At 41.9% G+C, this 57671-nt stretch carries 59 protein-coding genes (1 of these 59 running past the window's edge); 57 read left to right on the top strand and 2 right to left on the bottom strand.

All coding sequences use genetic code 11. The features are described from left to right. Nucleotides 1-751, bottom strand: the 5' portion of a protein-coding gene (locus D8797_RS03265; protein WP_125379252.1) for a DegV family protein. Its footprint begins 92 nt before the window's first position; the window shows 751 of its 843 coding nt (coding positions 1-751); it begins with the start codon at nucleotides 749-751; its stop codon lies beyond the left edge, outside the window. Between the two features lie 126 nt (nucleotides 752-877). On the opposite strand from D8797_RS03265, the gene D8797_RS03260 reads away from it, so the two are divergent. The 7 genes from D8797_RS03260 (at nucleotide 878) to D8797_RS03220 (ending at nucleotide 7945) form a co-directional block, all read left to right on the top strand. Further along, complete coding sequence (locus D8797_RS03260; protein WP_125379251.1) at nucleotides 878-1450, top strand: TetR/AcrR family transcriptional regulator; 573 nt, start codon at nucleotides 878-880, stop codon at nucleotides 1448-1450. Nucleotides 1451-1633: 183 nt separating this feature from the next. Continuing rightward, complete coding sequence (locus tag D8797_RS03255) at nucleotides 1634-1975, top strand: LytTR family DNA-binding domain-containing protein (protein WP_125379250.1); 342 nt, start codon at nucleotides 1634-1636, stop codon at nucleotides 1973-1975. Nucleotide 1976: 1 nt separating this feature from the next. After that, nucleotides 1977-2708: a response regulator transcription factor gene (locus tag D8797_RS03250; RefSeq protein WP_125379249.1), complete on the top strand. Its 732-nt coding sequence runs from the start codon at nucleotides 1977-1979 to the stop codon at nucleotides 2706-2708. A gap of 32 nt (nucleotides 2709-2740) precedes the next feature. After that, entirely contained in the window at nucleotides 2741-4075 is a 1335-nt protein-coding gene (locus D8797_RS10145) for a sensor histidine kinase (RefSeq protein WP_142999728.1), read from the top strand. A 1091-nt stretch (nucleotides 4076-5166) separates the two neighbouring features. Then, on the top strand, nucleotides 5167-6030 hold the full coding sequence (locus tag D8797_RS03235; protein ID WP_125379247.1) for an ABC transporter ATP-binding protein: 864 nt from the start codon (nucleotides 5167-5169) through the stop codon (nucleotides 6028-6030). Beyond that, entirely contained in the window at nucleotides 6027-7187 is a 1161-nt protein-coding gene (locus tag D8797_RS03230; protein ID WP_125379246.1) for an ABC transporter permease subunit, read from the top strand. Before D8797_RS03235 ends, D8797_RS03230 begins: the two co-directional genes overlap by 4 nt. A 359-nt stretch (nucleotides 7188-7546) precedes the next feature. Continuing rightward, a complete protein-coding gene (locus D8797_RS03220; protein WP_125379245.1) occupies nucleotides 7547-7945 on the top strand; it encodes a hypothetical protein in 399 nt (132 codons plus the stop codon). 244 nt (nucleotides 7946-8189) lie between these two features. Here D8797_RS03220 and D8797_RS03210 read toward each other — a convergent pair whose 3' ends face one another. After that, nucleotides 8190-8360 (bottom strand): DUF3042 family protein, encoded by a 171-nt coding sequence (locus D8797_RS03210; RefSeq protein ID WP_005590510.1) that lies wholly within the window; start codon nucleotides 8358-8360, stop codon nucleotides 8190-8192. Nucleotides 8361-8442: 82 nt separating this feature from the next. Here D8797_RS03210 and miaA point away from each other — a divergent pair, with 82 nt between their 5' ends. From miaA to D8797_RS02950, 50 genes are all read left to right on the top strand, one after another. Beyond that, entirely contained in the window at nucleotides 8443-9327 is an 885-nt protein-coding gene (gene miaA, locus D8797_RS03205; protein ID WP_125379244.1) for a tRNA (adenosine(37)-N6)-dimethylallyltransferase MiaA, read from the top strand. A gap of 28 nt (nucleotides 9328-9355) precedes the next feature. After that, nucleotides 9356-10594 (top strand): GTPase HflX, encoded by a 1239-nt coding sequence (gene hflX, locus D8797_RS03200; RefSeq protein ID WP_125379243.1) that lies wholly within the window; start codon nucleotides 9356-9358, stop codon nucleotides 10592-10594. Continuing rightward, complete coding sequence (locus D8797_RS03195; RefSeq protein WP_125379242.1) at nucleotides 10587-11210, top strand: cystathionine beta-lyase; 624 nt, start codon at nucleotides 10587-10589, stop codon at nucleotides 11208-11210. Before hflX ends, D8797_RS03195 begins: the two co-directional genes overlap by 8 nt. Nucleotides 11211-11220: 10 nt before the next feature. Beyond that, nucleotides 11221-12150, top strand: coding sequence for a ribonuclease Z (gene rnz / locus D8797_RS03190; protein ID WP_125379241.1), 930 nt, complete (start codon nucleotides 11221-11223; stop codon nucleotides 12148-12150). 39 nt (nucleotides 12151-12189) lie between these two features. Beyond that, on the top strand, nucleotides 12190-12681 hold the full coding sequence (locus D8797_RS03185; protein WP_125379240.1) for a DUF7832 domain-containing protein: 492 nt from the start codon (nucleotides 12190-12192) through the stop codon (nucleotides 12679-12681). Between the two features lie 24 nt (nucleotides 12682-12705). After that, entirely contained in the window at nucleotides 12706-13461 is a 756-nt protein-coding gene (locus tag D8797_RS03180; protein ID WP_125379239.1) for an SDR family NAD(P)-dependent oxidoreductase, read from the top strand. A gap of 6 nt (nucleotides 13462-13467) precedes the next feature. Next, a complete protein-coding gene (locus D8797_RS03175; protein ID WP_125379238.1) occupies nucleotides 13468-14178 on the top strand; it encodes a class I SAM-dependent methyltransferase in 711 nt (236 codons plus the stop codon). Nucleotides 14179-14216: 38 nt separating this feature from the next. After that, a complete protein-coding gene (locus tag D8797_RS03170; protein WP_125379237.1) occupies nucleotides 14217-15269 on the top strand; it encodes an acyltransferase family protein in 1053 nt (350 codons plus the stop codon). Nucleotides 15270-15488: 219 nt separating this feature from the next. Further along, nucleotides 15489-17708 carry a single-stranded-DNA-specific exonuclease RecJ gene (gene recJ / locus D8797_RS03165; protein ID WP_125379236.1) on the top strand — a complete coding sequence of 740 codons (2220 nt, stop codon included), beginning with the start codon at nucleotides 15489-15491 and terminating at the stop codon, nucleotides 17706-17708. A gap of 121 nt (nucleotides 17709-17829) precedes the next feature. Further along, nucleotides 17830-18342 carry an adenine phosphoribosyltransferase gene (locus D8797_RS03160; protein ID WP_005590499.1) on the top strand — a complete coding sequence of 171 codons (513 nt, stop codon included), beginning with the start codon at nucleotides 17830-17832 and terminating at the stop codon, nucleotides 18340-18342. A gap of 100 nt (nucleotides 18343-18442) precedes the next feature. Next, a complete protein-coding gene (gene metA, locus D8797_RS03155; RefSeq protein ID WP_125379235.1) occupies nucleotides 18443-19384 on the top strand; it encodes a homoserine O-acetyltransferase MetA in 942 nt (313 codons plus the stop codon). Between the two features lie 9 nt (nucleotides 19385-19393). Continuing rightward, nucleotides 19394-20074 (top strand): DnaD domain-containing protein, encoded by a 681-nt coding sequence (locus tag D8797_RS03150; protein WP_061909295.1) that lies wholly within the window; start codon nucleotides 19394-19396, stop codon nucleotides 20072-20074. A gap of 67 nt (nucleotides 20075-20141) precedes the next feature. Beyond that, nucleotides 20142-20930 carry a glutathione-dependent disulfide-bond oxidoreductase gene (gene yghU, locus D8797_RS03145; RefSeq protein WP_125379234.1) on the top strand — a complete coding sequence of 263 codons (789 nt, stop codon included), beginning with the start codon at nucleotides 20142-20144 and terminating at the stop codon, nucleotides 20928-20930. Nucleotides 20931-21051: 121 nt separating this feature from the next. After that, a complete protein-coding gene (locus D8797_RS03140; RefSeq protein WP_125379233.1) occupies nucleotides 21052-21741 on the top strand; it encodes a tRNA (adenine(22)-N(1))-methyltransferase in 690 nt (229 codons plus the stop codon). Next, nucleotides 21728-22525 (top strand): Nif3-like dinuclear metal center hexameric protein, encoded by a 798-nt coding sequence (locus D8797_RS03135; RefSeq protein WP_125379232.1) that lies wholly within the window; start codon nucleotides 21728-21730, stop codon nucleotides 22523-22525. Before D8797_RS03140 ends, D8797_RS03135 begins: the two co-directional genes overlap by 14 nt. Nucleotides 22526-22536: 11 nt before the next feature. After that, nucleotides 22537-23649: an NAD(P)/FAD-dependent oxidoreductase gene (locus D8797_RS03130; protein WP_125379231.1), complete on the top strand. Its 1113-nt coding sequence runs from the start codon at nucleotides 22537-22539 to the stop codon at nucleotides 23647-23649. Beyond that, nucleotides 23646-24686 carry a hypothetical protein gene (locus D8797_RS03125; protein WP_125379230.1) on the top strand — a complete coding sequence of 347 codons (1041 nt, stop codon included), beginning with the start codon at nucleotides 23646-23648 and terminating at the stop codon, nucleotides 24684-24686. The genes D8797_RS03130 and D8797_RS03125 overlap by 4 nt, the downstream gene beginning before the upstream one ends. 95 nt (nucleotides 24687-24781) lie before the next feature. Further along, the gene (locus tag D8797_RS03120; RefSeq protein WP_125379229.1) at nucleotides 24782-25000 is read left to right on the top strand and encodes a hypothetical protein; all 219 of its coding nucleotides are present in this window, start codon (nucleotides 24782-24784) and stop codon (nucleotides 24998-25000) included. Nucleotides 25001-25158: 158 nt separating this feature from the next. Then, entirely contained in the window at nucleotides 25159-25983 is an 825-nt protein-coding gene (gene tmpA, locus D8797_RS03115; RefSeq protein ID WP_125379228.1) for a ZIP family manganese transporter TmpA, read from the top strand. A gap of 135 nt (nucleotides 25984-26118) precedes the next feature. Continuing rightward, nucleotides 26119-26988 (top strand): glucose-1-phosphate thymidylyltransferase RfbA, encoded by an 870-nt coding sequence (gene rfbA / locus D8797_RS03105; protein WP_061422743.1) that lies wholly within the window; start codon nucleotides 26119-26121, stop codon nucleotides 26986-26988. A gap of 4 nt (nucleotides 26989-26992) precedes the next feature. Further along, a complete protein-coding gene (locus D8797_RS03100; RefSeq protein ID WP_125379227.1) occupies nucleotides 26993-27586 on the top strand; it encodes a dTDP-4-dehydrorhamnose 3,5-epimerase family protein in 594 nt (197 codons plus the stop codon). Between the two features lie 240 nt (nucleotides 27587-27826). Further along, complete coding sequence (gene rfbB, locus D8797_RS03095; protein WP_062004974.1) at nucleotides 27827-28873, top strand: dTDP-glucose 4,6-dehydratase; 1047 nt, start codon at nucleotides 27827-27829, stop codon at nucleotides 28871-28873. Nucleotides 28874-29074: 201 nt separating this feature from the next. Beyond that, complete coding sequence (locus D8797_RS03090; RefSeq protein WP_125379226.1) at nucleotides 29075-29677, top strand: hypothetical protein; 603 nt, start codon at nucleotides 29075-29077, stop codon at nucleotides 29675-29677. Nucleotides 29678-29887: 210 nt separating this feature from the next. Then, nucleotides 29888-30181: a cupin domain-containing protein gene (locus tag D8797_RS03085; protein WP_125379225.1), complete on the top strand. Its 294-nt coding sequence runs from the start codon at nucleotides 29888-29890 to the stop codon at nucleotides 30179-30181. Between the two features lie 115 nt (nucleotides 30182-30296). Then, the gene (gene hemW, locus D8797_RS03080) at nucleotides 30297-31427 is read left to right on the top strand and encodes a radical SAM family heme chaperone HemW (protein WP_125379224.1); all 1131 of its coding nucleotides are present in this window, start codon (nucleotides 30297-30299) and stop codon (nucleotides 31425-31427) included. A gap of 3 nt (nucleotides 31428-31430) precedes the next feature. Continuing rightward, nucleotides 31431-32168, top strand: a complete 738-nt coding sequence (locus D8797_RS03075) for an acyl-[acyl-carrier-protein] thioesterase (RefSeq protein ID WP_125379223.1) — start codon at nucleotides 31431-31433, stop codon at nucleotides 32166-32168. A 10-nt stretch (nucleotides 32169-32178) separates the two neighbouring features. Beyond that, nucleotides 32179-32949 carry a TIGR01457 family HAD-type hydrolase gene (locus D8797_RS03070; protein WP_125379222.1) on the top strand — a complete coding sequence of 257 codons (771 nt, stop codon included), beginning with the start codon at nucleotides 32179-32181 and terminating at the stop codon, nucleotides 32947-32949. Next, on the top strand, nucleotides 32942-33565 hold the full coding sequence (locus tag D8797_RS03065) for a TIGR01906 family membrane protein (protein WP_125379221.1): 624 nt from the start codon (nucleotides 32942-32944) through the stop codon (nucleotides 33563-33565). Before D8797_RS03070 ends, D8797_RS03065 begins: the two co-directional genes overlap by 8 nt. Before the next feature lie 19 nt (nucleotides 33566-33584). Continuing rightward, entirely contained in the window at nucleotides 33585-34556 is a 972-nt protein-coding gene (locus D8797_RS03060; RefSeq protein ID WP_125379220.1) for a CPBP family intramembrane glutamic endopeptidase, read from the top strand. A 294-nt stretch (nucleotides 34557-34850) separates the two neighbouring features. Next, a complete protein-coding gene (locus D8797_RS03055) occupies nucleotides 34851-35594 on the top strand; it encodes a DeoR/GlpR family DNA-binding transcription regulator (RefSeq protein ID WP_125379219.1) in 744 nt (247 codons plus the stop codon). Further along, on the top strand, nucleotides 35591-36502 hold the full coding sequence (gene pfkB / locus D8797_RS03050) for a 1-phosphofructokinase (protein ID WP_125379218.1): 912 nt from the start codon (nucleotides 35591-35593) through the stop codon (nucleotides 36500-36502). The genes D8797_RS03055 and pfkB overlap by 4 nt, the downstream gene beginning before the upstream one ends. After that, nucleotides 36499-38460 carry a PTS fructose transporter subunit IIABC gene (locus D8797_RS03045; protein WP_125379217.1) on the top strand — a complete coding sequence of 654 codons (1962 nt, stop codon included), beginning with the start codon at nucleotides 36499-36501 and terminating at the stop codon, nucleotides 38458-38460. Before pfkB ends, D8797_RS03045 begins: the two co-directional genes overlap by 4 nt. A gap of 328 nt (nucleotides 38461-38788) precedes the next feature. Further along, entirely contained in the window at nucleotides 38789-40180 is a 1392-nt protein-coding gene (locus D8797_RS03040; protein ID WP_125379216.1) for a vWA domain-containing protein, read from the top strand. A gap of 677 nt (nucleotides 40181-40857) precedes the next feature. After that, entirely contained in the window at nucleotides 40858-41232 is a 375-nt protein-coding gene (locus D8797_RS03035; protein ID WP_005590470.1) for a DUF1149 family protein, read from the top strand. Nucleotides 41233-41234: 2 nt separating this feature from the next. Next, nucleotides 41235-42083 carry a DegV family protein gene (locus D8797_RS03030; protein ID WP_125379408.1) on the top strand — a complete coding sequence of 283 codons (849 nt, stop codon included), beginning with the start codon at nucleotides 41235-41237 and terminating at the stop codon, nucleotides 42081-42083. A gap of 42 nt (nucleotides 42084-42125) precedes the next feature. Next, a complete protein-coding gene (gene dapB, locus D8797_RS03025) occupies nucleotides 42126-42893 on the top strand; it encodes a 4-hydroxy-tetrahydrodipicolinate reductase (protein WP_125379215.1) in 768 nt (255 codons plus the stop codon). Continuing rightward, on the top strand, nucleotides 42890-44095 hold the full coding sequence (locus tag D8797_RS03020) for a CCA tRNA nucleotidyltransferase (RefSeq protein WP_125379214.1): 1206 nt from the start codon (nucleotides 42890-42892) through the stop codon (nucleotides 44093-44095). Before dapB ends, D8797_RS03020 begins: the two co-directional genes overlap by 4 nt. Beyond that, nucleotides 44092-45957, top strand: a complete 1866-nt coding sequence (locus tag D8797_RS03015; protein ID WP_125379213.1) for an ABC-F family ATP-binding cassette domain-containing protein — start codon at nucleotides 44092-44094, stop codon at nucleotides 45955-45957. The genes D8797_RS03020 and D8797_RS03015 overlap by 4 nt, the downstream gene beginning before the upstream one ends. A gap of 50 nt (nucleotides 45958-46007) precedes the next feature. Further along, nucleotides 46008-46865, top strand: coding sequence for a GNAT family N-acetyltransferase (locus D8797_RS03010; protein WP_125379407.1), 858 nt, complete (start codon nucleotides 46008-46010; stop codon nucleotides 46863-46865). A 49-nt stretch (nucleotides 46866-46914) separates the two neighbouring features. After that, on the top strand, nucleotides 46915-47829 hold the full coding sequence (locus D8797_RS03005; protein WP_125379212.1) for a TDT family transporter: 915 nt from the start codon (nucleotides 46915-46917) through the stop codon (nucleotides 47827-47829). Nucleotides 47830-47931: 102 nt separating this feature from the next. Beyond that, nucleotides 47932-48840, top strand: coding sequence for a LysR family transcriptional regulator (locus D8797_RS03000; RefSeq protein ID WP_061422760.1), 909 nt, complete (start codon nucleotides 47932-47934; stop codon nucleotides 48838-48840). Continuing rightward, nucleotides 48837-49304: a signal peptidase II gene (lspA, locus tag D8797_RS02995; RefSeq protein WP_061422761.1), complete on the top strand. Its 468-nt coding sequence runs from the start codon at nucleotides 48837-48839 to the stop codon at nucleotides 49302-49304. The genes D8797_RS03000 and lspA overlap by 4 nt, the downstream gene beginning before the upstream one ends. Next, complete coding sequence (locus tag D8797_RS02990; RefSeq protein ID WP_125379211.1) at nucleotides 49288-50190, top strand: RluA family pseudouridine synthase; 903 nt, start codon at nucleotides 49288-49290, stop codon at nucleotides 50188-50190. The genes lspA and D8797_RS02990 overlap by 17 nt, the downstream gene beginning before the upstream one ends. A gap of 123 nt (nucleotides 50191-50313) precedes the next feature. Further along, nucleotides 50314-52137: a translation elongation factor 4 gene (gene lepA / locus D8797_RS02985; protein WP_125379210.1), complete on the top strand. Its 1824-nt coding sequence runs from the start codon at nucleotides 50314-50316 to the stop codon at nucleotides 52135-52137. A 177-nt stretch (nucleotides 52138-52314) separates the two neighbouring features. Further along, nucleotides 52315-52959 (top strand): hypothetical protein, encoded by a 645-nt coding sequence (locus tag D8797_RS02980; RefSeq protein ID WP_005590456.1) that lies wholly within the window; start codon nucleotides 52315-52317, stop codon nucleotides 52957-52959. Between the two features lie 245 nt (nucleotides 52960-53204). Beyond that, a complete protein-coding gene (locus tag D8797_RS02970; protein WP_002904626.1) occupies nucleotides 53205-53699 on the top strand; it encodes a YkgJ family cysteine cluster protein in 495 nt (164 codons plus the stop codon). 85 nt (nucleotides 53700-53784) lie between these two features. Continuing rightward, nucleotides 53785-54618, top strand: coding sequence for an AraC family transcriptional regulator (locus D8797_RS02965; protein WP_125379209.1), 834 nt, complete (start codon nucleotides 53785-53787; stop codon nucleotides 54616-54618). A 53-nt stretch (nucleotides 54619-54671) separates the two neighbouring features. Beyond that, nucleotides 54672-55598: a YobF C-terminal domain-containing protein gene (locus tag D8797_RS02960; RefSeq protein WP_125379208.1), complete on the top strand. Its 927-nt coding sequence runs from the start codon at nucleotides 54672-54674 to the stop codon at nucleotides 55596-55598. 239 nt (nucleotides 55599-55837) lie between these two features. Then, on the top strand, nucleotides 55838-56920 hold the full coding sequence (locus D8797_RS02955) for a hypothetical protein (RefSeq protein ID WP_125379207.1): 1083 nt from the start codon (nucleotides 55838-55840) through the stop codon (nucleotides 56918-56920). 1 nt (nucleotide 56921) lies between these two features. Further along, the coding region (locus tag D8797_RS02950; RefSeq protein WP_514132997.1) for an ATP-binding protein at nucleotides 56922-57671 on the top strand (750 nt) is incomplete at its 3' end.

Genomic DNA, 57671 nt, shown 5'->3' with positions numbered 1-57671 from the left:
ATTTTTCCTTGATAACTTCCGAAAATTGCTGGCAAAATTTCTCGTTATTGCGGTGAGCAATGATAATGCGGCCGCCCTTATATCCAGCTTTCAGAACTTCATCGACAGCAGCAGACAGAGCCTTTTTAGCCCCTCTAGCTTTTTGGAGAAGCTCCAGAGTACCAGTATAGCTGGCTTCGCCGACCATGCGAATATTGAGGAGGCCGACAACCGCACCGATTAGCTTGCTGAGACGACCATTTTTGACCAGATTATCTACCTTAGCCAGGACAAAGAGAAGCTTTGTGTTTTTTTGGTAGTGGGTAATGGCTTCCACGACTTGCTCGAAAGAAAGTCCTTCTTTGATGAGGTCGTTCAATTTTCTGACAATCAAATCAACTTCGCCACCAGCCGAAAGACTGTCAATAACATGGATATTTGCTGTTGCGTTTTCTTCTAAGAAGAGCTTTTTGGCTAGCTGGGCGCTATTGTGGCTACCAGAAAGAGAGCCCGTAATTGTCACGACAAAAATATTTTCAGCCCCTTCAAAGCTTTTAAGGTAGTCATCAGGGCTTGGGCAGGCCGATTTTGAAGCACTTGAAGTAGCATACATTTTTTCCATCATGCCATCAATATCAAGGTGCGCATTATCCACAAAAATTTCATGATCAATCTGAATGGTCAGCGGCACACTCTCAAACCTTGTCTGGTTGGCCAGATCTGTAATCTCACGGTAGTCACAGCCGGAATCGGCAACAATTTTCCAAGTCATTCATTTTCTCCTGCTCTATCAGTTCTCTACATTGACAAAAAACATGTCTTTTCTTACAATTATAACATGAAGATGCTTTGATATAAAGCCTTAATTCTCAGCTGATACAGGAAGAAAGAAATTGTTATGGCGGAAAAGAAAATATCAGAAAAATCCCTTGCAAATTTAAAAACTTATAATCAAGAATCTAATCGAATTACAAAGGAATCCTTGGAAATTTCTCTAATGCAACTGTTAGAGAAGAAAGATTTGAAAAAGATTACCATCTCTGAATTAGTCGAGCGAGCTGGGGTTTCGCGCGCAGCCTTTTATCGTAACTATAGCTCCAAAGAAGAAATTCTAGAGGGAATTTTCAAAAATACCGTTCAGGGAATTGTCGACAAGCTGGAGCAGTTTAATTTCAAGACAGAAATGTACCAGATTTGGCTTTTTCTTTTTAAGGAAGCCAAGAAGGAAGCGCGTGTCATTAGTCTGGCAATTGACTATAATTTTGAAAAGTTGCTGACGCAGGCGGTCTTTGATTTCCTTGAAAAGCGTAGCAAAGGTGGGAAGAAGACAACCAATTCTTATATGAATTCATTCTGGAGTTCTGCGGTTGTTTCAGTGCTTTCAAAATGGATCAAAGAAGGCATGAAGGTGCCAGCTGAAAAGATTGCTGCTTTGGGCATGCCGCTTTTTCCACAGAAAAAGAAAAAGTAAGAGTTTGTACAACTGTTTGGCACCAATACATCAGACTGAAATAATAGATCATAAAAACTTACCTAACAAGTAAGTTTTTACTTAGTGTTTCTGAGACCATTTAAGACTTCTCAGCTACCATTTAGGATTTGGGAGTCATTTGCTATGCGACCTGTGCTATGCTAGAGCAAAGGAGGTAGACAAATGGCTACTATCATAATCAAAGACGGCAGTACTCTTCGAAAGCTGGATCTTTCAACAATTTACTATATCCAGTCCCATCCTCAAAAGCCGCACATCGTCCTTATCGTCACTGGAAAAGGCAATTACAGCCTTAGGGCTTCTCTGACTGCGCTGGCTAAGCTCTATCCTGATGCGCTGGTTCACTGTAATCGTCAAACACTGGTCAATTTAGCCAAGATTCAAGGATTTGACAGAGAGAGTAAAAGCTTGTTCTTTGAGCAGTCTGACTTAGGAGACATTGTCTGCTCAAGGCGTCATTTATCCAGTCTTATCAAGCGCTGGTGTCAGGAAGGAAGAAAATAAGATGAAAATTTTTGTATTAGAAGACGATCTTAAGCAACAAGCCTATATGGAGTCAACCATTCAGGGAATTTTGGAAAAGAACGGCTGGGAATGCCAGTTTTTAGAAATCTATGGCAAGCCGGACCTGCTGATTGATGCAGTAAGGGAACGGGGGAGCCATCAGATTTTCTTTTTGGATATTGAGATTAAGCAAGAGACGCAGAAGGGACTAGAGGTGGCAGGAAAGATTCGCAAGTTGGATCCCTATGCTCTGATTGTATTTGTGACGACTCACTCAGAATTTATGCCCTTGACTTTTCGTTATCAGGTATCAGCTTTTGACTTTATTGACAAAGGATTGCCTGAGGAGGATTTTATCAAGCAGATTGAGCAGGATCTGGCCTATCTTTACGAGAGAAAGGACAGCTTTCAAGCTGAGGAAACTTTTCTCTTTGAAAATTCCAAGTCGGATTTTCAGGTGCCTTTTAATGAAATCTATTATTTTGAGACATCAGAAGTGCCTCATAGACTAGTTCTCTATACCAAGAAAGAGCGGATCGAATTTTACGGACAGCTTTCTGAGATTACAAAGCAGGACAAGCGACTCTATCGCTGCCATCGCTCTTATGTGGTCAATCCAGCGAATATCTCTCAGCTGGATAAGATAGAAAACATAGCCTATTTCCCTAATGGCGCTAGTTGCTATGTATCACGCCTCAAGATGAAAGGATTACGGACAGCTTTAAGGCAGTAGGGAAGTACTAAGATAGAAGTGGGAGAGGAATTATGCCAAGAATAATACAAGTTGTTTTACTTGTTTTCGAAATGATAGCTCTGTCTTTCTTATTTTCACGTATCAGTGGAATTAAGTTGACGTGGATTAAGTACGTCTTAATACCTTTTATTTATATATTTTTTAATCTTCTACTTTTTGTCTTATTTAGTGAAACTTTTTTAACTTACTTAGATCTTCCAGTTTATTTTTTAACTTTTTCTTTATTATTAACTAGACAGAATTCTATTCCTATAACGTTATCTATCTTTTATGGTCTTTTCCCAGTTGTTCTTTGGAATCTTCTATATCGTATATTAACTTTTTTTGTTATTCCTATTTTCGGTTTGGAATATAACCAACTAATAAATGAAGAACAGCTTATTTTAAATATTACGGCTTTTGTAGCTAGTTTACTATCGTTATGGATCCCAAGTTTACTACATTATAAATTTAAGCGGTTAAGAGAATTTAGATTAAATGAGGCTGATAAACACCTAGTCATTTTCCTTAATATATCCATGATTTTTTATATTGTACTTGTACAATTTTTCTCTTATTTAGAAATAACTCATAATGCAGTTAATTTGCCATATAGAAAATTAATTGTGATAGTTTATATCATTCTCTTTCTCAGTTCGGTAAATATCCTAGACCGTAATTTGCGAGAGCGAATTCAACAGCAGTTAAGTGAACAAAGAGAGTTACAATTGAGAAATATGTCCGATTACAGCCAGCATATTGAAGAACTTTATAATGAGTTGCGAAGTTTTCGGCATGATTACATCAATATTTTAAGGAGTCTGAAGTTAGGAATTGATACGCACGATTTATCAGCCATCGAGCAGATTTATAACCAAGTTCTTAAAGACTCAGGTCAAGCGCTCAACCAATCTAAATATGATTTGGGTCGTCTGTCCAATATCCACAATGATGCTCTCAAGAGCGTCTTGTCAGCAAAATTTTTAGAAGCTCAGAGCAAGGGAATAGAAATTGGCTTGGAAGTTCCTCAAGAAATCAAACCTCAAGGAATGGAGTTGCTCGATTTTATCACGATTGTTTCCATATTGGCTGATAATGCTATGGAAGCAGCAGTGGAGACTAGTCATCCAGTGGTTTCTTTTGCCTTTTTGGAGCAGGAAAATAGACAGATATTTATTGTTGAGAATACAATAAAAGAGTTTTCTATCTATTCCGATACTATTTTTAAAAAGGGCTTTAGCACTAAAGGAGAAAATAGAGGGCTTGGTCTCTCCAATGTTCAAAATATTATCAGCCACTATCCCAATGTTTCTCTGCGTACCATTAGTCATGATCACTCTTTTAGACAAGAGTTGGAGATAAAATGAATTTATTAGATTGCGAATGATTAGATTTGCCACTTGATTTAACTCAATGAGAGTAACAAGAACTGTTTATGAGTTAAAAAGACAATTTAAGATTTTTAGTGCCACACCTGTTTAAAAGTGCTATAATTAATATAGGGTTTAAGAATACGAAGGCACTAAGAGAAATGCCTTGTTTAGAGACAAATATAACGTAAACTCAAAGTGTTGTCTGGTTTTTTTGTTATTTAATTGTTAGGAGTGACAAGAAATGAAGAAATTATATAGCAATACATATCTAATGCGATTTTTAACTGCCCAGCTTCCTAGCCTGGCTTTATTCATTATGATTTTAAGCAACCAGGTTTTTAAAGCATCGCTTCTAGTCCAGATTTGTTTTTATTTGATACTTGTGAGCAATCTTGTGTTGAATCTTTATTTTATGAACCAAATAAAAAAAGAAAGTAGTTCCGACATCTTATCAAACCAAATTTTCTTTACTATTTTGACTTTGGCTCTGTTTATATTTAGTTCTTACAGACTGATAACGATTAGTGATGACTTTCAAAAATTAATTGCTCTGATATCCACTATTTTATTATTTATCTTACTTATTCTACTTATTTGGGGAATAAAATATGCCAAGATGGTTAATAGAAAACATAAAACAAATTAGATTTGCTAAAATTGAGCGGTATATCGCTATACTCTCTCTGTCTTACTTTTTCGTGATGTTTTCTAAGAATATTTCTTATAGCATTTTTCCAAGAAGACGATACGGAATATCCTGCTGGTCAATTCTTTCTTATGCTCTTTGTAATTTAAATTTTATTATTTTAGTAAAAACAGCATTTGCTTCTAGCAAGTGCTGTGTTCTTTTCTTCAAATGACCATTTAGGATAAAATACAGACTGTTTATGATTTTCGGCTTGTTATTTGAAGAAAGTGCGCTATAATCTAAGCAGATTAAGATTGACTTTACAAATGGTTGAAGTCTATTAAAAAAATTTTTAATCAAAAATTTATGTTATAATAACAGTATAATCGTCGTTTGTAATTTTGGGAAAAAGGTGATTTGCTATCTCTAATGGCGCTTTTTGGAATGGAGGGCATCTATGAAGTTAGAAATGATAGGCATTAGCAAGAGCTATGGCTCTAAGTCTGTGCTCAAAGATATTTCCTGTGAATTTACTGAGGGAGTTTATGGTTTGCTTGGGGCAAATGGTACAGGTAAGACGACCTTGATGAATATCATTTGTGATCTCATAAAGCCGAGCCAAGGAAGGATGAAGTTTGATGGCGCCTCGCATGTAGAAGAGTATATCCAGTATATCGGATTCTTGCCTCAAGATTTTTCTTATTATCATAACTTTACGGGGCTCGATTTCCTTTTATATATGGCTGCTCTTAAGGGAATGACGAGGAAACAAGCCAGGGTAGAGAGCGATAAGTTTTTGCAACTTACTGGATTATACGATGTTCGGAAAAAGAAGATTGCTTCCTATTCGGGTGGTATGAAGCAAAGACTTGGCATTGCGCAGGCACTGCTCAATAATCCCAAAATATTGATTTTAGATGAGCCGACCGTGGGCCTGGATCCCAAGGAAAGGGTGAAATTCAGAAATATTATCAGTGAGCTATCGGCTGATAAAATCATTCTCTTATCTACCCATATCGTATCGGACGTAGAAGCGATAGCTAAGGAAATCCTAATCCTAAAAGATGGAAATTTTGTGGAGAGAGGTAGTGCTAAGGAACTTCTTTCGCTTATCGATGGGCAAGTTTGGGAATTTCGTGTTTCCGAGCGTGAGTGGCAGCGTTTTGCAAGGGATTATGTAATTGTGAATGAGCGGATAGAACCAGGCGGTATCGTCTTACGGGTTATTAGCAGTGATAGTCCTGTCCAAGGGGCGCAAGGGGTGATTCCGAGTCTGGAAGATTTGTATATTTATTACTTTAGAGAGGAGGTAAATGGATGATAGAATTAGTTCCTTTTGAATTGAAAAAATTATTAAAAAAGAAGTCAGTTTTAGGTGCAGTACTGGCTATTATACTGGTTTTAGCTGGATTGTTTTATGCAAATTTTTTTAATGATGGTCAGATTAGCGGATCTTCAGCTGATCGAATACATGGAAAACAAGCGGTTGTGATCAAACAAAAGATTGCTGAAGAGCATACTGGTTATTTATCTGATGAGTTAATGGATAAAATAATTAATGACTATGCAGCGAATATGCCCTATTTCAAACAGAATGATTTGTATGATATGTTTTCCTGGTATGCTATTGATCGCCTCGTCCCCAATTCTCAAGAAATTTTAACAGATACCTATAAATCTAATGATGTCTTACATTATGACCAGATTAGTCTCAAGTCGCAAGAAGAGCTGCAGTCTCATTTTCCTTTAAAAACTTTAAAACTGGGAAATTTTGCACCTTGGCATAAGTTATTTAATACCTTAAATGCTGCTTTTAGTTTAATGGTGGTATTTGTGATCTATATTTGCTGCTCTGTTTTCTCAGGTGATCGAGCAAGAAAGATGGATTCATTACTTTTGACAACTAAATATGGTCGCAATCAGTTAACGATTGCAAAAATTGTATCTGTTTTTGGAATTGCTACTTTAACATTTGTCCTTGTTAATAGCCTTGTTTTGCTGGTGTTTGGAACCTACTTTGGTTGGAGTGGTTGGGATACCAGTGTCCAGATGAATTTGGAATGGATTTCGACCATTTATAATATTTTGCAATTTCCTGTCCATATGAATCTCTTAGAATTGTTGATTCGCCTTATTCTATTCCAGTTTGTTGGTTTACTCTTTATTCTTGGGGTGATGGTTCTCATATCTAGTTTGACAAAGTCGCCGCTAGCAACATTTGCAAGTTCTGTAGGGATGTTCTTGGCTCCAGAATTTTTGATGAATATCTTCAGAGATGGTCTGATGAATAAGATACTAACTATTTTTTCAATTTCAACTGATGGAACGGAAGGAATCTTATTGAAACTTTCCAATAGCAAAGGATTTTTCTTCAATGATTTTACTGCAAATGGTGTCAGCGTGATCATTATCCGGCTCTCTCTCATGCTCCTCTGCTGTCTGATGACTTATCGAATCATCCGAAAAAGAGGACTTTAAACTAACTGTTGTCTATTTAATTGTATTTTAGAAAAGCAGTTCCGCTTTTTTGATGGAATATACAAGGAAAAAAGAGGTCACTAATATGGAAAAAAATTTGTTTTTTAAAATTTCTCTGCTTATATCTTTTATGCTAACGGCAGGAGGTCTATTATTAACACTCTGTAATTATTTATTTTTTAATTATCCGTTTTTAAACCAAACTACGGTAGGTCTAATTGTCTCGTTTTTAATGGTTTTGCTTATATTTTTTAGTTCTCATCATAGAAATAAGGATTAATTTTTTGATTACTTGAGAATAAAAAGAAAAAAACTGTTAAAGACATTCTTTGAATTTATCCTTTAAAGGAGTTGATTTTATGACTAATAGTAGGCGAGCAGTAGTTGCTACGAGCTTAGGTTTCATCTTATTGTTAGCAGTGGGAGTTCTGCTGCGGATTCGCTTTGGGAGCATGGTCTTTTTGCTAAGTTTATTCTGTTATGCGGAAGCCTTTATCATTTGGTACGCGAAAAGTAAGTCTAAGTCGCAGATCAGTGGCAGTCGGAGTATTGAACTCTTCTGGCTTTATATCAAGCAGTTGAAAATCTTTTATGTCACAATTTTGTGTCTTGCAATTCCTTTCGTGTCCCTGTCTTCTGACCCCACTTATGATTTGTTTTTTGTGCTTGGGTTGTTAGTATTTTCGCTCTTAAGCAATTATATCTTTAGCTCTCATGGCATTCAGCCATCTAAAAAAGAGACTGATGTAAAAGATTAATTGTTTTATCTGTAGCAGTTATTCAGCTTGCTGTTTTCTACAAAAGAAAAGAGGCTGGGACAAAAGTCCTAGCCTCTCAATTGTCTTTGGAATGTCGAGCAAGACGCAGTGGTTGAGTGGGCTCTACTGCGCTGACTTCATCAGCTTTTACAGCCCTACTCAACTGTGCGGAGGTGGGACGACAAAATCGAATTCTAACGAATGACCAATTTCTGTCCCACTCTCTTTTGTAAAATATGCAAGCTTAGTGTGCTACACGTTTGCGAGCGGCTTTCTTACGGTTTTCTTCGATGAAAGCTGCTTTTTGTTCCTCAGGTTCGATGACTTTTTTCTTAAAGGCATAGACTGCACCAGCAAGAGCAGCGACAGTACCTGCTACACCTGTAAGAACGCCTTTTCCAAATCCTTTAGCCATGTGATTTCTCCTTTTCTGAACTTTTATTATTTATGTTATAATTAATAGTAACGAAAAATCAAAATTTTTTCAAGGAAAAAAGATGAAAACCAAAATAATTGTGATAGTGGGGCCGACGGCGGTCGGAAAAACGGCTCTGAGTATCGAGGTAGCCAAGCGCTTCAATGGCCAAATCATTAGCGGTGATAGCCAGCAGGTTTATCGTGGCTTGGATATTGGAACAGCTAAGATTCGTCCGGAGGAGCAGGAGGGCATTCCCCATCATCTGCTGGATGTGCGGGAGGTTGGAGAAAGCTATTCGGCCTATGACTTTGTGACTGAGGCGACTCAAGCCATTCGTGAGATTGAGGCTCAAGGTCAGCTTCCCATCATTTGCGGTGGCACAGGGCTCTATATCCAGAGCTTGCTCGAAGGCTATCATCTGGGCGGCTCTGTTTCGCACGAGGAGATTCTGGCCTATCGGGCGCAGCTGGATACTTGGTCGGATGAGGATTTGTTTGGGAAAATAGCAGAGCTGGGTATCGAGATTCCACAGATAAATCGACGCAGAGCTATGAGGGCGCTTGAGATTGCCCATCTGGGAGGTTCGCTAGAAAACAGCCAACCAGACTATGAAGCACTGCTGATTTGTCTAGATGATGAAAGACAAACACTTTATGAGCGAATCAATCAGCGAGTAGATCTGATGCTAGAAGCTGGACTCTTAGAAGAAGCCCGTTGGCTGTATGAGCAGGCTCCAACCTGTCAAGCTAGCAAGGGCATCGGCTACAAGGAACTTTTTCCCTACTTTGAAGGCCAGATAAGCCTAGAGGAGGCGGTGGATAAGCTCAAACAGAATACCCGCCGTTTTGCCAAGCGCCAGCTGACTTGGTTTCGAAACCGGATGTCCGTGACCTTTTATCAGGTGGGAAATCCAGACTATAAAAATCAGGTCATGGAGGACATCAGGAAGTTTTTGGACAAGTAGCTGGCTGACCAATTAGTAAGGATATGAGATGATAGAAACAGAGAAAAAAGTAGAGCGTGTCTTTTTGGTCGGTGTGGAACTAGCAGACACGGAAAATTTTGACCTATCCATGGAGGAGCTGCAAAGTCTAGCTAAGACTGCTGGAGCTGAGGTAGTCGGCTCCTATAGTCAGAAGCGGGAAAAGTATGATAGCAAGACCTTTGTCGGTTCTGGTAAGTTAGAAGAGATCCGGCAGATGGTTGATGCCGAAGAGATTTCGACCGTCATTGTCAATAACCGTCTGACACCTCGCCAAAATGTCAATCTGGAAGAAAGCTTGGGCGTCAAGGTCATTGACCGTATGCAGCTGATTTTGGATATTTTTGCCATGAGAGCTAGGAGTCATGAGGGCAAGCTGCAGGTGCATCTGGCCCAGCTCAAGTACCTGCTGCCTCGCTTGGTTGGCCAGGGCATTATGCTCAGCCGTCAGGCAGGTGGAATTGGCTCACGTGGTCCTGGTGAAAGCCAGCTGGAGCTGAATCGACGCAGTGTCCGCAATCAGATTCATGATATTGAGCGCCAGCTCAAGGCAGTGGAGAAAAATCGGGCAACCGTTCGTGAAAAACGGCTAGAGTCCAGCATTTTCAAAATCGGTCTCATCGGTTATACCAATGCTGGCAAGTCTACGATCATGAACTGCTTGACCAGCAAGAGCCAGTATGAGGCGGACGAACTTTTTGCGACGCTAGACGCCACGACTAAGAACATCAACCTCAGTGGCCAGCTCAATGTCACTCTGACGGACACAGTTGGCTTCATTCAGGATTTGCCGACAGAGCTGGTATCTAGCTTTAAGTCCACACTGGAAGAGAGTAAAAATGTCGATTTGCTAGTCCATGTTATTGATGCCAGCGACCCTCATCATGAGGAGCATGAAAAAACCGTCCTCGACATCATGAAAGAGCTGGACATGCTGGATATTCCCCGGCTAACCCTCTATAACAAAGCAGACAAGGCGGAGGGTTTCACCCCAACCTTGACTCCTTATTCTTTGATTTCGGCTAAAGCGGATAATAGCAGAGCTCTTTTGCAGCAAGTCCTGCTGGAGCGGATGAAAGAACTCTTTGTGCCTTTTACCATCAAGGTAGCTCCGGCTAAGGCCTACAAGATTCATGATTTAGAAAAAGTCGCAATTATCGGAAATCGAGAATACATAGACGACGTCGAAGTCATTTCAGGCTGGATTGCCGAAAAAAATAAATGGAAACTGGAAGAATTTTATGACTGATTATATAGATTTGGCCCTCAAATACGGTGGTTTTACTAGCCTAGACAGGGTGTACTTAGAGCAAGTATTGGCTGGCCTGACAGAAGAGCAGAAGCTGAGCTTTATCACACCGCCACCCAGCGTTATCAATGCTTACTTTGCTGAGCTTTATCAAAAGAAAAGTCCGGAAGCCGCAACGGCTTATTTTCTAGAAATTAGCCAAGCGCTGGACTTATGGAATGCGGAGCCTAGCTTTGTAGAAAGCAAGCCTTTTGTCCGCCTCAATCTTTCTGGCAAGTCTTACGGATTTTGCTATGAGAGCGAGGAGGTCGGCTTGGTCTTTCCTGAAAATCCAGAGCCAGTAACAGCTGACTTGCTCTTTGAAATCGCCCAAGTCTTTCCACAGTACTTAGTCTACGAAGAAGCTGGGAGAATAAAAATGATACCTCTCAAAGCTGAATCTCAAGTCGTGGAAAGTCAGGCGCTGACTGCCTTGACCGACTGGCAGCAGCTGGCGGATGGCAGCCAGAGAGTTCTAGGCTACAATCAAGATGAAGTCAGTCAGCTGGCCCAGTCCTATGCTGGCAGGAAATACTATCACTCGCAGAATCGCTCTGCCATGATTTATATCATTTAGAAAGAAAAATATGCAATTACAATTTTTAGGAACTGGAGCCGGTCAGCCGTCCAAGGCTCGCAATGTGTCTAGTCTTGTCCTCAAGCTTTTGGAGGAAATCAATGAGGTCTGGATGTTTGACTGCGGTGAAGGCACCCAGAATCAAATCTTGGAAACTACCATCAAACCTCGTAAGATTTCAAAGATTTTCATCACGCACCTGCACGGTGACCACATTTTCGGCTTGCCGGGTTTTCTCTCTAGCCGAGCTTTTCAGGCCAATGAAGAGCAGACGGATTTGGAAATTTATGGGCCAGTCGGTATCAAAAGCTTTGTGATGACAAGCTTGCGCGTGTCTGGTTCTCGCCTGCCTTATCGGATTGATTTTCATGAGTTTGATGAAAACAGTCTGGGTAAGATTTTGGAGACGGACAAGTTCACTGTTTATGCGGATAAGCTAGACCACACGATTTTCTGCGTGGGTTATCGGGTGATGCAGAAAGATTTGGAAGGAACGCTGGATGCCGATAAGCTGCGCGAGGCGGGTGTTCCCTTTGGTCCTCTCTTTGGAAAAGTCAAGAATGGTCAGGATATCGTCCTAGAAGATGGCACGAAGATTGTCGCGGCTGATTACATCTCAGCTCCTCGCCCAGGTAAGACCATTACCATTTTGGGTGACACTAGAAAGACTGACTCAAGTGTTCGCTTGGCTGTGGCGGCAGATGTGCTGGTTCATGAAGCGACCTATGGCAAGGGAGATGAAAAGATGGCCCGCAAGCATGGTCATTCGACCAATATGCAAGCCGCAGAGGTAGCCAAAGAAGCTGGTGTCAAACGCCTCCTGCTCAATCATGTTAGCGCACGATTCTTATCGAAAGACATTAGCCAAATGCGGCGCGATGCCAGTGCTGTCTTTGACAATGTCCATGTGGTCAAGGACTTGGAAGAGGTTGAGTTATAATTTTACAGTCTCGGACAGTTTCGTTGAGAGGAAAATAAGATGACAGTTGAAAATCGTTTATTCGATAAAGCTGATTGGTATTTTGAGGATGCATTAACCAACTATCTTTATAGCTACCAATTACAAAATGAAGAATTAACAAAAGATGATTATCGAGAGGTTCATCGTTGGGCTGCGAATCATATTGGCTTTTTCGTTACTTGGCTCATCCAGCATGATGCAAAAGAAATGATGACTCCTGATGAAGAAGCACCACTCCAAAGTGTCAAAGACGAGCAAACTTTGGGTGTGGATTATGTTCTAGACTGGTGTGACGGAAAATTAGGAACAATGGATGTCAAAAAGGACTTTCAGGCTTTTGTGAACAATTATTATGAACATCAGTACATGAAGGATTATTCCGAATTTGTAGTCAATGACTTGTACGACCTACCTTTGGAATTTTTAGGTAGCTGGGAGGATTATCATCTTTTTGCTCCGGTCATTGATCAAGCTTATGCTGACTATTTAGTTGGAAAAAGATTTCATTAAATTAACAACACGAAAGGCATAACAATGCGCACCATCATCATCACAGGGGCTAGCGGTGGGCTGGCTCAGGAAATGGTTAAGCTCTTGCCCCATGACCGACTGATTTTGGTCGGACGGAGCAAGGCTAAGCTGGAAAAACTATATGGAGAAAGGGAAAATCTTAACCTAGTCGAGCTGGATATCACTGACAGCTCAGCTTTGGAAAGATTTGCTAAACAGATTGACAGACAATATGGTCATGTCGATGTCCTAGTTAATAACGCTGGCTATGGAATTTTTGAAGAATTTGACAAAATCAGATCAAGCGATATCGAGGCTATGTTTGAGGTCAATACCTTTGCCCTGATGAATCTGTCCCGTATCTTTGGGGCTCGCATGAAGCGGGCAGGCCGAGGCCATATTGTTAATATCGTTAGTATGGCCGGCCTCATTGCAAGTAGCAAGTCTAGTCTGTATTCGGCGACTAAGTTTGCGGCTATTGGTTTTTCCAATGCCCTGCGTTTGGAACTCCTGCCTTTTGGTGTCTATGTCACGACGGTAAATCCCGGTCCTATCAAAACAGCCTTTTTCGATCAGGCAGATCCTGATGGTTCCTATGTGAAAGCAGTCGACAAATATATGCTTGAGCCAGACTTTGTAGCAGGCAAAATTGTCAAATCTTTTGGCAAAAAGAAGCGGGAAATGAATCTACCTGGGATTCTCAATCTTGCCCACAAGCTCTATACCCTTTTTCCAAGAATTGCCGATAAAATGGCGGCCAATATGTTTAACTATAAGTGAGGTTTTATGACAGCTAATCTACAAGCTTACAAGGCTCATCTGCAGGCGCCTTGGGGCAAACTTCAGTATGATATTGTTTTTGCTTTTCTTAAATCACTGAAGGGTCAGAAAATCCTTGATTTCGGTAGCGGTTTTGGGATTGTGGCTGATTTTCTAGCGGAAAAGAACCAAGTGACCGCCATCGAGCCGAACTTAGAAATGATTGCTGAGCGCAAGCAGGACTTTTCCTATGCGCAATTGCAAGGCAGCCTAGAGGTTCTGCAAACATTGCCAGATCAGTCTTTTGATGTCGTCATCTGTCATAATGTTTTAGAGTATGTGTCTGAGCCAGCTCTCTATTTAGCAGAATTTTCCCGCCTCTTAAAAAAGGACGGCAAAATTTCTCTGGTCAAGCATCACGAGGTTGGGCGAATTATGCATACAGTGGTTTTTGAAAATGACCCAGAAAAGGCCCAGCAGCTTTTGGCAGGTCAGGAATATGAAACCCACAGCATGGGTGCTGCTAAGGTCTATCAGGTTCAGGAAGTGATTTCAGATTTGCCATTAGAAGTTGAGGATTATCAGGGAGTACGGATTTTTTACGGGCTGCAATCCAATGACTACAAAACTGCCCCTGACTGGGCTGAAAAGATGCTTGAGATGGAGCTGGCTGTCTGCAACCAATCACCTTATCGAGACATTGCTGCCTTTCAGCATGTTTGGCTGAGCCAGCGCTAAATCTATTTATTAAGCACGTCTTCCTAGGGAGAGTATTTATGGCAGAAAGAAATGTCAGAGAGCCTGAGCAACCGGTCAACTACGCTATGCTCAGTTTGTTTCAGTACATGGCTTCAATTTTGGTAATCTTGGTGCATTGTCAGCGACTTTTTGAAAATGAAGTTTTACATTTTACTCAGAAAAGCATGTTTGGTCGTATGGCAGTGCCTTTTTTCCTGATTTCATCAGCTTTTATGCTAAAATCCAGCTTGGCTAAGAAGCAGGACATGAAGCTGTACATTAAGCGTATTTTGAAGCAGTATCTTTTGTGGAGCGGGATTTATGTTCCTTATGCCTTGGCGTATTTTTGGACCTTGCCAGTTCAGAAACATTACGCTCCTTTGGCCTTGTTGGCTGGGCTTTTGTATATCGGCTTATGTTATCAACTTTGGTACATTCCCGCCTTTCTCTTGGGGCTTTTACTTGTCCACTATGTTTATAGAAAATGGGGTGCTAGAAAGACGGGGATATTTTTACTCCTGCTTTATGTAGTGGGATCCATTGAGACATACTACGCTTATTTCTCACATAGCTGGCTTACCCATTCATTTGATGTCTATGCTAAAGTTTTCTTCACCACCCGAAACGGTATTTTCTATACTCCCATTTTTATTTATTTGGGCTATCTTCTTTATGATTATCAGCAGTCTAGCATTTTTAGGAAAGATTATGGGAAAAAGCTATTTTTATCCGGTCTTCTATTGTTGCTAGATGGGTGGATTGTTTTTATCCATCAGGGGATTGACAAAAACTTCTTCTTGGCTTTGCCTCTCTTTGCTTTATTTCTAGTGAATTGGATTTTGCGTACAAGAATTGGTCAAAACTGGCATCTGTATCACCTCAAAGAATTGAGCGTTTTGTATTTCTTTTTGCATCCGATTTTTATAGAATCTTCTTTTTATCTGCTCCAAAAGACCAATTTTGCCAAATGGCAGCAGGGAAGGATTGCCTTTTTGCTAACCTTGCTCTTGACTCATCTAAGCGCAGAAGTCATTTTATTGGCTCGGAAGCGCCTGTTCTTGAAGCAAAGACTGACAAAGGAAATAGGATAGCGAAAGAAAGCTAGTAAGTAGGATCTGCCGATTGGAGAAGTTCTAGCTGGTAAGCGAAAATCCAGCAAAATTAACCTTGCTCGAATTTTAACCGATTGAGGAAGTAAAACATAAAGTGATAGAACAGAAGAAATATTCCGTGCCTTTTTCTTCTGTTCTGTCGCTTTTTCATGTTATAATATTCAGACAAGATTGAACGGAGAGAGTGTTTCACTTATCATGATTAGCTCAAAATATGACTGGCAGTTTGCCACAAATTTTACAGACGAAAAATTTTTAAAAAAGGCTAAAAAAGCTGGATTAGAGCCTGCAGCTGCCAGTCTTCTTTACCAAAGAGGTGTGCAGACTGAGGAGGCTTTACAGGAATTTTTGGAGCCTAGTTTAGACCAGCTTCACGATCCTTATGACCTGAATGATATGGAGCGGGCAGTGGATCGCATTCGCTCAGCGATTGAGAATTATGAGCAGATTTTGATCTATGGTGATTATGACGCTGATGGCATGACCTCGGCATCGATTGTCAAGGAAGCCTTGGAGCAGCTGGGGGCTGAGTGTCAGGTCTATCTGCCCAATCGCTTTACGGATGGCTATGGTCCTAATAGCAGTGTTTACAAGTATTTTATTGAAAATCAAGGTATCTCGCTCATTATTACAGTGGATAATGGGGTGGCAGGACTTGAAGCTATTGAGCTAGCCCAGTCTCTGGGCGTAGATGTCATCGTGACGGACCACCACTCCATGCCTGAGGAGCTGCCAAACGCCTATGCTATCGTCCATCCGGAACATAGCGGAGCGGATTACCCTTTCAAGCATCTAGCTGGTTGTGGGGTGGCTTTTAAGCTGGCAACTGCCTTGCTGGAAGAAGTCCAAGTCGAACTTTTGGACTTAGTTGCTATCGGTACCATTGCCGATATGGTCAGTCTGACGGGGGAAAATCGGATCTTAGTAAAATATGGCCTCTCCGTCCTCAAAAATACCCAGCGGGTGGGTCTTCAGGAACTCTTCAAAATCGCAGGCATTCAGCCGGACGAACTAGATGAAGAAACGGTTGGCTTTCAGCTTGCTCCCCGACTCAATGCCTTGGGACGGCTGGATGATCCCAATCCAGCAGTTGAGCTTTTGACAGGCTTTGACGACGAAGAAGCTCGCGACATTGCGCTCATGGTCAACCAAAAAAATGACGAGCGCAAGGAAATCGTCCAGCAGATTTATGAAGAAGCACAAACCATGCTGGATCCTAAGAGACCAGTGCAGGTGTTGGCTAAGGAAGGTTGGAATCCTGGTGTGCTAGGGATTGTCGCTGGGCGCTTGCTGGAAGAACTGCACCAGCCAGTCATAGTGCTTAATATCGAGGATGGTATCGCTAAGGGCAGCGCCCGCAGTATTGAAGCGGTCAATATTTTTGAGGCCTTGGACAGTCATCGTGATCTCTTTCTAGCCTTTGGCGGGCACGCTGGAGCGGCTGGAATGACTCTTGAAGCAGACAAACTAACGGAGCTTGCAGATATCCTGACAGCTTACATCTTAGACAATGATTTGGATTTGACTGGAAAAACAGCCCTGTATTTAGATGAGGAGCTGCACTTGCCAGAACTGACCTTGGATACGCTCAAAAGCTTCGAAAAACTTGCGCCTTTTGGCATGGACAATAAGAAGCCGCTTTTTTATCTCAAGGACTTTAAAGTGGACAATGCTCGGACTATGGGGGCTGGCAATAGCCATCTCAAGCTGAAAATTTCTCAGGAAGCCGCATCTTTCGAAGTAGTAGCTTTTGGGCAAGGAAGCCTGGCGACAGAGTTTGCCCAAACCAAGAATCTAGAGCTAGCTGTCAGCCTCTCTGTCAATAAATGGAATGGACAGACCAGTCTCCAGCTCATGCTGGTAGATGCTCGTGTGGACGGCGTACAGCTTTTCAATATCCGTAGCAAAAATGCGACGCTGCCTGACAAGGTTCCAGTCTTGCGTTTCACAGAGGAATTGCCGGATTTGACAAATAGCAGAGCAGTTGTGGTTTATGACCTGCCTGATGACTTGCAGGACTTGAAGACGATTCTTCAATCTCAGGATTTCGATGCGATTTACTTTAAGAATGAGATTGCCAAACCTTACTATCTGACCGGCTATGGTACTCGTGAGCAATTTGCTAAACTTTACAAGACAATCTACCAGTTCCCTGAGTTTGATGTTCGCTATAAACTTAAAGAGTTGGCGGCTTATCTGAAAATCGACCCAATTCTCTTGGTCAAAATGATTCAGATTTTTGAAGAGTTGGGCTTTGTCAGCATCACCGAAGGTGTCATGACGGTCAATAAGGAAGCTGAAAAGAAAGAAATTGATAGCAGTCTTATTTACCAAGACCTCAAGCGCCTAGTCAAAGAACAAGAACTCATGGCTCTGGGCACTGTGCAGGAGATTTATGACTATCTCATGGATTGCTAGGGAAAAGGCCTCCTTGTTTTACAAATCTTTCATATCTAAAAAAATTGAAAGACTGTTAGAGCCTTTTTGGATAAAACATGGTATAATAGAGAGTAAAAAATTTTTTGAAAGAAAGAACATTATGAATTTAAAAGATTATATTGCAACCATTGAAAACTACCCAACGGAAGGGATTCTCTTCCGTGATATTAGCCCTTTGATGGCTGATGGAAATGCCTACAGCTATGCTGTTCGTGAAATTGTTCAATATGCGACTGACAAGGAAATCGACATGATCGTCGGTCCAGAAGCGCGTGGCTTTATCGTAGGATGTCCAGTTGCCTTTGAATTAGGAGTTGGCTTTGCTCCTGTCCGTAAGCCTGGCAAACTTCCTCGTGAAGTTATCTCAGCTGACTATGAAAAAGAGTATGGTGTAGATACTCTGACTATGCATGCGGATGCGATCAAACCTGGTCAACGCGTTCTGATTGTCGATGACCTTCTTGCGACTGGTGGAACAGTTAAGGCGACCATTGAAATGATTGAGCGCCTTGGTGGCGTAGTGGCTGGCTGTGCCTTCCTCATCGAGTTGGATGAGCTCAAAGGTCGCGAAGCAATCGGCGATTATGACTATAAAGTATTGATGCACTACTAAAGATATAGCTTATTACTATATCTAGTTAGAGAAAAAGTATAATTGAAAACTATATCTCCTTTGAGTATAATAGGTATATTAAACAAAAGGAGATATTTTCATGCCTATCAAGATTGATAAGAAGCTTCCCGCAGTTGAAATTTTAAGCTCTGAGAATATCTTTGTCATGGATGATGACCGGGCAGATCATCAGGATATCCGCCCCTTGAATATCTTGATACTCAATCTCATGCCCCAGAAAATGGTGACGGAAACTCAGATTTTGCGTCATTTGGCCAATACGCCCTTGCAGCTGACCATTGAGTTTCTTTATATGACTTCTCATACGTCAAAGACTACCCAAGTGGAACACATGCAGACCTTTTACAAGACTTTTGAGGAGGTCAAACATCGTTTCTTTGATGGTTTGATTATCACAGGAGCGCCAGTAGAGCATCTACCCTTTGAGGCAGTAGACTATTGGGAGGAATTCCAGCAAGTGATTGAATGGTCCAAGACTCATGTCTTTTCGACTTTGCATATCTGCTGGGGGGCTCAGGCTGGGCTTTATGCCCGCTATGGCGTGGATAAGCACCAGATGGAAGAGAAACTTTCGGGTGTTTACGAGCAGTCAACTCCAAGCAATAATCTGCTTTTTAGAGGTTTTGATGATGAATTTATCACGCCTCATTCAAGGCATACAGAAGTGCTGAAGGAAGACATTCTGAATCTGACCAATCTAGAAATTCTCTCTGAGGGCGAAAAGACTGGCTTGTCTGTTTTGGCAAGCCGTGACTTGCGAGAGGTGTATAGCTTCGGTCATATGGAGTACGACCGTGATACCCTTGCCAAGGAGTATTTCCGTGACTTGGAAGCGGGCAAGGATCCTCATATTCCTGAGAATTACTTCAAGAATGATGATGTGAATGCGACACCTTGTTTGCGCTGGAGTTTGGCGGCAGCTCTCTTTTTCAGTAATTGGGTCAATTATGCAGTCTATCAAGAAACGCCATTTGATTGGCAAAGTCCAGAGAATGATGCATCCTTCTTTGCTTATTTATAAAGAGGTACTATGACTTATTTAGCAGCTTACAAAAATGGCAACTTGGTTCTTCCAAGTGCCCTCTTTTTGCATTTTAAAGACATTTTTGATTCCAGTGATGATTTTTTGGTCTGGCAGTTTTTCTATTTGCAAAATACCACTTCATTGGAGGAATTTGCGCCCAGTCAGATTGCGGAGTATATTGGCAAGACCTTATCCGAGGTCAATCGCTCCATGTCCCATCTGACGGAAAAAGGCTTGCTCCAGTACAGAACCATTGAACTGAATGGGGAAATCGAGGCAATTTTTGATGCTTCGCCAGCCTTAGAAAAGCTAGACGAGATTCTAGGCACTTCCAGTCCTACAGGGTCAAGGCCAGCGTCTGATGGCAATCTTCTCAAGGAACTGGTTGAAACCTTCCAGCAAGAGCTGGGTCGTCTTTTGACTCCCTTTGAAATTGAGGATTTGACCAAGACTATTAAGGACGATCAAACCAATCCAGATTTGGTCAAGGCTGCCTTACGCGAAGCGGTTTTCAATGGCAAGCCTAATTGGAAATATATCCAGGCAATCTTGCGTAATTGGCGGCGGGAAGGTATTACAACCCAAGCTCAAGTAGAAGCCAAACGGGCGGAGCGTGAAGCAAGTAATCCACAGAATGTAACGGTTTCGGATGATTTTCTTAATGCCATGAATTTGTGGAAGGACTGAATTTGCTAGATTAACAGTGGCCTGTTAGATACGACAGGCCCTTGGTTTTATAAAAAAGGAGAAAAGTATGACCTATCAATTACCAAAAGTCTGGTCCGCTGCGGACAGTGACCAAGGAAAGTTTTCAGGTATCAATCAGCCTACTGCGGGCGCGCGTTTTGAACAAAACCTTCCTGTCGGTAAAGAGCCCTTTCAGCTTTATTCACTTGGGACTCCAAATGGCGTTAAGGTGACCATTATGCTGGAGGAACTATTGGCAGCAGGTGTGACAGAGGCGGCCTATGACCTTTATAAGATCAGCATCATGGATGGCGAGCAGTTTGGCTCAGATTTTGTGAAAATCAATCCCAACTCCAAGATTCCGGCCTTGTTGGATCAGTCAGGTTATAAGCCGATTCGCGTCTTTGAATCAGCAAATATCCTGCTTTATCTGGCAGAGAAGTTTGGAAAGCTGATTCCGTCAGATTTGGCTGGTCGGACGGAGGTGCTCAACTGGCTCTTCTGGCAGACAGGCGCGGCGCCTTTCTTGGGGGGCGGATTTGGTCATTTCTTTAACTATGCACCAGAAAAGCTAGAATACCCGATCAACCGTTTTACGATGGAAGCCAAGCGACAGCTAGATTTGTTGGACAAAGAATTAGCCAAGAAAGCTTATATCGCTGGAGATGACTACAGTATTGCTGATATTGCTATCTGGTCTTGGCATGGGCAGTTGGTGCAGGACAAGATTTATACAGGCGCAGCGGAGTTCTTAGATGTTACATCTTACAAACATCTAGTTGCTTGGGCAGAGAAGATTGCGGCCCGTCCAGCAGTCCAGCGCGGTTTAGCTGCCGAGTATCAAGAAATTAAATAAAAAAGTGACTAGTGGCGATACAAAAATCGGCTTATCAACAGGCTGATTTTTCCTCCGCTGCTTTTTTTATACCCTTAAAAATGATATACTGAATAGAAGAATGTATAGAAAAGAGTAAGCAATGCAAAAAAAGACTATTTCCCAACGCTTGGAGCGAGTGGCTGCTTTTGTACCAGATGGGGCAAAGCTGCTGGATGTCGGGAGCGATCACGCCTATCTGCCTATTTACTTGATTCAGCAGGGACGGATTGAGAAGGCTCTGGCCGGAGAAGTGGTAGAGGGGCCTTTTCAGTCTGCCCAGAAAAATGTGGCAGAGCATGGGCTGACGGAGCAGATTGAGGTTCGCTTGGCCAATGGTCTGGCGGCTTTTGAAGCGGTAGATCAGATTGACACCATCGTCATCGCTGGCATGGGCGGTCGCTTGATTTCAGAGATTTTGGAAAATGGCAAAGCTAAGCTTGCGTCCGTTTCCCGCTTGATTTTGCAGCCCAATAACCGAGAGGATGAACTTCGCAGCTGGCTGGTATCTAACGGTTTTCGTTTGCTGGCTGAGGATATCTTAGAAGAGGCTGGTAAGTTTTACGAAATCCTGGTAGCAGAATCAGGTCAACAAACTCTGACAGAGCAAGAAAAGCGTTTTGGTCCTTTTCTGATGAAGCAACAGTCACCTGCTTTTCAGTTAAGATGGCAGAGAGAACTGAAGAAATTTGAAGGAGCTCTAGTTCATATCCCAGAAAAAAATGAGCTAGAACGCTCTGCTATGTCCCAAAAAATCGAAAGTATCAAGGAGGTACTCCATGTTAGCAAGTGAAATCATCGCCCGTTATGAAGCCTATTGCCCGCAAGAACTGTCCATGGAGGGCGACATTTCAGGCCTGCAAATCGGAACTTTGGACAAAGAAGTGGACAAGGTTCTAGTGGCATTGGATATTCGTGAGCAAACGGTGGCAGAGGCTATCGAGGCAGGTGTTGGACTGATTATCGTTAAGCATGCGCCTATTTTTCGACCGCTCAAGAACCTAGTGGCAGATAAGGTGCGAAATCAAATCATTCTAGACCTCATCAAGCATGATATTGCTGTCTATGTTAGCCATACCAATATTGATGTCGTGGAGGACGGGCTTAATGACTGGTTCTGTCAGCTATTGGATATTGAGGAGACGAGTTTTCTCAGTCAGACAAGCCCTGAACACGGTATTGGCCGTGTGGGGAGGATTGCTCCTCAGACCTTTGGGGACTTTGCGGCAAAGGTCAAGGCAAGTTTTGGACTAGATAGTTTGCGTCTGGTTACTTATGAAGAAGCGGATCTCGAACGTATCATTGAGCGTGTGGCTATTTGTGGCGGCAGCGGTCAGTCCTTTTATCCGGAGGTCATTGCTAAGGGAGCGCAGGTCTACATCACTGGTGATATTTACTATCATACAGCTCAGGAAATGCTGACAGAGGGGCTTTTGGCGCTGGATCCTGGACATCATATCGAAGTTCTTTTTACGGAAAAATTAAAAGAAAAATTTGATACTTGGAAGGCAGAAGAGGGATGGGAGATTGAAATTCTGGCTAGTCAGGCTTCGACCAATCCTTTCCGACATATTTGAGAGGGAGCGACATGAAAAAAGTAGCAGTGATTGGAGCTGGGATTGTTGGCTCAACAGCGGCTTACTATTTGTCCAAATCCCCAGATGTTGAAGTGACTGTCTTTGATGACGGCAAGGGGCAGGCAACCAAGGCAGCCGCTGGCATTATCAGTCCTTGGTTTTCCAAGCGTCGCAATAAGGCTTGGTATAGGATGGCGCGTCTGGGAGCTGATTTTTATCAGCACTTGATTGAGGATTTGAAAGCGGCTGGAATCCAGATAGACTTTTACCAACAGACAGGTGTTTATCTGCTGAAAAAGGACGAGAGCAAGCTGAAGGAACTTTATGATTTGGCTGCTAATCGTCGTGAAGAGTCGCCCTTAATAGGGGACTTGAGTCTTCTCAGCCGTCAGGAAGCTCAGGAGAAATTTCCAAACTTGCAAGGCTTTGATCAACTTCTTTATGCTTCCGGCGGTGCCCGTGTGGAGGGAGCGCTCTTGACGGAGACGCTTCTGAAAGCTAGCAAGGCAGAGTTGGTTGAGAAAAAGGTAAGTCTGGCAGTAGAAGGAGAGCAACTTCTGGTGGATGGTCGGAGCTTTGACTGTGTTATTTTAGCTGTGGGAGCTTGGCTGGGAGAAATCTTGCAGCCACTGGGCTATGAGACAGATGTTCGTCCGCAAAAAGGTCAGCTACGTGATTTTAAACTGGCTGAAAAGACGGACGACTACCCTGTTGTGATGCCTGAGGGCGAGCTGGATATCATTCCTTTTCTAGCAGGCAAGGTCAGCGTCGGTGCTAGCCATGAAAATGATCAGGGATTTGATTTGACAGTAGATAAGACAGTGCTGGATCAGTTGCAGCGAGAAGCGGAAACTTATTTGCCGAGGTTGGCTACTGCAGAGATTCTAGTCGAGCGTGTGGGAACGCGGGCTTATACCAGCGACTTTGCTCCTTTCTTTGGCGCTGTGCCAGACTTGCCGCATGTTTACGCGGCCAGCGGTCTAGGTTCTTCTGGTCTGACAACTGGTCCGCTCATCGGACGCCAATTGGCCCAGATGGCTTTGGGAAAAGCGGGGCTATTAGATCCAGCAGACTATCCTATTGAACGGTACGTGGAGAAGAAGATACTTAAGGAAAACAAATGATTATAATATTCCTCGTTTTACTTTTACTAGTAATATCAATCTTAATATCAATCTCACTTATTCTATTTACTAGCCACAAAAGTCGTTCTCAACATCCTCTTGTTGCTCAAAATAATGGAGGAAATCAGGAACTAGCAAAGAATAACAAACATAAAATAGGTTTTGGAGTTTTGGGCTGTTTCCTATCCAGTGTGGTGATCGTTTTTTTCATGGCTCTTGTCTCTATGTTTCTGAATTTCATAGATATATGGGGGATTTTTGTACGAGTTCCGAAATATGAAATGGTACAGGCTGTTCAGCGTTCTTATAAGCAGAGTGGATTTGAAGGAACGGTCAGAGTTATAGATGCTAATAAAAACTATACCTCTTTTGCTGGTTATTTAATCAGTGCTGAGTATTCTGAGGAAATTGAGGGGAAGACGGTTAAGATCGGTGACCGAATTGAGTATTACACCTCTCGGGATGAGAAATATGGAAAAACGGATATTGACCTACAGCTTGAAAAGGGATATGCGATTTATCAAGCTTTTCCTAGTATAGCTTATACGGGACTTGAGCTGAGTCCAGGTTATAGTGAAACTTTAGAAACTGTAAAAGATAGCTTTACAAGGGCGGATAAGAAGAAACTATATCTAGAATCCCTTGATTTTATGATAGATAAGGATTCGCCACATATTGATGTATACGAGGCTCTTATAAAAAAGAATCGGGCAGAAGGCCAGCCTTTGCAGGGCTTATATCCAATTCCTATTTCTGACATGTTGGAAAAAGAGGCTCTTGCCATTGAAATGAAGGTAATTTTGAACGTGGAGCAAGATGATGGATCTATCATTAGTATTGGCCAAGACCAGAAGAATGATGATAAAATCAAGCAGATTTTACAAGAGCAGCTAGATTTCACGAAGCTACCGAATGCACGCTACCTTATGGTCATTAGTGTCGGGAAACATAGTAAGTCTTCTGGATTTGGTAAATACGAGGTCATTGTTCAAAATCATCAGATCGTTCGATTTTCTATCCAAAATAAAGAATATTGAGTTGGAATAACTCTTTTTGGGTATTGCTTTCATTACAGCTTGTGCTTGTGCAATTGTATGATTTAAAGTTACTAGTTCCATGTGGAGAGAGAAAGATGGAAAATTTTTTACCGAATGATGTATTTATCAAAGGAGAATTTGATAGTATACGTTATTATTTGTACCGAAAAACTATCTGCGATAAGATCCAAATATGGGTGAAGGTCTGGGGTTATCATGGGTTGATAGCGGAATCAAATGAAGAGTTTATGGCTTTATCATTTCGTGAAATTGAAAGTCGCATTTATTCGATTTGGAGTTTAAATGCGAGATAATAATTATATATGAAATAGAAGAAAATATCTTATCTGACTGAATAGAATGGTGAAATATCGGATAAGATATAATGGTTTGTCGATTGCTGAGTAACTTCACTGTATCGGCGAAACCAAGACGATTTTGTATGATTGATTTCAGAGGATAAGGAGAAGTTATGGACTGGTTACGATCGCAGCCTCTGGTTATGCAGGCATTCTTGGCTAGGCTTTTTACATGGGGATGTACCATTGTGGGCTCGGCTGTTGTATTTTTCTTTAAACAGGTCAGTCGCAAGTTGCTGGATATTATGATGGGATTTGCGGCGGGCGTTATGATTGCGGCTTCCTTTTGGTCGCTTCTGGCGCCGTTGATTGAATATGCGCAAAGTTCTTATGGAAAGCTGTCTTGGCTGCTTGCAGCGATTGGTTTTTTAATGGGAGGTTTTTTCCTGCGGTTGATCGATGCGGTAGTGCCTCACTTGCACTTGAGCAAGGATATTTCGGAGGCTGAGAGTGTTTCTGAGCATAGCCGAAAGAAGCTGTCCAAAACAGCCCTGCTCTTCTTAGCCATTACCATTCACAATTTTCCAGAAGGCTTGGCAGTCGGAGGAGCCTTTGGTGCTTTGGCAGCTAATCCTAGCCCAGAGGCCTTTATCGGCGCGATTGGCCTAGCTTTAGGAATTGGCCTGCAAAACGTCCCAGAAGGAGCGGCGCTGTCCATTCCAATTCGGACGGACGGAAAGTCTCGCCTTAAAGCCTTCTACTGGTGTTCCATGTCAGCTATTGTAGAGCCTGTCGGAGCAGTGCTGGGAGCTGTTGCAGTAATGGCCATTACTGCAATTCTGCCCTATGCCCTCTCCTTTGCGGCAGGAGCTATGATTTTCGTGGTGGTAGAGGAGCTGATACCGGATTCGCAGACCAATGGCAATACAGATGTAGCGACTTTAGGTCTCATGGTGGGATTTGTTCTCATGATGATCTTAGATGTGGCTTTGGGGTGATGCCAACTTAGAATCAAAGAGCGGAAGGAAGCGGAATTTCCGCTCTTTTTTCTTTTATTTAAGGGGAGTGAAAAGGGTGACATCCGCTTTCAAAAATGGTAAAATAAAGGGAATACATTAAGAGAGGAAACTCATATGAAAGGTATTATTCTTGCAGGTGGTTCTGGTACACGTTTGTACCCATTGACCCGCGCTGCGTCAAAACAGCTCATGCCGGTTTATGACAAACCCATGATTTATTATCCGCTGTCAACTCTTATGCTGGCTGGTATCAAGGACATCTTGATTATCTCCACTCCAACAGATTTGCCTCGTTTTGAGGATTTGCTGGGTGACGGCTCTGAGTTTGGTATCAAGCTCTCTTATGCAGAGCAGCCAAGTCCAGACGGACTGGCACAGGCCTTTATCATTGGGGCTGATTTTATTGGCGATGATAATGTAGCGCTGATTCTTGGGGATAATATTTACCATGGACCAGGTCTGAGTAAAATGCTCCAAAATGCTGCTGCTAAGGAAAAAGGAGCAACTGTCTTTGGCTACCATGTCAAGGATCCAGAACGCTTTGGTGTCGTAGAATTTGATGAAAATATGAATGCTATCTCCATCGAAGAAAAACCAGAACAGCCGCGCTCTAACTATGCAGTGACAGGACTGTATTTCTACGACAATGATGTCGTTGAAATTGCCAAGAACATCAAGCCAAGTCCTCGCGGAGAATTGGAAATCACTGATGTTAACAAGGCTTACTTGGATCGTGGTGACTTGTCTGTTGAGCTCATGGGACGTGGTTTTGCTTGGTTGGATACAGGTACCCACGAAAGTCTCCTAGAGGCAGCACAATATATCGAAACAGTTCAGCGTATGCAGAACGTGCAGGTGGCAAATTTGGAAGAAATTGCCTATCGTATGGGCTATATCACTAAAGAGCAAGTGCACGAATTGGCACAGCCGTTGAAGAAGAATGAATACGGACAATACTTGCTCCGTTTGATTGGAGAAGCATAAGAAGATGACAGAACAATTTTTTGATAAGGAATTAGCAGCGCGTGAAGTTCCCGGAATTCCTGGAATGTTAGAATTTGATATTCCTGTACGCGGGGACAACCGAGGCTGGTTTAAGGAAAATTTCCAGAAGGAAAAAATGCTGCCGCTAGGCTTCCCTGAAAGCTTCTTTGCAGAAGGAAAACTGCAAAATAATGTCAGCTTTTCTCGTAAAAATGTCCTGCGTGGGCTTCACGCTGAGCCTTGGGACAAGTACATCTCTGTTGCAGATGATGGTAAGGTGCTGGGATCTTGGGTCGACCTGCGTGAAGGTAAGACCTTTGGCAATACCTACCAGACAGTAATCGATGCCAGCAAGGGGATTTTTGTGCCACGGGGCGTCGCCAACGGCTTCCAAGTCCTTTCTGACACCGTTTCTTATAGCTATCTGGTGAATGATTATTGGGCTTTGGAGCTCAAACCGAAGTATGCCTTTGTCAACTATGCAGACCCAGCTCTAGGCATCCAGTGGGAAAATCTAGAAGCAGCAGAAGTCTCAGAAGCAGACAAGAACCATCCATTACTTAAGGATGTCAAACCTCTAAGAAAAGAAGATTTATAAGAAGATTTCTTTTCTGATTCATTAATTGATACTGAAATATATGATTTAGCTCAGCTCTAATCCGAGCGAAGCGAATTAAAGAAATGATTGCCGCCGTGGTGTAAGTCATGTAACAAATTATTTAGTTTGTTACATGACAGGGGATTTTTGAGACATAAGGCTCAAAAATAAGCAATGAAACCGGAGGTTTGCTTGCGTCCCTACCACTTAAGGCAATTATAAAAAAGTTAAGGAATAAAAATGACTGAATACAAAAAAATTATCGTGACAGGTGGAGCTGGTTTTATCGGTTCTAACTTTGTCCACTATGTTTACAATAACTTTCCAGATGTCCATGTGACAGTGCTGGACAAGCTGACTTACGCAGGTAATCGCGCTAATATTGAAGAGATTTTAGGCGACCGTGTTGAGTTGGTTGTTGGAGATATTGCTGATGCAGCCTTGGTAGATAAGCTGGCAGCTGAAGCTGATGCTATCGTTCACTATGCGGCAGAAAGCCACAATGATAACTCGCTCAATGACCCGAGTCCCTTTATCCACACCAATTTCATCGGAACTTACACACTTTTGGAAGCCGCTCGTAAGTACGACATTCGTTTCCACCATGTATCGACTGACGAGGTTTATGGCGATCTTCCTTTACGTGAAGATTTACCAGGCCATGGAGAAGGTCCAGGTGAGAAATTTACGGCTGAAACCAAGTATAATCCAAGCTCGCCTTATTCATCAACCAAGGCAGCTTCAGACTTGATTGTCAAAGCTTGGGTGCGCTCATTTGGCGTGAAAGCGACGATTTCTAACTGTTCAAACAACTATGGTCCTTACCAGCACATCGAGAAGTTTATTCCGCGCCAGATTACCAATATCCTGAGCGGTATCAAGCCAAAACTCTACGGTGAAGGTAAAAACGTCCGTGACTGGATTCATACTAATGACCATTCATCAGGTGTTTGGACGATTTTGACCAAGGGTCAAATTGGTGAAACTTACTTGATCGGTGCTGACGGTGAGAAGAATAACAAGGAAGTGCTGGAGCTGATTCTCAAGGAAATGGGACAGCCGGCTGATGCTTATGACCATGTGACAGATCGTGCGGGTCACGACCTCCGCTATGCTATTGATGCTAGCAAGCTTCGTGATGAGCTAGGATGGAAGCCAGAGTTTACCAACTTTGAAGCAGGTCTCAAAGAGACCATCAAGTGGTACACAGACAATCAAGACTGGTGGAAATCTGAAAAAGAAGCAGTCGAAGCCAACTATGCTAAGACGCAACAAGTGATTAAGTAAGAATAGACTATCTATGCTAAGCCTTGTTATACAGGCGATATGAGACGAAGAGGCTGGGATTATTTGTCCCAGTCTTTTTTATAGGATTGTTAGCCTTTTAATCTGTTTGTTACAGAAAATGATGTAAAAATAGTGTAAAATGAGATAAATCCTTTTTGTGTTTTCAGCTAAGGATATTTCTCAAAGTAAAGGAAGACAGATATGAAATTGATCAAAAGATTGGTAGGAATTGTTTTGGTGCTGTTGCTTGCAGCAGTGCTATTTCTGGTTCCTTCTTCTATCAATCCGAATGAACAACTAAAAAATGTTCAAGCGGATACTTCGTGGGAAAGTATGATTGAGCCAACTTTGAGTAATGCCAATATAACGGCTCAGGGAGTTAGCACTGAGGTCTCTCTAAATAGCGTCCAGCTCAATCAGGTACTTAAGTTTTCGCTGACTGAGTCTGAAAATCAGGAATTATTGAACAGTGCTTACAGTATTGAAGGCAATAAGCTGCGCATCCAGTATCCGGTTAAGCTGTTTTTTATTGATAGTAAGCTTGATCTAGAGGTGGATGTGGCGGTGAAGGGGAGTTCCTTATACATCACAATTGATAGTGCCAAGCTAGGCATCCTTCCTATCCCTAAATCCTGGGTGACTGGCATGCTGAAGCAGCAACTGCAGACCTCTAATTCGACTATCACAACGGAGGGAGATAGTTTCCTTCTATCTCTGCCGCAGAGTCCGTTCAGCATTGACAAAATCAGCTTGCAGAATGGAGTTGCTAAAATCCAGATCAGTATGGCTTATGGAATTCAATGATTTTGAAATCTAATTCATAACAAATTTCTAGATTGAAGAAAAGACCTATTTTAGGTGACGTTCTTCAATCTTTTTATATTTAAGAAATTAATTGAACAGAGCATGATGAAAATACCATATTATGTAACTTTGTAGGTAGTAATTAGGAATATTAAAAAATTCAGACAATTCTTCGGAATTATGCTAAAATGAAGAAAAGGAGGGAAAACGATGAAATTTTACTCAATAGATCGAAATGTTGATGTGGTTGAAACTCCAGTCGAAGAGCAAGGACGTCTCATCCGCCATTTGCACCTTGCTAAAGGAAAACAAATCCCTGAACATAGTGCAGATGCTCTTGTTACAGTTGTCTGTCTAGAAGGAAAAGTGGATTTTACTGCCTTAGGAGAAACTGTACAATTAGTACCGGGAAGTTTTCTGACAATGGAGCCGAATGAACTTCATAGTTTATATGGCGTAGAAGAGAGCCATGTTTTAGTGATTCAGCAGTTGCTTTATCCGTGATCTACTCGAACAGAAGCTCTTTCAACATTAACTCAAGGAATTTTTCTATTTCTTGAGTTTTTTATTCTATTCTCCAAGGGGGTTTTGTTGCTAATTTTATGCTATAATAAATACTATGCAAACTAAACCAACTTCTGCCTATGTGCATATTCCTTTTTGTACTCAGATTTGTTATTACTGCGATTTTTCCAAGGTTTTTATCAAAAATCAGCCGGTAGATAGTTATCTGGAGCATTTGATTGAGGAGTATGATTCTTACGATATCAAAAAGCTCCGTACCCTCTATATCGGAGGGGGGACTCCGACGGCTCTATCGGCGCCTCAGTTGGCTTTTTTGCTGGAAAAGCTGACGGATAAGCTTGATTTGTCTTATCTTGAGGAGCTGACCATTGAAGCCAATCCTGGGGATTTGGACCAGGAGAAGATTGCTGTACTCAAAGATTCACCTGTCAATCGGGTTTCGCTGGGCGTACAGACTTTCAACGACCGCATGCTCAAGCAAATTGGTCGCAGTCACTCGGAAAAGGACATCTATGAGAATATTGCTAATCTTAAAAAAGCAGGTTTTGATAATATCTCGATTGACCTGATTTATGCCCTTCCCAAGCAGACTATGGAGGATGTGAAAACCAATGTAGCCAAGGCCATTGCTCTGGACATTCCCCACATGAGTTTGTACAGTTTGATTTTAGAAAATCATACAGTCTTCATGAATCGGATGAGGAGAGGAAAGTTGCCTCTACCCAAAGAAGACTTGGAAGCGGAGATGTTTGACTACATTATTTCGGAGTTGGAAAAGGCGGGCTTTGAGCATTATGAGATTTCAAACTTTTCCAAGCCAGGCTTTGAGAGCCGCCACAATCTCATGTACTGGGACAATGCGGAATATTATGGTATTGGAGCGGGAGCGTCTGGCTATGTCGATGGTGTTCGCTATAAAAACCACGGGCCCATTCGTCATTATCTGCAGGCGGTGGAAGCGGGCAATGCCCGTGTTCAGGAAGAAGTGCTGACGCTGAATGAAAAGATGGAAGAAGAGCTATTTCTAGGGCTGCGCAAGAAAACAGGTATTTCTAAAAAACGCTTCGAGGAAAAATTCGGTCTTTCCTTTGAAGATCAGTACGGATCTGTGGTGTCTGAGCTGACTGAGCAGGGCTTGCTAGTCCCGGATAGAGACATCGTACGCATGACTAAAAAAGGCCTCTTTTTGGGCGATACGGTTGCTGAGAAATTTATATTGGAGTAAATCATGGGCTTAACTTATCAAATGAAAATGAAAATTCCTTTTGATATGGCGGATATGAATGGCCATATCAAGCTGCCTGATGTCATCTTGCTGTCCTTGCAGGTATCAGGCATGCAGTCGATTGAGCTTGGCGTCAGCGACAAGGACATACTGGAGCAGTATAATCTAGTCTGGATTATCACAGACTATGATATTGATGTGGTTCGTTTACCTCGATTTGCAGAGGAGATCACCATTGAGACAGAGGCCTTGACTTACAATCGGCTTTTTTGCTACCGTCGCTTCACGATTTTTGATGAAGCGGGTGAGGCTATTATCCAGATGATGGCAACCTTTGTCCTTATGGATCGGGATAGCCGCAAGGTTCATGCAGTTGAACCTGAAATTGTTGCACCTTATCAGTCGGAATTTTCTAAGAAATTACTTCGTGGCCCTAAATATCCAAACTTAGAAGATCCTATCAGCAAGGACTATCATGTGCGCTTTTACGACTTGGATATGAATGGACATGTCAACAATAGCAAGTATCTGGACTGGATTTTTGAGGTCATGGGAGCAGATTTCCTTACCCAGCATATTCCTCAGAAAATCAACCTGAAGTATGTCAAGGAAGTTCGACCGGGCGGCATGATTGCCTCTAGCTATGAACTAGACGGTCTGCAGAGCACTCACCAGATTTCTAGTGATGGCGAAGTTAATGCCCAAGCGATGATCACTTGGCAAGAGATTGAAAAAGATTAGAAAGTAATATATGACTTATAAAGGATATTTGATCGATTTAGATGGGACGATTTATAAGGGAAAGAGCCGGATTCCGGCTGGCGAAGCTTTTGTGCATGAGTTGCAGAAGCGCAAGATTCCCTATCTTTTCGTGACCAATAATACTACGCGCACGCCAGAAATGGTTCAGACCATGTTGGCTGAGAATTTCAATATTGAGACGCCACTTGAGACTATTTACACGGCGACTTTGGCGACTATTGATTATATGCAGGAGAAAAATCTGGGCAAAAAAGTCTACGTCATCGGTGATGTCGGGCTTAAACATGCCATTGAAGCAGCTGGATACATAGAGGATACAGAAAATCCTGACTATGTGGTAGTGGGGCTGGACTGGGAAGTAGACTACGAGAAGCTGACAGTAGCGACTCTAGCCATTCAAAAGGGGGCTCACTTTATCGGAACCAATCCCGACCTCAATATTCCGACTGAGCGAGGACTGCAGCCGGGAGCGGGTGCTATCAATGCTCTCTTGGAAGCGGCCACTCGGGTTGAGCCCACCTTTATCGGCAAGCCCAATGCCATCATTATGGAAAAAGCCATAGAGCATCTAGGACTGGCGCGTGAGGACGTGGTCATGGTGGGTGATAACTATCTGACAGATATTCGAGCGGGAATCGATAACGGCATTCCGACCCTCTTGGTTACGACAGGCTTTACCCTGCCAGAAGAGGTGCCCAATCTGCCGATCCAACCGACGCATGTCTTGTCCAGTCTAGCGGAGTGGGACTTCGATGCGTGATAAGTTGAGATTTTCAGCCAGCGTCTTGTGCTTGCTGGCAGTAGCCATTTTGTTGACCATTTACCTAGCTTGGTTGTTTTACCCGCTGGAAATTTCCTATTTCGCTTTGCCCGATAAGGTTCATTTGAAAGCAGAGACCATCCAGTATAATTTCAACATTTTGCTGAATTACTTGACAAATCCTTTTAGTCAGAAGTTGGCGATGCCTGATTTTCGCTCGTCGGCAGCCGGCCTGCATCATTTTCAGGCAGTCAAGTATCTCTTCCAATTTGCGCAGGCTGTCTTTGTACTAACCTTGCCTGCTTTGATTTTCTTTATCAAAAAAGTGGTCAAAAAAGGATTTTTAGCTCTTTATCAAAGAAGTTTGTTTTTCTTGAGCGTATTGCCCTTCGTCATGATTTGCTTGGCTGGCTTGATTGGTTTTAACAGCTTTTTTACGCTCTTTCATCAAGTGCTTTTTGTGGGAGACAATACATGGCTATTTGATCCAGCCAAGGATCCAGTCATCTGGATTTTGCCAGAAGAATTTTTCATGCACGCCTTTATTCTTTTTGCTCTTCTTTACGAGGGAATCTTTTTAAGTTTGTATTTTTTCAGTAGAAAGACTCGTAGCTAATAATAACAAAGGAGAATTTATGAATACGTTACCTGAGCCTTTAAATCCCAAGAAAGATTTGGGGAGATTTTCAGCAAGCTGCTTCACTTATTCTATCGTGATGCTAGTGGTTGTCATACTTTATACTGTCTTTTCCTATTTCTTTGTTCTTTTTCAGCAGGGTTTTGATATAGGTAAGACTGAAGAATTTGTGAAAAGTTTTATGGATAAAGATGGCGGTTCCTACATTATCGCTTCTTGTGTGGGAGTGCTTATTTTCACGATTTTCCGAGGCAAGCAGCTTTTCACTCAAGATTTGCGCAAGAAAAATAAAAAAATGACAGCCAAAGTCTTCTTCTTCATGATTTGTTTTTTGTTTTTCTCTCAGCTATTTAGCACTTTGACGAGTCAGATCATGAATGCTATTTTGTCTCTCTTTGGCTTGGATCTTTCTGAAATTTTATCCCAAGATTTCAGCTCTCATTCAATCACCATGTTTATCTATACAACAATCATGGCACCGATTACAGAAGAGATTATTTTTCGGGGAGCAGGCTTGCGGGCTTTGGAAAAGCACGGAAAAGTATTTGCCATTGTCATGACGGCTCTCCTTTTTGGACTGTTTCATGAAAATCTCTATCAGCTTTATTTTGCTGCTATGATTGGTCTGGGATTTGGTTACATCGCTTTTGAATATTCCATTTTCTGGGTGATCTTCTTCCATATTTTCAATAATTTGGTCATCGCAGAAGGACTTGATTTCCTGACCAACTATATCCCAGAAAGTATCGTGAATCTCATAAATTATGGATTGATGACTGTAGGAGCAACGGTAGTATTGATTGTACTTATCCTAAATAGGTCGAAAATTAAAGCTTATATAGCTGAAAATAGATCTCAGCCAGGAACATATAGGCAAGCTCTTAAATCGGTCTGGTTCTGGGTATTTTCAATCTTATGTGTGCTTGCTGCCTTTTTACCGATCCTTCTTGTCTATATCACTACAAGATAATAAAGGAATTGAGAGTGGGACAGAAATCGGTAATTCGTTAGATTCGATTTCGTCGTCCCACCTCCGCACAGTTGAGTAGGGCTGTAAAAGCTGATGAAATCAGCGTAGTAGAGTCCACTCAACCACTGCGTCTTGCTCGACAATCCAAAGACAATTGAGAGGCTAGGACTTTTGTCCCAGCCTCTTCTATATTCAAACAAATGATTTATTTTGATAGAAAATGATAGAAAATGCTTGACTTTGAAATTTAATCTTGTATAATAGAACTGTAATCGATTGCAGAGGAGGTATTCTATGCTGAAGTCGAAAAGAAAGCAGCTGATTCTCGAGAAAGTTATGAAAGATAAATTTGTTTCTTTAGAGTATCTAGTAAAAGCTTTAGACACTTCAGAATCAACTGTTAGAAGAGATTTAGATGAGCTTGAAAGCGAGCGGAAGTTGAGGCGTGTGCATGGTGGTGCAGAGAGTCTTCATTTCTTGCAGGAGGAAGAAAGCAATCAAGAAAAATCTATCAAAAACATTCAAGAAAAAACTAGAATTGCTCAAAAAGCAGCCAGCTTGATTCAAGAATACGATGTCATTTTTATTGATGCAGGGACGACCAATGAACTCTTAGTCAATGAATTGCACGATCCGAGCGTGACGGTGGTGACCAATTCTATCCACCATGCGACTAAGCTGGTGGAGCGCAATATTCTCACAGTGATTATTGGCGGTGTCGTGAAACGCTCGACAGATGCTAGTATTGGTGGTGTAGCTCTAAATCAAATCGGACAGCTAAATTTTGACAAGGCTTTTATCGGAATGAATGGAATTGACGATGGATTTTTCACGACTCCGGATATGGAAGAAGGAGCAGTGAAACGCGCTATTCTCGAAAATGCCAAGAGAACCTATGTTTTGGCCGATGCCTCAAAGTTAGGTCAGACATCTTTTGCAAAAGTGGCCCCGATATCGCGCGCAAGGCTCATTACAAACCAGACAGAATCTGAAGTGATTCAAAAGATTAAAGAAAAAACGGAGGTAATAGAAGCATGATTTATACAGTCACACTCAATCCTTCCATTGACTATATCGTTCGTTTGGACCAAGTTCAAGTCGGTAGTGTCAATCGTATGGACAGTGATGATAAGTTTGCTGGTGGGAAAGGAATCAATGTCAGTCGTGTTTTGAAACGCTTGGGTATTCCAAATACAGCGACTGGATTTATCGGAGGCTTTACTGGTAAATTTATCACAGACACTTTGGCAGAAGAAGAAATCGAAACTCGTTTTGTCCAAGTGGCAGAAGATACGCGTATCAATGTTAAAATCAAAGCAGACCAAGAAACAGAAATCAATGGAACGGGTCCAAATGTTGAACCAGCTCAGCTAGAAGAATTAAAAGCAATTTTATCTAGTTTGACAGCAGAAGATACGGTTGTATTTGCGGGTTCAAGTGCTAAGAACTTGGGAAATGTCATCTACAAGGAGCTGATTGCCTTGACACGCCAGACTGGTGCGCAAGTGGTTTGTGACTTTGAAGGACAGACCTTGATTGATAGTTTGGACTACCAGCCACTTTTGGTCAAACCAAATAATCATGAACTTGGAGCTATCTTTGGAGTGAAACTGGAAAGTTTGGACGAAATCGAGAAATACGCTCGTGAGTTACTGGCCAAAGGTGCTCAGAACGTCATTATCTCTATGGCTGGGGATGGTGCTCTTCTTGTAACCTCTGAGGGAGCTTACTTTGCTAAACCAATCAAGGGAACAGTGAAAAATTCAGTCGGAGCTGGCGACTCTATGGTTGCCGGATTTACAGGTGAATTTGTCAAATCCAAAGATGCAGTAGAAGCCTTCAAATGGGGAGTGGCTTGCGGAACGGCAACTACCTTCTCGGATGACTTGGCAACAGCGGAATTTATTAAAGAAACATATGAAAAAGTTGAGGTAGAAAAACGATGAAAATTCAAGACCTATTGAGAAAAGATGTCATGTTGCTGGATTTGCAGGCAACTGAAAAAACAGCTGTCATCGAAGAGATGATTAAAAGCTTGGTCGATCACGGTTATGTGACGGATTTTGAAACATTTAAGGAAGGAATCCTAGCGCGTGAAGCCTTGACTTCAACTGGTTTAGGTGAGGGAATCGCTATGCCGCACAGCAAAAATTCTGCTGTCAAAGAAGCAACAGTTCTCTTTGCTAAGTCAAACAAGGGTGTTGACTATGAAAGTTTGGATGGTCAGCCAACTGATCTCTTCTTCATGATTGCGGCCCCAGAAGGTGCTAACGATACTCACTTGGCAGCCCTAGCAGAATTGTCTCAATACTTGATGAAAGACGGCTTTGCGGATAAACTTCGTCAAGTAACTTCGCCTGATCAAGTGATCGAGCTTTTTGACCAAGCTTCAGAAAAAGCAGAAGAGCCTGCAACTGTTGCTCCTGCCAACGAATCTGGTGACTTCCTCGTAGCCGTTACAGCTTGTACGACAGGGATCGCCCACACTTACATGGCTCAAGAAGCCCTTCAAAAAGTGGCTGCTGAAATGGGTGTTGGTATCAAGGTTGAAACCAATGGTGCCAGCGGTGTTGGCAACAAATTGACAGCAGAAGACATTAAAAAAGCTAAAGCAGTTATCATCGCAGCAGACAAGGCTGTTGAAATGGATCGTTTTGACGGCAAACCTTTAATCAGTCGCCCGGTTGCAGACGGTATTCGCAAGACAGAAGAACTCATCAATCTGGCTCTTTCTGGCAATGCTGAAGTTTACAAGGCTGCTAATGGTAGCGCTGCAGTAGCTAGCAGCAATGAAAAACTTAGCTTGGGCGGAGCTTTTTACAAGCACTTGATGAGCGGTGTTTCTCAAATGTTGCCATTCGTTATTGGTGGCGGGATTATGATTGCCATTGCCTTCTTGCTGGATCAGATTTTAGGCGTGCCAAAGGATCAGCTTTCTAATCTGGGAAGCTATCATGAAATTGCGGCTCAATTTAAAGCAATTGGTGGTGCAGCCTTTGGCTTCATGTTGCCAGTATTGGCTGGTTATATCGCTTACTCAATCGCTGAAAAGCCAGGTTTGGTTTCTGGTTTCGTAGCCGGTGCAATTGCTAGCAGTGGTGCATCATTTGGTGGTGTTGCCTATGCTGCAGGTGGTGAGAAGACACTCTCTCTAGCTGGTGTATCATCTGGTTTCCTTGGAGCTCTGGTCGGTGGATTCTTAGCTGGTGGCGTGATTTTAGTCCTTCGCAAATTACTTGCAGGTCTGCCTCGCTCACTTGAAGGTATTCGTTCCATCTTGCTCTTGCCACTTCTTGGTGTTCTTGTGACTGGATTCCTTATGCTGGCAGTCAATATCCCTATGTCAGCAATCAATACAGCCCTCAACGATTTCTTGGCAAGTCTAAGCGGAAGCTCTGCGGTTCTTCTCGGTCTCTTAGTCGGTGGTATGATGGCTGTCGATATGGGTGGACCAGTCAACAAAGCAGCTTATGTATTTGGTACAAGTACGCTGGCAAGTACTGTTTCAACTGGTGGTTCTCCAGTCATGGCAGCGGTTATGGCAGCCGGTATGGTTCCACCGCTTGCAGTATTTGTTGCAACTCTACTTTTCAAAGATAAATTTACTACTGAAGAACGTGATTCTGGTTTGACAAATATCGTTATGGGCCTTTCCTTCATCACAGAAGGTGCGATTCCTTTTGGAGCTGCTGACCCAGCCCGTGCAATTCCAAGCTTTATCGTCGGTTCAGCTCTTACAGGTGCACTTGTCGGTCTGTCTGGCATCAAACTTATGGCTCCTCATGGAGGAATCTTTGTAATCGGTTTGACTAACAACCCAATCCTTTACTTGGTATATGTCTTGATTGGTGCAGTTGTCAGCGGTATTCTTTTCGGATATTTGCGTAAACCACTTGAAAAATAAAACCTACGCGAAAGAATCTTGATGGCTTGTCAAGATTCTTTTTGCATCTTCTAGAATCTTGATAGGCAGAGGTCTCATTGTTAGGTGAAATAAAAGGAAATGAAATCTTGATAAAAACTTTACTTACAGAAATAAAATAAGAAGCGTTCTTTGGATTAATATCTATACCATGTTTTGAAAATAATTTCAAGAATTGAATTTGTTATCAAAGAGAATCTAGAATCTGATTTTAGTAAATATAGCAAGTTGTTCCGAACATTAGATCATATTTGACAAATCCCCTTGATATTGATATAATATATTCAAAATTTATTAAAGGAGAATACTTATGAAAAATAAGAAGCGTTCTTTATTTTGGAAATGCAAATCTGTTTTATTTTCAGTTGCCCTAGCATCTGTTTTTACAGCAGTTACACAAGCTGATGCTGATGAGGTAAATAAGCCAAGTCAAGCTGCTAATGAGCTAGCTCAAGTAAGCTCAAATGAACTTGCTGCTAAAACAACTCAGGCTAATCAACAACTTTCTGAGACAGCCAAAGAGATTCAAGAAAAGGTTAGTACTCCAGTAGTGCCAATTGATAAGGCTAAACCTGGTGATGTAGTGAAAGTATCTACTACTTCTACTGATGTCAAAGTGGATACGAAAGAAAATGAAGCTGGTACAGAAGCTGTTGCTAAAGCAGAGGCTTCTGTGAGTGTTGAGACAACTAGTGTAGCTGCTAAAGGAACTGCTGTTGGAGAAAAAGCGCCAGTTGCTACATCAAAGACAGTTACCGATCATGTTGATACGGATGAGTATGTAGCTGATGTTACTCAGACCATCAAGAAGACAACATTTGAAAAAGTGATGAAAGAAGCAGATGTGACAATTACGAAGCAATCGTCTGGTTCTGCTGACATCGTTTTTACTATTGATAAGTCAGGTTCAATGGGTTCATCTATTCAGAATGTTATGCAAAATATTGAGGCTTTTGTCCGTGATTTAGCTAGTAAAAAGGTTGATGCTCGTCTTGGCTTAATCGCGTATGAGTCTGCTAAGGATGTTCAATATTTCGATTTTAATGGGTCTAAATTCACTAAGAATGTAGAAGAGTATATTAAGGCTCTTAGATCTATTCAAACAGGCGGTGGAACAGAAGAGCCTACAGCCCCTCTTCATCATATTGCAACTTCAAAAGATTACGATTGGTCTACAGCTTCTAATAATCGTCGTTTTGCTTTCTTGATTACTGATGAAAGTATTGATTTCAGTACTCCAGGTATTCCAACAGTAGAAGAAACTCTGAAAGCTCTTAAAGCGGCTGATATTTCCCTATCGGTTGTGGGTGTAACATACGAAAAAACGACTTTTAAACCTCTAGTTGAAGGAACAAAAGGTCTTTACCTTGATATCCGTCAAGAATTTTCTAGTCTTTTAAATCGTGATTTTACAAATCATGTTGTTAAGACTGTCCAAGAAGGACGTGTTTACCGCATTGTGACAGAGAAATATGACTTCTTGGCAGAAGCACATGTCGTACTTAAGCAAAAAGCTCCAGCTCCTACAGTAGCGAAACCTATTGGAAGTACGAAGCCAGTTTATCATACTACATCAATTTCTAATAAGGTGGCTGAATTACCAAAAACTGGGGAGCAAGTTTCTTCAGGCTTGGCTGTAGTTGGAGTAGCATTAGTTGCAGTAGCTTCAGGATTGACTATTAGTGCTAAGAAAAAAGACTAATAGAGTCATGGATAAAGTAAGTTTTACTTGCTTTTTCGAAAGTGACATAAGTCATGTAAGAAGAAGCCTTGGTTTTGTACAATACAGAACTAAGGCTTTTTGGTTCTTTGTTAACTTGTAGCTGGGTGATGTTAGTTAACATTGATTTCTTTATTGATCAATACATAGGAAAGGATAGGCGATAAAAACGTTTATTGCTTAGTTTTTGACTATCTTGCTAGATGAGTTTCCAGCATCGTTTTATTGTCTTGTAATCGCGAGATTTTTGATCAAATTGTTTCATGATTTGGATGTGAAGGCAGTCCATAGTCTGATTTAGGTGTTGTACATGTGAAAGCGATCGAGGACAATTTAAGCAGAAAGAAAGAGATCCTTAGCTATGTTGTAGTATACCCATGGCAATAACTATAAGTCCGTTTCGAACCAGTCTGGAATAGCGCCGAAATCAATTACAAGTAGTTACTTGAGCACATCCATCTAAGGTAGTTATAATCTTTTTTGAATTGAAATCTTGCGCAATAAAACTTATTTAAAAATGCTAAATTGAAGATTTGCTTACACTTGTGCAATGTTAGGAGAAGTTTTTTATCTATTTGTTGGGTAGGCTCCTTTTTTACATAGAAACTTTCCTTAAATTATGTTATAATGGACTATCGTATATTTTTAGGAGAATAGTAATGGAATTACAACGTGAACAAGAATTTGTCAGCCAATATCATTTTGATGCACGCAATTTTGAATGGGAAAAAGAAAATGGAACACCTGAAACAAAAGTTGACGTGAATTTTCAGCTGATTGAAAGAAATGAAGAAAAGAATTCAACATCCATGATTGTGATTTTGACTTTCATGATTGTGTTTGATCGCTTTGTAATTAGTGGAACGATCACGCAGACAAATCATATTCAAGGACGTTTGGTGCAGGAACCTAGTGAGTTTGAGCATGAAGAAGTGGAAGAATTAGCGCGTCCTTGTTTGACTATGCTCAATCGCTTGACGTATGAAGTGACTGAGATTGCGCTAGATTTGCCAGGTATTAATTTGGAGTTCTAATGATGAAATTAGCGGTTATAACGGATTCGTCCGCTTTTTTACCGGATAGCCTTCGTGGAAATGACCATCTTTTTGTGCTCGATATTCCAGTAGTGATTGCTGGAGAGACTTATGTGGAAGGAAAAAATCTGACAGCCAGTGAGTTTTATGAGAAAATGGCTGCTGCAGATGATTTGCCAAAGACAAGTCAGCCTAGTGTGGCAGAGTTGGAGGAGATGTTAACGCGCCTTGCTGGCGAGGATTACACACATGTACTAGGGCTCTTTTTATCCAGTGGGATTTCAGGATTTTATCAAAATATCCAGTATCTCAAGGACGAGTTTCCCGACTTGAAAATCGCTTTTCCTGATTCAAAAATCACCAGTGCTCCGCTGGGGCTAATGGTTGAAAATGCTTTGACTTGGGCTGCGGAAGGACAGGATTTTGAAGAGATTTTGCTCAAGATTCAGAGACAAATTGATGGAACCAGCGCCTTTATCATGGTTGACGATCTCAATCATCTGGTTAAGGGCGGTCGCTTGTCCAATGGCGCAGCTATTTTGGGAAATCTCCTAAGTATCAAGCCGATTCTGTATTTTAACGATGCAGGTGTCATTGAAGTTTTTGAAAAGATTCGGACAGAAAAGAAAGCGATTAAGAGATTGATTGAAGTGGTGGAGGAAAAAACTACCTCTGCTTCCTATCAAGTCATGGTGATTCACGGGAATGCTGAAGAGAAGGCGGAAAGCTTACGCCAGCAGCTGATAGCGGCTGGCATAGCGGATGATATTCCTCTGGCTACCTTTGGTAGTGTAATTGGAACTCACTTGGGCGAGGGTAGTGTCGCTTTGGCCTACATTCCGCTGGTCTAGAGTTTTGCAGGGCGGTTAGTCAAGAATAGAGAGAGGTTCTAGATGAGTATAAAAGTCATTATTGCTGGTTTCAAGGGAAAGATGGGACAAGCAGCTTATAAAATGGTAACAGAAGATCCTGAGTTGGTATTGGCCGGTCTGCTAGATCCTTTTACAGATGAAAAGGAAGTAGCGGGAGTTCCAGTTTTTAATACTAAGGAAGAACTAGCTGGTCTTCAGGCGGATGTCTGGATTGACTTTACGACTCCCAAAGTGGCTTATGAAAATACTCGCTTCGCTCTTGAGAATGGATTTGCTCCAGTAGTCGGAACGACAGGTTTCACGCCTGAGCAGATTGAAGAATTGATCCAACTATCTCGTCAAAAGCGTCTGGGCGGTTTGATTGCGCCGAATTTTGCTCTGGGAGCTGTTTTGCTTATGCAGTTTGCAGCCCAAGCAGCCAAGTATTTTTCAGATGTTGAGATTATTGAACTGCATCATGACAACAAAAAAGATGCACCGAGCGGTACGGCTATCAAAACAGCTGAATTAATCGGTCAGGTTCGGACGAGCAAGCAGCAGGGAGCGGCTGATGAAGAAGAATCATTAGCTGGTGCCCGAGGAGCTAACTTTGACGGCATGCGGATTCACTCAGTGCGTTTGCCGGGATTGGTGGCCCATCAGGAAGTTATCTTTGGTAGTCAGGGAGAAGGACTGACTTTGCGGCATGACTCCTATGACCGAGCTTCCTTTATGACTGGGGTAAATCTAGGTATCAAAGAGGTAGTGAAGCGCTCTGAATTGGTCTATGGATTGGAACATTTACTATGAGATTAGAGAAGATGCCTTCTGAGTTTCAGGAGGCTTTGCCAGTATTAGAGAAGATTAAAGAGGCTGGTTTTGAGGCTTATTTTGTCGGCGGTTCTGTACGAGACGCTCTGTTGAATCGGCCAATTCACGATGTAGATATTGCCAGCTCGGCCTATCCTGAGGAAATCAAAACAATCTTTCCTCGGACTGTCGATGTTGGCATTGAGCATGGAACGGTTCTGGTCTTGGAAGGTCAGGGAGAATACGAGATAACGACCTTTCGGACTGAGGATGTCTATGTGGACTACCGCAGGCCTAGTCAGGTCTCTTTTGTGCGCTCTTTGGAAGAAGACTTGAAGCGCAGGGATTTTACAATCAATGCCCTTGCTTTAAACCAAGAGGGGGAGATTGTGGACCTTTTTGATGGTTTGGCAGATATGAAAAATCGTACTCTGCGGGCAGTTGGAGTGGCTGCAGAGCGGTTCAATGAAGATGCTCTCCGCATCATGCGGGGTTTCCGTTTTCAGGCTGGTTTAGACTTTGATTTGGAAGAGTTGACCTTTCAGGCTATGGCAGATTGTGCCCCGCTTTTGGAGAAAATATCGGTAGAGCGGATTTTTATCGAGTTTGACAAGCTCCTGATGGCACCTTTCTGGCGAAAAGGTCTGGAGAGCCTGCTCAAAGCTGCTGCCTACGACTTTCTTCCTGATATGAAACATTCAGCAAAAGTTTTGCAGGAATTACTAGACGGTTTAGAAGAAGATTTTCAATTTTCTAGTTCTGAGCAGGCTTGGGCTGCACTTTTGCTGGCTTTGAAGGTAAAAGATGTTCGCAAGTTCTTGAAACATTGGAAAACGTCCAATGAATTTCAAAAGCGAGTAAATCAGCTAGTGGCGGTTTATGAGATTCGGCAGGAGCGGAGTCTTTCTAAGCGTGATTGCTATCAGTATGATTTGGATTTGATTCTGCAGGCGGAAAGTTTGAGACAGGCAGCAGGCTTACCAGTTGAGTTTGAGGCTATTGAAGAGACACATGCTGCTCTGACCATTCATGACAAACATGAGATTGTGGTGACGGGTAGTCATTTGATCCGAGATTATGGCTTTAAACCCGGACCAGAATTGGGACAAATCCTGACTAAAATTGAATGGGCCATTGTCGACGGAGAATTGGCAAATAGCAAGGAAGAGATTATGAACTTTATTAAGGAGCAAGTTGGATGAGCGACTTTATCGTTGAAAAGCTGACCAAGTCTGTTGGGGATAAGACCGTCTTTCAAGAGATTTCTTTTATCATTCACGACTTGGATCGGATTGGACTGATTGGAGTCAATGGGACAGGAAAAACCACTCTTTTAGATGTCTTGTCTGGCAAATCAGGCTTTGATGGTGATGTATATCCTTTTTCAGCAAAATCTGACTATAAAATCTCCTATTTGACTCAGGAACCGGACTTTGATGAAGAGAAGACGGTCTTGGATACTGTTTTGTCCAGTGATTTGCGAGAAATGCAGCTCATTCGAGAATATGAATTGCTCATGGCAGCTTATGATGAAGCCAAGCAAGCTCGTCTAGACAAGGTCATGGCAGAAATGGACTCGCTGCATGCTTGGGAGATTGAAAGTCAGGTAAAAACCGTCCTATCCAAGCTCGGTATCTCAGATTTGGCAGCAAAAATCAGCCAGCTTTCTGGTGGTTTACGTCGGCGGGTGCAGTTGGCGCAGGTGCTACTTTCAGAAGCAGACTTGCTGCTGCTGGATGAGCCGACCAACCATCTGGATATTGATACGATTGAGTGGCTGACAAATTTCCTGAAAAATTCGAAGAAGACCGTCCTCTTTATCACTCACGACCGCTATTTTTTGGATAATATTTCCACGCGGATTTTTGAATTAGACAGCGGGAGCTTGATTGAGTATCAGGGTAACTATCAGGACTATGTTCGGCTCAAGGCTGAGCAGGATGAGCATGATGCTGCCCTCCTACACAAGAAACAGCAGCTCTACAAGCAGGAACTGTCCTGGATGCGCCGTCAGCCTCAAGCGCGGGCGACCAAGCAGCAGGCACGTATCAATCGTTTCCATGACCTTAAAAGTGATTTGGCTGGTCAGACCAATCAGACGGACTTAGAGATGAACTTTGAAACCAGTCGTATTGGGAAGAAGGTCATCGAGTTTAGAGATGTGGATTTTGCATACGGAGACAAGCAGATTTTGTCGCATTTCAATCTCTTGCTGCAAAACAAAGATCGACTGGGTATCGTTGGAGATAATGGAGTGGGCAAGTCTACTCTCCTCAATCTAATTGCTGGTCAATTGCAGCCCCAGTCTGGTCAGGTTATCATCGGTGAAACAGTCCGAGTGGCTTATTTTTCTCAGCGTATTGACGGTCTAGATGAGTCCAAGCGGGTCATCAATTATTTGCAGGAAGTGGCGGAAGAAGTTAAGAGTGGTAGCGGGACGACATCCATTGCTGAGCTTTTGGAGCAGTTTCTCTTTCCTCGCTCAAGCCACGGCACTTTGATTGAGAAATTGTCTGGCGGAGAGAAGAAGCGGCTCTACCTGCTCAAGCTTTTATTAGAAAAGCCCAATGTCCTGCTTCTGGACGAGCCGACCAATGATTTGGATATTGCAACCTTGACGGTCTTAGAGAATTTCCTGCAGGGCTTTGCAGGGCCAGTAATTACAGTTAGCCATGATCGGTATTTCCTCGATAAGGTAGCCAGCAAGATTTTAGCTTTTGAGAATGGCGAGGTCAGAGAGTTCTTTGGCAACTACACGGACTATCTGGATGAGAAGGCTTTTAGACAATCCAGCGCAGCTATTTCCCAAAAGAAAGAAAAGGAAAAGCCCGTCAAGGCGCGGGAGCAGAAGAAGCGGATGGGCTACTTTGAAAAGCAAGAGTGGGAGACCATCGAGGCGGATATCGAGGAGCTGGAAGCACGCATTGCCACCATTGAGACGGAGATGGAGCAGAACGGTTCGGACTTTACCAAGCTATCGGAACTTCAGAAGGAGCTGGATGACAAGAATGAGCAGCTTCTTGAAAAGTATGAGCGCTATGAGTATCTGAGTGAGTTGGAGTAGGACAGTTACAAATTATATGTATTATTGTTAAAAGTTTGTGAGGGAGAATGATGGAAATACAGATTTATAGCCAGCCTAGTCAGGAAATCAAGAATCAGCTTTTTGAGCTGGTTCAAAGCTGTCACGTTGCAGATGGGACTTATCGACTTCCTTATCTGGATAATGCCTATAATTTTGATGTTGATATGCCAGCATTTTTTCTGGCCAATCTAGATCATCAAACGGTCGGTTTTTTATCGGTATATGCGGATGAGCCGGGTCAAGCAGAGGTATCTATTTATGTATTGCCCGACTATCGCAGACAGGGCATAGCAAACACTCTTTTACAGGAATTTTCCAAAGTTGCAGAACAATACGATTTATCCCAAATCGAATACATCAGTGAAGTCAAGTTTTTAGCAGACCATCCGTCCTTTGCTGAGAGGTTTGACTATGATTTGAAAGAAACGGAAATCTGGCTGGAGCAGGCTGCAGGAACTTTACCTGAAGAAGAAAAGGAAGGAGTGGAAGTCTTGCTGGGGAGAAAGGAAATGGTTGCGGAGATTGCAGCTTTTCAGTCGCAGATTTTTGAAATGCCGATGGAGACTGCGCTTCACTATGCCAGTCAAGCGCTGGAGAGCCCAGATAGCCTGCTCTATGTCCTGAAAAAAGACGATCAAATCGTGGCGTCCTGCTCAGTGGATACAAGTTTTGGTAGCAATTATCTGTTCGCATTAGCTGTGGATCAGGCCTTTCAGGGACAGGGACTGGGGAGTCACCTAGTAAGGTCTATTCTGAATGACCTTTCTGGCCGAAATGGACAAGTCTGTCAAATCGTAGTAGAAGCTCAAAATACAGGTGCCTTAAGGCTGTATGAAAGATTAGGCTTTAAACGAAAATCGGAAGCAGTTTATTTAAAGAGAAAATAAAAAGATTAACCTTCAGAGTAAAGGGCTATGGAGGTCAGGAGATCTGTTTATGATAAAGAGAAAAGAGCCATTCTTAGTTCAGGCTGGCTTGGTACTAGGCTTACTAGCCTTGGGAAATTTAGTCGGTAATGTTAGTCAGCTCTTACGTTATCTTTTAGCAAGTCTGGCACTCTTGTTTTTCCTTCATCTAGTGATGGGAATGCTGATGCATACTAAGCAGGTCAAAGAGCAGCTGGGGCAAGCATTAGTAGCCTCGGTCTTTCCGACCTTTTTCATGCAGGGAATGGTGGCTTCGACTTATCTAGCGAGCTGGACTTTCTTGGGGAATTTTGCCCGAATTAGTGCGCAAGTGCTGTGGTGGTTGAGCTTCGGCGGACTGGTTTTCTTGATGGCCTACTATATCCTGACCTTTGTGTTTCCTTTCAAGTGGGAGAATGTCTTTCCTGCTTGGACGGTCTTATTTGTCGGGATTGGTGTCGCTCCTCTGACCATTGCGGTTCCCCAGCAGTTAGCTTTGGGCCAGCTGGTCTTTTGGTACGGGCTTTTAGCGACTATTTTGGTCTTGCCAATCGTCCTTTATAAGACCTATAAAATCGGCTTAGTAGAGAATGTTCGCCCGAATACGACAACGATTTGTGCACCTATTTCCTTGATGACGGCGGCTTATGTAGCTACTTTTTCTCAGCCAAATCCTGTCTTGTTGAGCTTGCTCTTGATTTCAGGTCAATGCTTTTATGCCTTTATTTTGTGGCAACTGCCTCGTTTGATCAATCGTCCTTTTTCAGCAGGATTTTCGGCCTTTACCTTCCCTTTGGTTATTTCGGCTGTAGCCTTGAAGCAGTCTTTGAACGTGTTGAATCTTGGACTAGCAGGGCAAATTCTGCTTGTTTTTGAGGTCTTAATAGCTTTGTTTGTCGTTCTTTATGTCACCTTTTTATATATAAAGGACATTTTAGGCAAATGAAGCAGATTTCAGATATGTATTTCCAAGAGGAAAGTCGCTGCCTGCCTTTGAGGAAGGCTGGTTTTGTGGTATAATTAGGAGTATTTATAAAAGGAAAAAGATATGAATATTCAACAATTGCGTTATGTAGTGGCTATTGCCAACAGCGGAACTTTCCGCGAAGCAGCAGAAAAGATGTATGTCAGCCAGCCCAGTTTATCTATCGCGGTGCGAGATTTAGAAAAGGAGCTGGGATTTAAAGTTTTTCGTCGAACCAGTAGTGGGACCTTCTTGACCCGCCGTGGTATGGAATTTTACGAAAGAGCTCAGGAATTGGTCAAAGGATTCGATGTCTTTCAAAATCAGTATGCTAATCCTGAAGAGGAAAAAGATGAATTTTCCATTGCCAGCCAGCACTATGACTTTTTGCCGCCGTTGATTACGGAGTTTTCTCAAAAGTATCCAGAATATAAGAATTTCCGGATTTTCGAGTCGACAACCGTCCAGATTTTGGATGAAGTAGCCCAAGGCCACAGTGAGATTGGGATTATTTATCTCAACAATCAGAATAGCAAGGGCATTATGCAGCGGGTGGAAAAGCTCGGCTTGGAGGTCATTGAGCTAATTCCTTTCCAGACCCACATTTATCTACGGGAAGACCATCCTCTGACTCAAAAGGAGGAGCTGGTTATGGAGGATTTGGCTACTTTGCCAACTGTTCGCTTCACACAGGAAAAGGATGAGTACCTCTATTATTCTGAGAATTTTGTTGATACCAGCGCTAGCTCCCAGATGTTTAATGTAACGGATCGAGCAACGCTGAATGGGATTTTGGAGCGGACGGATGCTTATGCGACTGGATCTGGCTTTTTGGATAGCAACAGTGTAAATGGAATCACTGTCATCAAACTACGAGACAATTTAGACAATCACATGGTTTATGTCAAGAGGGAAGATGTAGAGTTGAGTCAGGTCGGCGAAGCTTTTGTAGCTGTTATGAAAGAATATTTTGCACAGAAAAGAGAAGTATGAAACGTAAAATTGCGATTCCTTTTTTAGTTATTCTTTTGATTGCTCTTGATCAGGCAGTCAAGTATTATATTGTTTCCAATTTTTCATTGGGGCAAGTTAGAAAGTTTATTCCTAAGATCGTCAGTTTGACCTATCTGCGAAATACTGGTGCAGCCTTTTCTATCTTGGAAAATCAGCAGTGGTTTTTCGCTCTGATAACTTGTATCGTGATTGGAGTTGCTGTTTGGTATTTGATTAAAAATATCCAAGCTTCCAAGTGGATGCTGACGGGACTCATTCTAATTATTGCTGGTGGCTTGGGCAATTTCATTGACCGGATTCAGCAAGGATTTGTAGTGGATATGTTCCAGCTAGATTTTGTCAATTTTGCTATTTTTAACGTAGCGGATATGTACCTGACTGTTGGAGTAGCGATTTTATTACTAGTGATGTTGAAGGAAGAAACAAATGGAATTGAAAATTGATGCGGCAGCTGCAGGTCTGCGTTTAGATAAGGCAGTGGCGGACCTGACAGAGCTATCCCGTGGTTTAGCCAATGAACAGATAAAAAATGGCCAGATTTTGGTCAATGGAGAGGCAAAAAAAGCCAAGTATGCCGTCAAAGAAGGTGATGTCATTTCCTATGAAGTACCTGATCCAGAGGTAGTTGAGTATGTGGCAGAGGATCTTCCGCTAGAGATTGTCTATCAGGATGAGGATGTTGCCGTCGTCAACAAGCCACAAGGCATGGTGGTTCACCCTTCCGCTGGCCATACCAGCGGTACTCTGGTCAATGCCCTCATGTACCACATCAAAGATCTCTCTGGCATCAATGGTGTGTTGCGCCCAGGGATTGTCCATCGGATTGATAAGGACACTTCTGGCCTTTTGATGATTGCCAAGAATGACCAAGCCCATCTGGCACTTGCAGATGAGCTTAAGGATAAGAAATCCCTGCGTAAATACTGGGCGATTGTCCATGGCAATCTACCTAATGACCGCGGAGTGATTGAGGCGCCGATTGGTCGTAGTGAAAAAGACCGCAAGAAACAGGCGGTTACAGCCAAGGGAAAACCCGCTCTGACACGTTTCCAAGTCTTGGAACGTTTTGGGGACTATACCTTTGTTGAGCTGCAGCTGGAGACGGGGCGGACGCATCAAATCCGTGTCCACATGGCTTATATCGGTCATCCAGTCGCTGGAGATGAGTTCTATGGACCTCGTAAGACCCTGAAGGGCCATGGTCAATTTTTGCACGCGCGAACACTGGGCTTCACCCATCCTCGGACTGGCGAAGTGCTAGAATTTACGGCTGAAGCGCCAGCTATTTTCCTAGAAACTCTTGAAAAACTCAGAAAAGCCCATGACTAATCGTCTCCGAATGTATGAGACTCTAGATAAATGGGAAATTAAGTCGACTGTCTTGGTTACAGTCGTTTTTATTTTCGACAAATCATGATATAATAAATAGAATACCCTAAAAGGATGAGAAAAATGAATTTAGAAGATTTGAAAAAACGTCAGGAGAAGATTCGCAATTTCTCCATCATTGCCCACATTGACCATGGGAAATCAACCTTGGCTGACCGAATTTTAGAGGCGACTGAGACGGTTTCCAGCCGGGAAATGCAGGCCCAACTCTTGGACAGCATGGACTTGGAGCGGGAGCGCGGCATCACCATTAAGCTCAATGCTATCGAGCTCAATTATACCGCCAAGGACGGCGAAACCTATATCTTTCACTTGATTGACACACCGGGACACGTGGATTTTACCTATGAAGTATCGCGTTCTCTTGCGGCCTGTGAAGGTGCCATTTTGGTGGTTGATGCGGCCCAAGGGATTGAGGCTCAGACTCTTGCTAATGTCTATCTAGCGCTGGACAATGACTTGGAAATCCTGCCGGTTATCAATAAGATTGACCTGCCAGCTGCGGATCCAGAGCGGGTGCGGGCAGAGATTGAAGATGTGATTGGTCTGGATGCTAGCGAAGCCGTATTGGCTTCTGCCAAGGCTGGCATCGGAATTGAAGAAATCCTCGAACAAATAGTGGAGAAAGTTCCAGCACCGACTGGAAATGTAGAAGCACCGCTCAAGGCCTTGATTTTTGACTCAGTCTACGATGCCTATCGTGGGGTAATCCTGCAAGTGCGGGTGATGGACGGTGTGGTCAAGCCGGGAGACACCATTCAGCTCATGAGTAATGGCAAGAACTTTGACGTAACTGAGGTCGGTATCTTTACACCGAAAGCTATTGGACGTGATTTCCTAGCGACAGGGGATGTTGGCTATATCGCAGCCTCTATCAAGACGGTGCAGGATACCCGGGTCGGAGACACAGTAACCTTGGCGAACAATCCAGCATCTGAGCCACTAGACGGTTACAAGCAGATGAACCCGATGGTATTTGCGGGTATTTATCCGATCGAGTCTAATAAATACAATGACCTACGTGAGGCTCTCGAAAAACTCCAGCTAAACGATGCTAGTCTGCAATTTGAACCAGAAACATCACAGGCGCTTGGGTTTGGTTTCCGTTGTGGCTTCTTGGGCTTGCTGCACATGGATGTCATTCAGGAGCGTTTGGAGCGTGAGTTTAATATTGATCTGATCATGACGGCGCCGTCTGTTATCTATAAGGTTAATCTGACAGATGGTGAAGCTATTGATGTCTCTAATCCGAGTGAGTTTCCGGATCCGACCAAGATTGATTCCATCGAGGAGCCTTATGTCAAGGCGCAGATTATGGTGCCCCAGGAATTTGTCGGAGCAGTGATGGAGTTGGCTCAGCGCAAGCGAGGTGACTTTTTGACCATGGATTATATTGATGACAATCGGGTCAATGTCATCTATCAGATTCCGCTTGCTGAAATCGTCTTTGACTTCTTTGATAAGCTCAAGTCCTCTACTCGTGGCTATGCTAGCTTTGACTACGAAATCTCTGAGTATCGCTCGTCCAAGCTGGTTAAGATGGATATTCTCCTCAATGGCGACAAGGTTGATGCTCTCAGCTTCATTGTTCACAAGGAATTTGCTTATGAGCGCGGTAAGCTGATTGTAGACAAGCTCAAGAAAATCATTCCTCGTCAGCAGTTTGAAGTACCTATTCAAGCCGCTATCGGACAGAAAATCGTGGCTCGTACAGACATCAAGGCTCTGCGTAAGAATGTCTTGGCCAAGTGTTATGGTGGTGACGTTTCTCGGAAGCGCAAACTTCTAGAAAAACAAAAAGCCGGTAAAAAACGGATGAAAGCGATCGGATCTGTCGAAGTCCCACAAGAGGCCTTCCTCAGCGTCCTTAGTATGGATGAGGAATAAAGTTCGGTGGACTTTATTTGCCTGAGTTCAGCATTACAAAGTGAAGGAAAAAAGTCGATCAGTTCCTGAAAATAAAATAGAGAAGCAATCTTGAAACGTTCTATGTTATCTATAATGTTTCGATAGTATGGAAATCTAGATAGTTCGGGCTCATGTAGTCTAAAAAGGAGATTTGTTATGGCAAAAAAATATTTTCTTAGTTTCTTGACAGTTTTGGTTGGTCTGTCTCTGGCTTCTTGTGGCCTTATTAAAAATTATGGTAATCGGAAATCGTCTACTTCTAGTAGTACAACTAGTCAAGTTTCTCAAAAAGATAGCAGCAAATCTGATAAAGCTAGTGACAAAGATGTTTCCACTACAACCGAGACTAAACGCATTGGCTCGGCTGATTACGGCTATATCGATATTCCAAGTAATTGGATCAAGTTCACCGACCTAGATGGTGGCGACAGCGTTCAGTTCACGGATGGCTCAGCTTATAATATCGTTACCATGAATGGCTATACTAGAGAAAAAGCTCATGTCCAAGATGGAGAAACTTTCAATGCTGAGTTAATTGCCCAGCGACTGGCCTATAGTTGGAATGATAATAAAGATGTAGAAAAAATGTGGGGAGCAAAATCCACTGTTTCTGGCAATGAAGCTTTCCAACTGAATGTAATTATGAAATCAGGGCAACTAGTTGTTTCTTGGGTTTTCCAAAAAGACGACAAAGTGTATTTGATCTCTTTTGAAGGCGACCGAAAAACTCTGGCTTCTGTCATCTCATACATAGAAGAAACATGGAGCCTTGATGAAAAAGGCCCAACTAACAATATTTAAAACAAAGTAAATGAGAGTGGGACAGAAATCGGTAATTCGTTAGAATTCGATTTCGTCGTCTCACCTCCGCACAGTTGAGTAGGGCTGTAAAAGCTGATGAAATCAGCGTAGTAGAGCCCACTCAACCACTGCGTCTTGCTCGACAATCCAAAGACAATTGAGAGGCTAGGACTTTTGTCCTAGTCTCATTTTTTTGAGATTTATGATATAATGCTAACGAAAATTAACTGATTAGAAAGTAGTTTATGACTCAAGAAATCGACCTTGAAAAGTACCACCAGCTAGCTTTGCAAAAGCAGAAAGAGCACCGAAAATTTTTAGCCAGTCTCAAGAAAAAACCACCAAAAAATCTAGATAAAATTGCCCAGCAAATCCATGATGAGGTCTTTGAGGAGATTGACTGTACAGCCTGCGCCAATTGTTGCAAGACGCTGGGACCAGACTTTAAGGAAGCCGATATTGTTCGCATTGCCAAGTACTTCAAGATGAAGCTGCCGGCTTTTGAAGAGGAATTTCTGCAGGTGGACGAAGACGGTGACAAGGTCTTCAAGGCCATGCCTTGTCCCTTTTTAGGTGGAGACAATCTCTGCTCTATCTACGATGTCCGTCCCAAGGCCTGCCGAGAGTTCCCTCACACAGACCGCAAGAAGATTCATCAGATTAATCATCTGACAATCAAAAATACCCTGACCTGCCCAGCAGCCTATCTCTTTGTGGAGAAGCTGCGGGATAGGTTGTAATAATCCTCCTTTAAATCTTGTACAAAAATTCTAGGGCAGAAGTATCTGATATCTGTTAGACTATAGTCAAGAGGTGAAAAAGAATATGATGCATCAATTCAATCGAACCATGGAATATCTGGAAAGTAAGCTGGACGCAGAAGTGGATTTGCAGAAATTCCAGCAGCTGTCAGGCTATTCTTATGCTCTCTTTAGCAGGCTCTTTTCTATTCTAGCAGATATGACTTTAGCAGAATACTTGCGCAATCGCAGGCTGTCAGAAGCTGTGACAGACTTGCGGGAAAGCTCTGAGAAAGTCATTGAAATAGCGATGAAATACGGCTATGAGTCTGCGGATGCCTTTAGCGCAGCCTTCAAGAGATTCCATGGTGCAACTCCCTCAGAAGTTCGAAATGGAAAACCTTATCGGGTTTTTCCTAGACTTCAATTATCCTTAAAGATTACAGGAGGAAAGAACATGGATATCAAGATTCAAAAGAAACCTGCTTTTACTGTAGCAGGCGTCCTATTGGAAGCTATTGACAATAGCCAGTGCCCGTCTGCATGGGAGCAGCTCTATGCAAATCACAGCTTTGAAAGCTTAGAAAGTATGGGCAGTGGCCAATCCTTTGGCGTCTGCTCGGATGTCAAAGAAGGCGAGATTATCAACTATATGGCGGCCTATGATGTGGCGGATAAAGCGAAAGCAGAAGAACTAGGTCTGTCAATTAAAGAAATCGCAGAAGCTGAGTATGCCATCGTACCGGTCAAAGGCGCTATACCAGCCGGCATCCACCATGCTTGGAAATATGTCTTGGAAGTCTTTTTCCCAGAAACTGGCTATCGCCACTCAGGAGCACCAGATTTTGAAGTCTACACCGAGGGTGATATGTTCTCCCCAGACTATCAAATGGAACTCTGGATACCAGTGGTGAAATAAAATGGTGATTTCAAGTCATTTTTTAGCTGTCGATTATAGAGGAGGATGATGCTATGCAGATGTATTTTGGGGACGTTTCTCTTTGTTATACATATTCACTTGCGATGGCGCTGCATTCGTATGGTTATGATGTTCGCTCTGAGTTTTTGGAAGCCATTATGGCGATGGGAAACGGCGCTAGTATTGTAAAGGAAGATGAAAAACACCCCTTAGTCTTCTTTGATAATGGGATGCCAGATAGTTCTATCAGCCATTCTTTAGACATTCTGGGCTTTACATATGATGAATACTATATAAAGGATTCTAATGCAGTGAATCTTCTCTCTATCAGAGAAATCTTAAGTAAGTTCTTGCTCAGCGGGCCTCTTGTTCTTGGCCCTTTGGACATGGGTTATCTGACTTATAATCCCAATCATATCCATTTGTATGGGGTGGACCATTTTGTTTCGGTTTATGATCTAGATGATGAGTTTATCTATTTCCATGATCCATCAGGCTTTGCTTGTATAAAAATGAGTTTCTCAGAATTTTCGAAAGCCTGGGAAGCTAAAAATATCGACTATAAAAGAGGCTCTTTCTCCATGTGGGGAAACTTCCAAAAAATCAAATCTCCAACTTCCAAAGAGATTTACCAGAAAACATCTATGCTGATCAAGCAACGATATGAGCACGGCGAGGAGAATGTGATAGCAAGATATGCTAAGTCGGTAGCGGACAATGGCTTGAATGAAGAACAAAAGCATCTTCATCGATACTTTAGCTTCAAATTGGCTTCTATCAGAAATCTATACATGAGCAACTTCTTAAAAGACCACGATACGGTCAGATCTGAACTAAAAGAAAATTTAGCAAGATTGTTCGGCCAAGCTCATCTATTTTGTATCAAGGAAGATTATCAGAAACTATCAGAAGTCTTGTATGATATTGCAGCGTTAGATAATAAATTTAGAGATTTGTGTATTCACTATAAAAAAGAGTAGAAGAAGTGAGAAAAAGGAAGATGCTGTTTGGTAGTGCAGCAGAATCGAAACAAGAGCCACCAAACTATCAAATGAAAGTCTGGATTCCAGTGGTGAAATAGATTAGAAACCAGCCGTTCATTTTTGAGCGGCTGGTTTTTTGTGTATAGGTATGTATATAATATGTAGTTGTAATGATTTTATCCAGTCTCAGATGGATTAGTTGTTGTTTGTGTTATAATAGAATCGGAGGAAATTAAATGATACAGATTGAAAAGTTGGATCCAGTTTACGTGAGAGAGTGGTGTGAATCTATATACGAACAAATGAATTTTCCACAGAAATATAGAGGTGAAGAATCTTTTAAAAAGGACATTTCAAAGTGGATTAGGAAGTATTTAGTCATTGAAGGGATTAATTGGAGTGCAGGCGATGATGTGCTTTTAGAATTGATGCGACTTGAATATGAAGATTTATATAAAATATTTAAATGGTTTTTGAATGCTAAAAAAATAGATAGAAAAGATTGGATTTTTCATCCCGAATATAATGGACTTTATTATTTCCAAAATTTTAAATCGTGTTTAAAATCTTCTTATAATCTTATTACAAAAGAAATTAGGTTTTCTAGAGTAAAGGCTTCTGAATTTATTGTTTGTCCTTACTGTAATAGGAATTTTATCAATTCTACAATGAAAGTTTACAAGTGTGAAGCATGTCGAGATAATAATGCAGATAGTTTTGAGTACAATATTGATGAAATATATTTAGAAAGAAAATGCCCAAATGGCCATGAAATAAATGAGCAATATATTGAATTGCTGAATTCGTGTCAATTAGATCATTTTTGGTCAAAAATAGACTATCCACTATTAGCAGTTTGCTTTTATAATTTGGTACCTAGTTGCGCCTCTTGTAATTACAATAAATTGACTAGTGAGTTTAGTATTTCCCCTTATGATTCAAGTATTGAGGTGGATAAACTTTTTAGGTTTAATTATGATTTGAAATCTATTCATCAACCTAGAATTTTTATTGAGAGGCAAAAATCAGAAAAGTTTGATTTACTTAAGAAAGACCTTGATAATATTGGTATAATAGAGTTATACCAAGTTCATTCTGATGTAATTGAAGAATTGTTGTGGAAAAAAGAATATTATTCGAAACCTTATACAGAAAGAATTAAATCATTATTTCAAGGGGATGGAATGAAGGAACTTACAGACAGTGAAATTAAACGATTTCTTACTGGCGCATATACTGATTCTAAAGAGTATGGGAAGCGTCCTCTATCTAAATTCGTAACAGATATTAGTAGAAATATTGGTTTAATAGGAGAATAATATGGTGTTAATAGGATTAATAATTAAAAAATACAACAATATTTCATGGAATGAACCAATTGTTTTTAATTCTAACTATACAATAGAGTGGAGGAATAGAAATTTAAAAGTTAACAAGGTTGAGGATTCAGTTCCAAATTTTTATGGAGATAATATAAGTAACATAACAGCAATAGTTGGGAATAATGGTGTCGGGAAGACAACTATTTTGGATCTGATTGGGTGTACCAAAGAGGAGAGAAATTACCATGCTTTTGATTCTTCTTACTGTTTAATTTTTTGGAATAGCAATGTTTTATTGGAGATGTTTAATTTTGATATAGAAAGTATTGAAATCAATAGCCATATAGAGCAAATAAACAAACTTAAATACACAGGCATTTATAATTTAGGTGCAGTAGAGGATGGTCAGATAGACAATATGTATTATTTTCAATCTTCAAAAGTATTAAGAGGTTATGAAGATTATAATAGTGTAATTAAACGACGATATGGAAATAGTAAACAGTTCTCGCTAAAGGATGCAAAATCCAAGTTTGATGCTTATGAACTACTTGTTAATAAAGGATTCATTTCAAACAGTTCTAATTATAAATGGGAAATCAGAATAAATACTTTCGAAGAGACTTTAGATGATTTAATTGATTACTGTTTTAGAAAAGTACTGCCATTGGATTGGATGCCTGAATATAATTTTAAAGGGTTTATTTCTGAATTTGTATTTGAAGACGGTAATTCTCATATATTTGAT

The organism is Streptococcus cristatus, from assembly GCF_003944225.1.
Lineage (GTDB): Bacteria > Bacillota > Bacilli > Lactobacillales > Streptococcaceae > Streptococcus > Streptococcus cristatus_K.
The sequence above is the reverse complement of the archived record's forward strand: the minus strand, read 5'-3'. Positions and strand labels throughout refer to the sequence as shown.

Bases quoted from the DNA above. Each gene is read 5' to 3' on its own strand.
- D8797_RS03260 (WP_125379251.1), top strand. From the start codon at position 878: ATGGCGGAAAAGAAAATATCAGAAAAATCCCTTGCAAATTTAAAAACT.
- D8797_RS03255 (WP_125379250.1), top strand. From the start codon at position 1,634: ATGGCTACTATCATAATCAAAGACGGCAGTACTCTTCGAAAGCTGGAT.
- D8797_RS03250 (WP_125379249.1), top strand. From the start codon at position 1,977: ATGAAAATTTTTGTATTAGAAGACGATCTTAAGCAACAAGCCTATATG.
- D8797_RS10145 (WP_142999728.1), top strand. From the start codon at position 2,741: ATGCCAAGAATAATACAAGTTGTTTTACTTGTTTTCGAAATGATAGCT.
- D8797_RS03235 (WP_125379247.1), top strand. From the start codon at position 5,167: ATGAAGTTAGAAATGATAGGCATTAGCAAGAGCTATGGCTCTAAGTCT.
- D8797_RS03230 (WP_125379246.1), top strand. From the start codon at position 6,027: ATGATAGAATTAGTTCCTTTTGAATTGAAAAAATTATTAAAAAAGAAG.
- D8797_RS03220 (WP_125379245.1), top strand. From the start codon at position 7,547: ATGACTAATAGTAGGCGAGCAGTAGTTGCTACGAGCTTAGGTTTCATC.
- D8797_RS03210 (WP_005590510.1), bottom strand. From the start codon at position 8,360: ATGGCTAAAGGATTTGGAAAAGGCGTTCTTACAGGTGTAGCAGGTACT.
- miaA (WP_125379244.1), top strand. From the start codon at position 8,443: ATGAAAACCAAAATAATTGTGATAGTGGGGCCGACGGCGGTCGGAAAA.
- hflX (WP_125379243.1), top strand. From the start codon at position 9,356: ATGATAGAAACAGAGAAAAAAGTAGAGCGTGTCTTTTTGGTCGGTGTG.
- D8797_RS03195 (WP_125379242.1), top strand. From the start codon at position 10,587: ATGACTGATTATATAGATTTGGCCCTCAAATACGGTGGTTTTACTAGC.
- rnz (WP_125379241.1), top strand. From the start codon at position 11,221: ATGCAATTACAATTTTTAGGAACTGGAGCCGGTCAGCCGTCCAAGGCT.
- D8797_RS03185 (WP_125379240.1), top strand. From the start codon at position 12,190: ATGACAGTTGAAAATCGTTTATTCGATAAAGCTGATTGGTATTTTGAG.
- D8797_RS03180 (WP_125379239.1), top strand. From the start codon at position 12,706: ATGCGCACCATCATCATCACAGGGGCTAGCGGTGGGCTGGCTCAGGAA.
- D8797_RS03175 (WP_125379238.1), top strand. From the start codon at position 13,468: ATGACAGCTAATCTACAAGCTTACAAGGCTCATCTGCAGGCGCCTTGG.
- D8797_RS03170 (WP_125379237.1), top strand. From the start codon at position 14,217: ATGGCAGAAAGAAATGTCAGAGAGCCTGAGCAACCGGTCAACTACGCT.
- recJ (WP_125379236.1), top strand. From the start codon at position 15,489: ATGATTAGCTCAAAATATGACTGGCAGTTTGCCACAAATTTTACAGAC.
- D8797_RS03160 (WP_005590499.1), top strand. From the start codon at position 17,830: ATGAATTTAAAAGATTATATTGCAACCATTGAAAACTACCCAACGGAA.
- metA (WP_125379235.1), top strand. From the start codon at position 18,443: ATGCCTATCAAGATTGATAAGAAGCTTCCCGCAGTTGAAATTTTAAGC.
- D8797_RS03150 (WP_061909295.1), top strand. From the start codon at position 19,394: ATGACTTATTTAGCAGCTTACAAAAATGGCAACTTGGTTCTTCCAAGT.
- yghU (WP_125379234.1), top strand. From the start codon at position 20,142: ATGACCTATCAATTACCAAAAGTCTGGTCCGCTGCGGACAGTGACCAA.
- D8797_RS03140 (WP_125379233.1), top strand. From the start codon at position 21,052: ATGCAAAAAAAGACTATTTCCCAACGCTTGGAGCGAGTGGCTGCTTTT.
- D8797_RS03135 (WP_125379232.1), top strand. From the start codon at position 21,728: ATGTTAGCAAGTGAAATCATCGCCCGTTATGAAGCCTATTGCCCGCAA.
- D8797_RS03130 (WP_125379231.1), top strand. From the start codon at position 22,537: ATGAAAAAAGTAGCAGTGATTGGAGCTGGGATTGTTGGCTCAACAGCG.
- D8797_RS03125 (WP_125379230.1), top strand. From the start codon at position 23,646: ATGATTATAATATTCCTCGTTTTACTTTTACTAGTAATATCAATCTTA.
- D8797_RS03120 (WP_125379229.1), top strand. From the start codon at position 24,782: ATGGAAAATTTTTTACCGAATGATGTATTTATCAAAGGAGAATTTGAT.
- tmpA (WP_125379228.1), top strand. From the start codon at position 25,159: ATGGACTGGTTACGATCGCAGCCTCTGGTTATGCAGGCATTCTTGGCT.
- rfbA (WP_061422743.1), top strand. From the start codon at position 26,119: ATGAAAGGTATTATTCTTGCAGGTGGTTCTGGTACACGTTTGTACCCA.
- D8797_RS03100 (WP_125379227.1), top strand. From the start codon at position 26,993: ATGACAGAACAATTTTTTGATAAGGAATTAGCAGCGCGTGAAGTTCCC.
- rfbB (WP_062004974.1), top strand. From the start codon at position 27,827: ATGACTGAATACAAAAAAATTATCGTGACAGGTGGAGCTGGTTTTATC.
- D8797_RS03090 (WP_125379226.1), top strand. From the start codon at position 29,075: ATGAAATTGATCAAAAGATTGGTAGGAATTGTTTTGGTGCTGTTGCTT.
- D8797_RS03085 (WP_125379225.1), top strand. From the start codon at position 29,888: ATGAAATTTTACTCAATAGATCGAAATGTTGATGTGGTTGAAACTCCA.
- hemW (WP_125379224.1), top strand. From the start codon at position 30,297: ATGCAAACTAAACCAACTTCTGCCTATGTGCATATTCCTTTTTGTACT.
- D8797_RS03075 (WP_125379223.1), top strand. From the start codon at position 31,431: ATGGGCTTAACTTATCAAATGAAAATGAAAATTCCTTTTGATATGGCG.
- D8797_RS03070 (WP_125379222.1), top strand. From the start codon at position 32,179: ATGACTTATAAAGGATATTTGATCGATTTAGATGGGACGATTTATAAG.
- D8797_RS03065 (WP_125379221.1), top strand. From the start codon at position 32,942: ATGCGTGATAAGTTGAGATTTTCAGCCAGCGTCTTGTGCTTGCTGGCA.
- D8797_RS03060 (WP_125379220.1), top strand. From the start codon at position 33,585: ATGAATACGTTACCTGAGCCTTTAAATCCCAAGAAAGATTTGGGGAGA.
- D8797_RS03055 (WP_125379219.1), top strand. From the start codon at position 34,851: ATGCTGAAGTCGAAAAGAAAGCAGCTGATTCTCGAGAAAGTTATGAAA.
- pfkB (WP_125379218.1), top strand. From the start codon at position 35,591: ATGATTTATACAGTCACACTCAATCCTTCCATTGACTATATCGTTCGT.
- D8797_RS03045 (WP_125379217.1), top strand. From the start codon at position 36,499: ATGAAAATTCAAGACCTATTGAGAAAAGATGTCATGTTGCTGGATTTG.
- D8797_RS03040 (WP_125379216.1), top strand. From the start codon at position 38,789: ATGAAAAATAAGAAGCGTTCTTTATTTTGGAAATGCAAATCTGTTTTA.
- D8797_RS03035 (WP_005590470.1), top strand. From the start codon at position 40,858: ATGGAATTACAACGTGAACAAGAATTTGTCAGCCAATATCATTTTGAT.
- D8797_RS03030 (WP_125379408.1), top strand. From the start codon at position 41,235: ATGAAATTAGCGGTTATAACGGATTCGTCCGCTTTTTTACCGGATAGC.
- dapB (WP_125379215.1), top strand. From the start codon at position 42,126: ATGAGTATAAAAGTCATTATTGCTGGTTTCAAGGGAAAGATGGGACAA.
- D8797_RS03020 (WP_125379214.1), top strand. From the start codon at position 42,890: ATGAGATTAGAGAAGATGCCTTCTGAGTTTCAGGAGGCTTTGCCAGTA.
- D8797_RS03015 (WP_125379213.1), top strand. From the start codon at position 44,092: ATGAGCGACTTTATCGTTGAAAAGCTGACCAAGTCTGTTGGGGATAAG.
- D8797_RS03010 (WP_125379407.1), top strand. From the start codon at position 46,008: ATGGAAATACAGATTTATAGCCAGCCTAGTCAGGAAATCAAGAATCAG.
- D8797_RS03005 (WP_125379212.1), top strand. From the start codon at position 46,915: ATGATAAAGAGAAAAGAGCCATTCTTAGTTCAGGCTGGCTTGGTACTA.
- D8797_RS03000 (WP_061422760.1), top strand. From the start codon at position 47,932: ATGAATATTCAACAATTGCGTTATGTAGTGGCTATTGCCAACAGCGGA.
- lspA (WP_061422761.1), top strand. From the start codon at position 48,837: ATGAAACGTAAAATTGCGATTCCTTTTTTAGTTATTCTTTTGATTGCT.
- D8797_RS02990 (WP_125379211.1), top strand. From the start codon at position 49,288: ATGGAATTGAAAATTGATGCGGCAGCTGCAGGTCTGCGTTTAGATAAG.
- lepA (WP_125379210.1), top strand. From the start codon at position 50,314: ATGAATTTAGAAGATTTGAAAAAACGTCAGGAGAAGATTCGCAATTTC.
- D8797_RS02980 (WP_005590456.1), top strand. From the start codon at position 52,315: ATGGCAAAAAAATATTTTCTTAGTTTCTTGACAGTTTTGGTTGGTCTG.
- D8797_RS02970 (WP_002904626.1), top strand. From the start codon at position 53,205: ATGACTCAAGAAATCGACCTTGAAAAGTACCACCAGCTAGCTTTGCAA.
- D8797_RS02965 (WP_125379209.1), top strand. From the start codon at position 53,785: ATGATGCATCAATTCAATCGAACCATGGAATATCTGGAAAGTAAGCTG.
- D8797_RS02960 (WP_125379208.1), top strand. From the start codon at position 54,672: ATGCAGATGTATTTTGGGGACGTTTCTCTTTGTTATACATATTCACTT.
- D8797_RS02955 (WP_125379207.1), top strand. From the start codon at position 55,838: ATGATACAGATTGAAAAGTTGGATCCAGTTTACGTGAGAGAGTGGTGT.